This is a genomic window from Microbulbifer agarilyticus (assembly GCF_019800665.1).
In the GTDB taxonomy this organism is placed as follows: Bacteria; Pseudomonadota; Gammaproteobacteria; order Pseudomonadales; family Cellvibrionaceae; genus Microbulbifer; species Microbulbifer agarilyticus_C.
Map to the genome: position 1 here is coordinate 403,700 of NZ_JAHVKO010000003.1, position 57,671 is coordinate 461,370.

At 57.0% G+C, this 57,671-nt stretch carries 52 protein-coding genes (2 of these 52 running past the window's edge); 30 read left to right on the forward strand and 22 right to left on the reverse strand.

Going from position 1 to position 57,671, the window contains the following annotated elements:
• On the reverse strand, positions 1-160 hold the 5' end (the start) of the coding sequence (locus KUV22_RS17330; protein ID WP_315857525.1) for an autotransporter family protein. Its footprint begins 2,018 nt before the window's first position; only the first 160 of its 2,178 coding nucleotides appear in the window; its start codon is at positions 158-160; the stop codon falls past the left edge of the window.
• 168 nt (positions 161-328) lie between these two features.
• Between KUV22_RS17330 and KUV22_RS17335 the strand changes: the two genes are divergently transcribed.
• Positions 329-799: a hypothetical protein gene (locus KUV22_RS17335; RefSeq protein ID WP_261319361.1), complete on the forward strand. Its 471-nt coding sequence runs from the start codon at positions 329-331 to the stop codon at positions 797-799.
• 325 nt (positions 800-1,124) lie between these two features.
• Positions 1,125-2,780, forward strand: coding sequence for a diguanylate cyclase (locus KUV22_RS07425; protein ID WP_224917528.1), 1,656 nt, complete (start codon positions 1,125-1,127; stop codon positions 2,778-2,780).
• A 26-nt stretch (positions 2,781-2,806) separates the two neighbouring features.
• Here KUV22_RS07425 and KUV22_RS07430 read toward each other — a convergent pair whose 3' ends face one another.
• Positions 2,807-4,639 (reverse strand): ATP-binding protein, encoded by a 1,833-nt coding sequence (locus KUV22_RS07430; RefSeq protein WP_222229814.1) that lies wholly within the window; start codon positions 4,637-4,639, stop codon positions 2,807-2,809.
• 369 nt (positions 4,640-5,008) lie between these two features.
• Here KUV22_RS07430 and KUV22_RS07435 point away from each other — a divergent pair, with 369 nt between their 5' ends.
• Entirely contained in the window at positions 5,009-7,012 is a 2,004-nt protein-coding gene (locus tag KUV22_RS07435) for an acyltransferase family protein (protein ID WP_222229817.1), read from the forward strand.
• A gap of 125 nt (positions 7,013-7,137) precedes the next feature.
• On the opposite strand, the gene ettA is transcribed toward KUV22_RS07435, so the two are convergent.
• On the reverse strand, positions 7,138-8,802 hold the full coding sequence (ettA, locus tag KUV22_RS07440) for an energy-dependent translational throttle protein EttA (protein ID WP_222229819.1): 1,665 nt from the start codon (positions 8,800-8,802) through the stop codon (positions 7,138-7,140).
• A 316-nt stretch (positions 8,803-9,118) separates the two neighbouring features.
• Here ettA and KUV22_RS07445 point away from each other — a divergent pair, with 316 nt between their 5' ends.
• Positions 9,119-10,222 (forward strand): enoyl-CoA hydratase/isomerase family protein, encoded by a 1,104-nt coding sequence (locus KUV22_RS07445; RefSeq protein WP_222229821.1) that lies wholly within the window; start codon positions 9,119-9,121, stop codon positions 10,220-10,222.
• 38 nt (positions 10,223-10,260) lie between these two features.
• Here KUV22_RS07445 and pulA read toward each other — a convergent pair whose 3' ends face one another.
• Entirely contained in the window at positions 10,261-12,798 is a 2,538-nt protein-coding gene (pulA, locus tag KUV22_RS07450) for a type I pullulanase (protein WP_222229823.1), read from the reverse strand.
• Between the two features lie 359 nt (positions 12,799-13,157).
• On the opposite strand from pulA, the gene mmsB reads away from it, so the two are divergent.
• The 3 genes from mmsB to fnr all read left to right on the forward strand — a co-directional run bounded on the left by mmsB (position 13,158) and on the right by fnr (position 16,402).
• Positions 13,158-14,057 (forward strand): 3-hydroxyisobutyrate dehydrogenase, encoded by a 900-nt coding sequence (gene mmsB / locus KUV22_RS07455; RefSeq protein ID WP_222229825.1) that lies wholly within the window; start codon positions 13,158-13,160, stop codon positions 14,055-14,057.
• A gap of 105 nt (positions 14,058-14,162) precedes the next feature.
• A complete protein-coding gene (gene hemN / locus KUV22_RS07460; protein ID WP_222229827.1) occupies positions 14,163-15,608 on the forward strand; it encodes an oxygen-independent coproporphyrinogen III oxidase in 1,446 nt (481 codons plus the stop codon).
• A 68-nt stretch (positions 15,609-15,676) separates the two neighbouring features.
• Positions 15,677-16,402 (forward strand): fumarate/nitrate reduction transcriptional regulator Fnr, encoded by a 726-nt coding sequence (gene fnr / locus KUV22_RS07465; RefSeq protein ID WP_222229829.1) that lies wholly within the window; start codon positions 15,677-15,679, stop codon positions 16,400-16,402.
• 16 nt (positions 16,403-16,418) lie between these two features.
• On the opposite strand, the gene KUV22_RS07470 is transcribed toward fnr, so the two are convergent.
• The 4 genes from KUV22_RS07470 to KUV22_RS07485 all read right to left on the reverse strand — a co-directional run bounded on the left by KUV22_RS07470 (position 16,419) and on the right by KUV22_RS07485 (position 20,598).
• Positions 16,419-16,988 carry a hemerythrin domain-containing protein gene (locus tag KUV22_RS07470; RefSeq protein ID WP_222229831.1) on the reverse strand — a complete coding sequence of 190 codons (570 nt, stop codon included), beginning with the start codon at positions 16,986-16,988 and terminating at the stop codon, positions 16,419-16,421.
• Between the two features lie 227 nt (positions 16,989-17,215).
• A complete protein-coding gene (locus KUV22_RS07475) occupies positions 17,216-17,761 on the reverse strand; it encodes a HugZ family pyridoxamine 5'-phosphate oxidase (RefSeq protein WP_222229833.1) in 546 nt (181 codons plus the stop codon).
• Between the two features lie 22 nt (positions 17,762-17,783).
• Entirely contained in the window at positions 17,784-18,284 is a 501-nt protein-coding gene (hutX, locus tag KUV22_RS07480; protein WP_224917548.1) for a heme utilization cystosolic carrier protein HutX, read from the reverse strand.
• Between the two features lie 256 nt (positions 18,285-18,540).
• Positions 18,541-20,598 carry a TonB-dependent hemoglobin/transferrin/lactoferrin family receptor gene (locus KUV22_RS07485; RefSeq protein ID WP_222229837.1) on the reverse strand — a complete coding sequence of 686 codons (2,058 nt, stop codon included), beginning with the start codon at positions 20,596-20,598 and terminating at the stop codon, positions 18,541-18,543.
• 211 nt (positions 20,599-20,809) lie between these two features.
• On the opposite strand from KUV22_RS07485, the gene KUV22_RS07490 reads away from it, so the two are divergent.
• The 20 genes from KUV22_RS07490 (at position 20,810) to rsgA (ending at position 38,457) form a co-directional block, all read left to right on the forward strand.
• A complete protein-coding gene (locus KUV22_RS07490) occupies positions 20,810-21,508 on the forward strand; it encodes an energy transducer TonB (protein ID WP_222229839.1) in 699 nt (232 codons plus the stop codon).
• An 89-nt stretch (positions 21,509-21,597) separates the two neighbouring features.
• On the forward strand, positions 21,598-22,287 hold the full coding sequence (locus KUV22_RS07495) for a MotA/TolQ/ExbB proton channel family protein (protein WP_222229841.1): 690 nt from the start codon (positions 21,598-21,600) through the stop codon (positions 22,285-22,287).
• On the forward strand, positions 22,284-22,724 hold the full coding sequence (locus KUV22_RS07500) for an ExbD/TolR family protein (protein WP_222229843.1): 441 nt from the start codon (positions 22,284-22,286) through the stop codon (positions 22,722-22,724). Before KUV22_RS07495 ends, KUV22_RS07500 begins: the two co-directional genes overlap by 4 nt.
• Positions 22,725-22,853: 129 nt before the next feature.
• Complete coding sequence (locus KUV22_RS07505) at positions 22,854-23,657, forward strand: heme/hemin ABC transporter substrate-binding protein (RefSeq protein ID WP_222229845.1); 804 nt, start codon at positions 22,854-22,856, stop codon at positions 23,655-23,657.
• A 148-nt stretch (positions 23,658-23,805) separates the two neighbouring features.
• On the forward strand, positions 23,806-24,873 hold the full coding sequence (locus KUV22_RS07510; protein WP_222229847.1) for a FecCD family ABC transporter permease: 1,068 nt from the start codon (positions 23,806-23,808) through the stop codon (positions 24,871-24,873).
• A 15-nt stretch (positions 24,874-24,888) separates the two neighbouring features.
• Positions 24,889-25,671 carry a heme ABC transporter ATP-binding protein gene (locus tag KUV22_RS07515; RefSeq protein ID WP_222229849.1) on the forward strand — a complete coding sequence of 261 codons (783 nt, stop codon included), beginning with the start codon at positions 24,889-24,891 and terminating at the stop codon, positions 25,669-25,671.
• Between the two features lie 233 nt (positions 25,672-25,904).
• Positions 25,905-27,170 (forward strand): serine hydroxymethyltransferase, encoded by a 1,266-nt coding sequence (gene glyA, locus KUV22_RS07520; protein WP_222229851.1) that lies wholly within the window; start codon positions 25,905-25,907, stop codon positions 27,168-27,170.
• Positions 27,171-27,524: 354 nt separating this feature from the next.
• A complete protein-coding gene (locus KUV22_RS07525) occupies positions 27,525-28,622 on the forward strand; it encodes an extracellular solute-binding protein (protein ID WP_222229853.1) in 1,098 nt (365 codons plus the stop codon).
• A gap of 111 nt (positions 28,623-28,733) precedes the next feature.
• Positions 28,734-29,192, forward strand: a complete 459-nt coding sequence (locus KUV22_RS07530; RefSeq protein ID WP_222229854.1) for a Fur family transcriptional regulator — start codon at positions 28,734-28,736, stop codon at positions 29,190-29,192.
• Positions 29,193-29,327: 135 nt separating this feature from the next.
• Positions 29,328-29,807: a transcriptional regulator NrdR gene (gene nrdR, locus KUV22_RS07535; RefSeq protein WP_010131713.1), complete on the forward strand. Its 480-nt coding sequence runs from the start codon at positions 29,328-29,330 to the stop codon at positions 29,805-29,807.
• Positions 29,807-30,940, forward strand: coding sequence for a bifunctional diaminohydroxyphosphoribosylaminopyrimidine deaminase/5-amino-6-(5-phosphoribosylamino)uracil reductase RibD (gene ribD / locus KUV22_RS07540; RefSeq protein ID WP_222229855.1), 1,134 nt, complete (start codon positions 29,807-29,809; stop codon positions 30,938-30,940). The genes nrdR and ribD overlap by 1 nt, the downstream gene beginning before the upstream one ends.
• A gap of 43 nt (positions 30,941-30,983) precedes the next feature.
• The gene (locus tag KUV22_RS07545) at positions 30,984-31,646 is read left to right on the forward strand and encodes a riboflavin synthase (protein ID WP_222229856.1); all 663 of its coding nucleotides are present in this window, start codon (positions 30,984-30,986) and stop codon (positions 31,644-31,646) included.
• A gap of 58 nt (positions 31,647-31,704) precedes the next feature.
• A complete protein-coding gene (ribBA, locus tag KUV22_RS07550) occupies positions 31,705-32,820 on the forward strand; it encodes a bifunctional 3,4-dihydroxy-2-butanone-4-phosphate synthase/GTP cyclohydrolase II (RefSeq protein WP_077400609.1) in 1,116 nt (371 codons plus the stop codon).
• Between the two features lie 114 nt (positions 32,821-32,934).
• The gene (gene ribH, locus KUV22_RS07555; protein ID WP_010131707.1) at positions 32,935-33,405 is read left to right on the forward strand and encodes a 6,7-dimethyl-8-ribityllumazine synthase; all 471 of its coding nucleotides are present in this window, start codon (positions 32,935-32,937) and stop codon (positions 33,403-33,405) included.
• A gap of 16 nt (positions 33,406-33,421) precedes the next feature.
• Positions 33,422-33,862, forward strand: coding sequence for a transcription antitermination factor NusB (gene nusB / locus KUV22_RS07560; RefSeq protein ID WP_222229857.1), 441 nt, complete (start codon positions 33,422-33,424; stop codon positions 33,860-33,862).
• Between the two features lie 7 nt (positions 33,863-33,869).
• Positions 33,870-34,850: a thiamine-phosphate kinase gene (gene thiL, locus KUV22_RS07565; protein WP_222229858.1), complete on the forward strand. Its 981-nt coding sequence runs from the start codon at positions 33,870-33,872 to the stop codon at positions 34,848-34,850.
• A gap of 21 nt (positions 34,851-34,871) precedes the next feature.
• Entirely contained in the window at positions 34,872-35,396 is a 525-nt protein-coding gene (locus KUV22_RS07570) for a phosphatidylglycerophosphatase A family protein (protein ID WP_222229859.1), read from the forward strand.
• A gap of 12 nt (positions 35,397-35,408) precedes the next feature.
• Complete coding sequence (locus tag KUV22_RS07575) at positions 35,409-36,050, forward strand: retropepsin-like aspartic protease family protein (RefSeq protein ID WP_222229860.1); 642 nt, start codon at positions 35,409-35,411, stop codon at positions 36,048-36,050.
• A gap of 31 nt (positions 36,051-36,081) precedes the next feature.
• Positions 36,082-36,690 carry a GTP cyclohydrolase II gene (gene ribA, locus KUV22_RS07580; RefSeq protein WP_222229862.1) on the forward strand — a complete coding sequence of 203 codons (609 nt, stop codon included), beginning with the start codon at positions 36,082-36,084 and terminating at the stop codon, positions 36,688-36,690.
• A gap of 639 nt (positions 36,691-37,329) precedes the next feature.
• Complete coding sequence (rsgA, locus tag KUV22_RS07585; RefSeq protein ID WP_222229864.1) at positions 37,330-38,457, forward strand: ribosome small subunit-dependent GTPase A; 1,128 nt, start codon at positions 37,330-37,332, stop codon at positions 38,455-38,457.
• Between the two features lie 66 nt (positions 38,458-38,523).
• Here rsgA and KUV22_RS07590 read toward each other — a convergent pair whose 3' ends face one another.
• The 14 genes from KUV22_RS07590 to xseB all read right to left on the reverse strand — a co-directional run bounded on the left by KUV22_RS07590 (position 38,524) and on the right by xseB (position 52,927).
• Positions 38,524-40,314: a DUF885 domain-containing protein gene (locus tag KUV22_RS07590; protein WP_222229866.1), complete on the reverse strand. Its 1,791-nt coding sequence runs from the start codon at positions 40,312-40,314 to the stop codon at positions 38,524-38,526.
• A 506-nt stretch (positions 40,315-40,820) separates the two neighbouring features.
• Entirely contained in the window at positions 40,821-42,752 is a 1,932-nt protein-coding gene (gene dxs, locus KUV22_RS07595) for a 1-deoxy-D-xylulose-5-phosphate synthase (protein ID WP_222229868.1), read from the reverse strand.
• 198 nt (positions 42,753-42,950) lie between these two features.
• Entirely contained in the window at positions 42,951-44,666 is a 1,716-nt protein-coding gene (locus KUV22_RS07600) for a Na(+)/H(+) antiporter subunit D (protein ID WP_222229870.1), read from the reverse strand.
• Positions 44,659-45,006 carry a hypothetical protein gene (locus KUV22_RS07605; RefSeq protein ID WP_222229872.1) on the reverse strand — a complete coding sequence of 116 codons (348 nt, stop codon included), beginning with the start codon at positions 45,004-45,006 and terminating at the stop codon, positions 44,659-44,661. The genes KUV22_RS07600 and KUV22_RS07605 overlap by 8 nt, the downstream gene beginning before the upstream one ends.
• A 1-nt stretch (position 45,007) precedes the next feature.
• The gene (locus tag KUV22_RS07610; RefSeq protein ID WP_222229874.1) at positions 45,008-46,486 is read right to left on the reverse strand and encodes a proton-conducting transporter transmembrane domain-containing protein; all 1,479 of its coding nucleotides are present in this window, start codon (positions 46,484-46,486) and stop codon (positions 45,008-45,010) included.
• Positions 46,483-47,970 (reverse strand): monovalent cation/H+ antiporter subunit D family protein, encoded by a 1,488-nt coding sequence (locus KUV22_RS07615; RefSeq protein WP_222229876.1) that lies wholly within the window; start codon positions 47,968-47,970, stop codon positions 46,483-46,485. The genes KUV22_RS07610 and KUV22_RS07615 overlap by 4 nt, the downstream gene beginning before the upstream one ends.
• Positions 47,971-47,973: 3 nt before the next feature.
• The gene (locus KUV22_RS07620) at positions 47,974-48,378 is read right to left on the reverse strand and encodes a cation:proton antiporter subunit C (RefSeq protein ID WP_222229877.1); all 405 of its coding nucleotides are present in this window, start codon (positions 48,376-48,378) and stop codon (positions 47,974-47,976) included.
• Between the two features lies 1 nt (position 48,379).
• Complete coding sequence (locus KUV22_RS07625; protein ID WP_222229879.1) at positions 48,380-49,471, reverse strand: DUF4040 domain-containing protein; 1,092 nt, start codon at positions 49,469-49,471, stop codon at positions 48,380-48,382.
• Between the two features lie 43 nt (positions 49,472-49,514).
• The gene (gene mnhG / locus KUV22_RS07630; RefSeq protein WP_315857515.1) at positions 49,515-49,907 is read right to left on the reverse strand and encodes a monovalent cation/H(+) antiporter subunit G; all 393 of its coding nucleotides are present in this window, start codon (positions 49,905-49,907) and stop codon (positions 49,515-49,517) included.
• Positions 49,900-50,196: a monovalent cation/H+ antiporter complex subunit F gene (locus KUV22_RS07635; RefSeq protein ID WP_222229881.1), complete on the reverse strand. Its 297-nt coding sequence runs from the start codon at positions 50,194-50,196 to the stop codon at positions 49,900-49,902. Before KUV22_RS07635 ends, mnhG begins: the two co-directional genes overlap by 8 nt.
• Positions 50,190-50,717: a Na+/H+ antiporter subunit E gene (locus KUV22_RS07640; RefSeq protein ID WP_222229883.1), complete on the reverse strand. Its 528-nt coding sequence runs from the start codon at positions 50,715-50,717 to the stop codon at positions 50,190-50,192. The genes KUV22_RS07635 and KUV22_RS07640 overlap by 7 nt, the downstream gene beginning before the upstream one ends.
• Before the next feature lie 75 nt (positions 50,718-50,792).
• Positions 50,793-51,245, reverse strand: coding sequence for a Rap1a/Tai family immunity protein (locus KUV22_RS07645; RefSeq protein ID WP_222229885.1), 453 nt, complete (start codon positions 51,243-51,245; stop codon positions 50,793-50,795).
• 473 nt (positions 51,246-51,718) lie between these two features.
• Complete coding sequence (locus tag KUV22_RS07650) at positions 51,719-52,621, reverse strand: polyprenyl synthetase family protein (protein ID WP_222230431.1); 903 nt, start codon at positions 52,619-52,621, stop codon at positions 51,719-51,721.
• Between the two features lie 48 nt (positions 52,622-52,669).
• Entirely contained in the window at positions 52,670-52,927 is a 258-nt protein-coding gene (gene xseB / locus KUV22_RS07655; RefSeq protein WP_222229887.1) for an exodeoxyribonuclease VII small subunit, read from the reverse strand.
• Positions 52,928-53,173: 246 nt separating this feature from the next.
• Between xseB and KUV22_RS07660 the strand changes: the two genes are divergently transcribed.
• The 3 genes from KUV22_RS07660 to KUV22_RS17485 all read left to right on the forward strand — a co-directional run.
• The gene (locus KUV22_RS07660; protein ID WP_261319261.1) at positions 53,174-55,216 is read left to right on the forward strand and encodes a TonB-dependent receptor; all 2,043 of its coding nucleotides are present in this window, start codon (positions 53,174-53,176) and stop codon (positions 55,214-55,216) included.
• Positions 55,217-55,323: 107 nt separating this feature from the next.
• Positions 55,324-56,862: a PepSY-associated TM helix domain-containing protein gene (locus KUV22_RS07665; protein ID WP_222229891.1), complete on the forward strand. Its 1,539-nt coding sequence runs from the start codon at positions 55,324-55,326 to the stop codon at positions 56,860-56,862.
• Between the two features lie 29 nt (positions 56,863-56,891).
• Positions 56,892-57,671, forward strand: the 5' portion of a protein-coding gene (locus tag KUV22_RS17485) for a sensor histidine kinase (protein WP_222229892.1). 558 nt of this gene lie beyond the right edge of the window; only the first 780 of its 1,338 coding nucleotides appear in the window; the start codon lies at positions 56,892-56,894; its stop codon lies off the right edge, out of view.

Sequence of the window (57,671 nt, forward strand, 5' to 3'; positions counted from 1 at the left end):
GCAGACGGATTTCCTCCCAGTTGATCAGACGGTCGGGGCGGTCACCGATGGTGCCCTGCCAGCTCAGGCGGTCGAAACCAAACCCGCCACTAAACTGATTGGAAAGCAAGTTGCTGTTGCTCAGTCCGATAAAGCGCGCGACGTCATCACCATCCTGCATATCCAGTGCGCGGACTATTCCACCGCTCCAGGTCAGCGTGTCATTGCCGCTGCCGGCCAGGAAATTGGATAGCTCGCCGTCGAGTATTGTCGCCTGATCGCGCCCACTTTCCTGATCGACGGCGTCGGTAAAACCACCTTCCAGCAAAAATGTGTCGGCACCAGAGCCTTGTTCCACCAAAGTATTGATACGCGCGCCGTCGCGGTTGATAACGGTGTCGTCCGCGCTACCCAGAGACACCGCCTGCCCCTGAATAATGCCGCTATTGTCGACCACGGTTTCCACATTGCCGTTGATGCCAATGCCGCCATTGATGGTACCGTTCGGATCGTTGAGGATGTTCAGATTGCCGGTGCCGCTGGCCTCAATACCCTGATTTACGGTTGCGCGGTTAGTAAAATCCACCAGTCCATTGCTGATGAACTCCACGCTGCTGAGAATCCCCTCGTTATCGATGATCAGGTTGTCAATTTGGCGGGCTTCAAGTGGGCCATTGAAGGTGGCATCGGAGAGAATGTTGATCGTGAGATCATCAAGTTGCCTAACGGAGAAATCACTGGTCGCGCCGCTGCATGTGACGATATCACCGGAGCTTGGAGGGTCCGGTTGGCAGTCCGCATATCCGTGGAATGGGAATAGCGAGGCGAGGAATGTCACCGCAAGCGCTGCAAGGTGCCAGCCACAACGCGGAGTGGTATGACGACTGTCTACAAAATCCATTTTCTACAGGGCGTCCAGGGTACTTATTTTCCTGCTGGCCGGCTGGGAATTTTGTGCTCAGCAGAGCCGACCAATGCATTTTTTGAATAGGGGGTGAGGGCTATCGCAGTTTAGTCGAGGGGGCGTAGATGGCCATTACAGCGGAAGAGCTGTGGTAACATCCTGCGTCATAAATAGCGAGAAAAATTGGGGGCGCGGCGCGATGGGTATCGCACGGTGGATTTGCATTTTGGTGCTGCTTTGCGTGTCGCACGGGGCATACGCAACCACGCTAGTGGTGGCGGAAGAGCTGTCTTCACAAAGCCTTAACCCTCACCTTCGCCTGCTGGAAGACGAAACCGGCGACCTGGTGATGGATGATATTCTTGCGTCCGATATCCACTCCTGGTCTGTGCTCCCCGAGGGCGAGCAGGCTAATTTCGGTTTTAGTCCCGCAGCCTACTGGGTGACGGTGACCTTGAGTAATCCATCCGCCCAGCCCGTGGAGCTGGTGATACGGCAGGATTACCCCCTTATCGATCAGCTGGATTTCTGGCACGCAAATTCGGAAGGTGCCTGGCAGCAGGTCGCGACGGGCGATCTCCGGCCTTTCCATACGCGCCCTCTGAATCTGCGGGACTTTGTTTTCCCGGTTACCCTGGCTGCCCACGCCACGCAAACCTATTACCTTCGATATCAGACTGCCGGGTCGGTTAATATCGGTCTTAGCGTGAGTAGTAAAACAGCATTCCTTCCGCAGCTGGCAAAAGAGCAAATTTTACTGGGGGTCTATTACGGCGGATTCCTGGTGCTGGTGATTTATAACCTGTTCCTGTTTTTAGCGGTGCGGGATAGGGCCTATGCCTACTACATGGGGTATGCGGTTTGCTATGGGCTTTATTTCGGAGTGCACAATGGGGTTTCGTTCCAGTACTTGTGGCCCGGGAACCCGTGGCTCGCAAATCAGAGCCTGGTGTTTTTGCTTGGTCTTACCCTGATCTTCGGTACTCAATTTGTCCGCACGATTTGCTCCGGCGCGCAGCTGGCTCCACGTACCGATCGCGTTGCCCGCTGGCTGATGTTTTTCCTGGTGCCGCTGACCGCGATTTCCCCGTTTGTCAGCTACGGTCCAATGGTGTTGAGCCTGGCGATCCTGACGTTGGTGCTGACGCTGTTGTTCATGGTGATGGGCATTATCAGTGTCCTGCGAGGCTCGATTCCGGCCCGCTATTTTCTGGTGGGGTGGTCAGCACTACTGGTGTGTGTGGTTATCTATATGCTTAAGACCTTTGGGCTGGTGCCGCACAATGGCTTTACGCATAACGCATTCCAGGTCGGCGCATTGATCGAAATGGTCTTGCTGTCGCTTGCGCTCGGCGCACGGGTAGGTGAGATACAACGGCACGGCTACGTGGACCAGTTGACCGGTTTGCACAACCGTCGCTATTTCGATGAGCAGCTACCGCGGGAGTTCTCGTTCGCGCAGCGCAGCGGGACTCCCCTGGCACTGATGATCCTGGATCTCGATCACTTTAAAGGCATCAACGATCGGCTCGGACATGCGCGCGGTGACGAGGCGTTGCGTGCTGTGGGGCAACTGCTCAAAAAGCAGGTGCGTAAACCGGTAATCGCGTGTCGCTATGGTGGCGAGGAGTTTGCAGTACTTCTACCTCGGACAGACTTAAACGCCGCCCGAAAGGTTGCCAATCGCTTACTCAAGGGCGTAGCCGCGATGGATTTCGAGGGCGCGAAGCTCAGTGTCAGTATCGGCGTATCGGGCTTTGAACAAAATTGTTTTGATACGGCGATTGAGCTCTTCGAGACCGCGGACAAGTCGCTGTATCAGGCAAAAGCACAAGGCCGCAATCGGGTGGTTTTCGAATCTTCTGGTGAAGAAACTTTTTTGCCCAAAGGTTTGTAGCTTATCGTAATGTGCTACTGCATTTTCTATTGCAAGCTCTTGCGGATTGCTTCTGTGAGTTCGGGAAACGCTATCGGTTTTGATAGATAGTCGTTCATGCCGGCATCGCGGGCCGTATTTTGCTGGTCGCTGAATGCGGCCGCCGACAATCCAATAACCGGAGTGTCGCGAAGCACGGGATCATTTCGGATTTGTTTGGTCGCCTCAATGCCGCTGAGTCCCGGCAGCTGCACATCCATAAAGATCAAATCTGGGCGTATTGCCTGCGCTTTCTCAAGGCCGTCATACGCATCGTCGGCAAAGGTGGCCGTGATATTCAGGTCGTCGCAGAACGCCTGCATCAGTGCCTGATTGAGCATGTTATCCTCAAAGATAAGAACCTGAACGCCCTCGAATGAGTGTTCTGGAGCCGCGGTTTCTTCCCCTGTTGCCTGTACGGGCTGTCCTTCGCAGAGTGGCAGTACTACTTTGAAGCATGTCCCTGTATTTTTCGCGCTATTCAGCTCGATCTCGCCCCCAAGCAGTTCGACCAGTCTACGGGCAATCGGCAACCCGAGTCCGGTGCCCCTGGCTTGTCCGTCCAGAGTCTTGTCGACCTGCTCAAACGGTTCAAAAATGATGGCTTGTTGCTCCGGCGGTATACCGATGCCCTGGTCGCTTACCTCTATAACGATGTGTGTATTTGTGCGATTGAACAACTCGATCTTGACTTCACTGCGTTCCGGGGAAAACTTGATCGCGTTTGCGGTGAGGTTAATCAGTACCTGAGAAACCTTTCCGCGATCCATGAGAATATATTTTGGTAGTGTCGAATCGATATGCGAAGAAATCTTAAGACCTTTGCTGTATGCCTGAGGTTCACAGGAAGCCAAAATACAGTTAATGAGGTTTTGCAAGGCGAAGTCTTCTTCGACTACTTCAGTTTTGCCCGCCTCAATCCGCGAGATATCCAGCACATCGTTGACCAGGTCCGCCAGTCGCTGTCCGCTAATCGAGATTTTTTGCAGGAAGTCGTGAAAATCTTGGGTCGGAGAAAGGTGTGCTGTGCGGTTCTGAAGAATTTGACTGAAGCCGACTATCGCATTGAGTGGTGTGCGAATTTCATGGCTCATGTTGGTAAGGAATTGGGTTTTCGAGCGGCTGTAAAATTCGGCAGTCTCCTTCGCCTGTAGCAAGTCTCGCTCTAGCGCTTTGCGTTCGGAGATGTCGAGAATGACACCAATTAGCCCACCGAGGCGACCGTCTTCCAATTCATAGGCGGCCTTATTGAAGATCACATCATGCAGGGTGCCATCTGCATAGACCACCTGCGATTCGTAGGTCTGGTGCCCGCGTTGTCGCATTAACTCCAGATCTTTTTCGTGATACACCCTGGCCTGTGGGCCCGGCGAAACACCATATACCGAATGTCCGACAATTTGATCGCGCGGCTTTCCAAGAAAAGCCTCAAAGGCACGGTTGCAACCGCTGTATATACCTTCGCTGTCCTTGTAAAAGATGGGGGCGGGGATTGCGTCGATAAGGATCTGGAGAAATTCGAGCTGGTCAGAAAGTTTGTGTTGCGCAACTTCGCGCTCGCGCAGTTCCTGCTGGTTAAGCTTGTTCAGATTTTCCTGCTTCGCCAGTAGTCTAGCCAGTCGTCCATTCAGTTTTTTTTGGCGGCGAAAGTTGATGTGCCAGGCGAGTGCAACCAGCGCGGATGCTAAAAGTACGCGTCCTATGTGCACTACAGGTGGCGACCCCTGAGGAAACCAGCCAATGATGACCCACTCGCAAGTACCAAGACATACCATGGCCAAAAGTAAAATAGGCAGCGCTGGCAGTGCCGAGAGTGATTTGACGCCTGTATTATTTTCCATGGCGATTGGCTTTGTTGTTATGTTTGAGTGATCAAGATACTGAATTGTGTAGATGGCGACAATACATCAACCGATTGCGGCTAATTTTTCGCACAAGATTGGTGCTCCTGGACTATTTTTGTTGCTAATAGTGGGATTTTGTTTCATTGGCTGTGCCTAGATTCGCAAGTCTGTTTAGTCATCTTTCTACTGAGCGCGCTAGCTTAACGTTAGCCAATTCATGTTTTGTTAACTTGCTCAGCGCGGATTGATAAAAGTGCTATTTATCTGAGGGTAAAACCCAGGTAAGTGTGTTAAATATGCGCCCATTCAAAAGGCCCCTGCCGTGAGCGTTGGGTCATAAACTATTGAGTTGGATGGGGGCTGTAAGTGCAGTTGAAGTACAGGGCAGATATCGATGGTTTGAGAACCATCGCAGTGTTATCTGTCATTATTTATCATGCCGAGATCGTACTGTTTGGCGGAAAGCTGTTGCCCGGTGGCTATCTGGGAGTTGATATATTTTTTGTTATTTCCGGCTATTTGATCACGTCTTTAATGATCAAAGAGCTGAGGAATACAGACACTATCTCAATTTCTGATTTTTATGCGCGTAGAGCGAGAAGATTGTTGCCCGCATTATTTGCGGTGCTGACTTTCTGTTTGCCGATGGCCTGGTACTTACTGCTCTCCGACAGTTTGGTCGATTTCGTAAACTCTCTTGTTGCTTCCTTGCTTTTTGGTTCGAATATTTATTGGAACTACAGCTTGCAGGCTTATGGCGCGGAGTCGGCGTTACTGAAGCCGTTGATGCATACTTGGTCTCTGGCGGTTGAAGAACAGTACTACCTTATTTTTCCAATGCTGATGATATTAATGTATCGGTATTGTAAAGGTTGGATTCTGCATTTCTTCGTCGTTTCGATCGTTGCGAGCCTCTGTTTTGCCGAGTGGATGAGTGCGCGTGATTCATCATTTTCTTTTTATATGCTACCGAGCCGAATTTGGGAGTTGTTTGCCGGTGCGCTCGTTGCTTATTTGATTTCGAATAACTGGATCAACAAGGAGAAGACACCGTTTTACAAGGCATTTCCCTATATTGGTATCTTGCTGATTGCTTATTCTCTTGTGTATATCAGCTTTTCTTCGGCACATCCGGGGTTTATCACAATAATTCCCGTGCTTGGTGCGGTGATGGTGATTGCCTGTCCCGATAGCAGCAACCTTGTGACTCGGCTGTTATCGACCAGAGGTTTTGTTGGTGTTGGGCTAATTTCATATTCTCTGTATCTCTGGCACTATCCGTTATTCGCCTTTTTGCGCATATCCAATAGCTTCGAAACCCTAGCAATTAAGCTGTTGTCGATTGGTGCCGTATTTATACTCGCCTATGTGTCTTATCGCTGGATAGAAAAGCCCTTTCGCAAGCCCGGGCAGATACCCCTACGTAAAACCAATATGTTGGCATCATCGTTCGTTGCTGTATTCCTGGGTTTCTCCTTGGTGGTGATAAAGCATGATGGGTTTGACACGCGCTTGCCTACCATTGTGAAAGAGGCGCAAGTCGAAGTGAATCTGTGTGAGGATAATCTCCACTGCACATTTAATGAGGGTGGGGATAGGGCTCTCTACCTGTTGGGGGATTCACACATGATGACCCTGGAAAGCAGTTTGCTGGAGTATTCAAGTAATAATAATGTGAGCTTCCACGTATTGACCCAATCTGGCTGCATGTATGTGCCGAATATGGATAGGGTGCGCAAGGAAAACGGCAAGGCTACGCGTTGTACCTCGGCAGTTCAGGAACGCAGGAGGGAGATCTTGTTGTCCGGCGAGCCCGGTGTTGTGGTGGTTGGGGGAAGGTTGCCTTTGATCCTTTCCGAGGATCGTTTCGACAATCAAGAGGGTAAGTACGAGGGGGAAATGGAATATAGAATGCAGTATCCCTCTGAGCCTCTTGGATCGCGTGAACAACGCGCTGCGGCGATTAGCAGAGAATACGCCGCGGCCCTGCTCGAACTCGCTAAATTCGGCCACCAGGTCGTCCTCTTGTACCCAGTTCCAGAGGTGGGTTGGCATGTAGCAAAACAGCTAAAGAGCAAACTGTCTGGGAAAAGCGAAAACGAGATGAGGGCTGAGCTGGACAAGAACCCGATCTCTACCAGCTACGCTGTATTTCAGGAGCGAGTGCAAGCAAGCGCGCGTTTATTGGATAGCGTTCAGCACGAAAATATCGTGCGGGTTTATCCCCATAAGCTGTTTTGCAATACGAAGATTTCCGGCAGGTGTATCACGCATGATCTCGAGCAGTCCTTCTACCGGGACGATGACCATTTGAGTTTGATCGGCGCGGCCATGTTGCAGGCCGAAATTTTGCAGGCGGCAAATATCTAACCTTTTCCCCTCAGCACCGTTCAGGTTTTGACAGTTTGTGAAGTACAAAAAAGCCAGCCCAAATAGGGCTGGCTTTTTTGTGGCAGACTTTGCCGATATACGCCAGTGTCTGTCTGGTGGAAGGGTCAGGTCTTCAGCTTCTTGTACTGCATCCGGTGCGGCGTAGCGTTTTCACCGTTGCGCGCCACAAAGTCCTCGTGGTACTCGGTGTAGTTACCCTCGAAGAACACCACGTTGCTGTCGCCTTCGTAGGCCAGGATGTGGGTTGCCACACGGTCGAGGAACCAGCGATCGTGCGAGATCACCATGGCGCAGCCCGGGAAGCTCAACAGGGCTTCTTCCAGTGCACGCAGGGTTTCGATGTCGAGGTCATTGGACGGTTCGTCCAGCAGTAGCACGTTGGCGCCCTGCTTCAGGGTGTAGGCCAGGTGCAGACGGCCGCGCTCACCACCGGAGAGTTCACCGACACGTTTCTGCTGGTCACTGCCCTTGAAGTTGAAACGGCCAATGTAATTGCGCGAGCCGACTTCGTAGTTGTTGATCTTCAGCATGTCATGCCCGTCGGACACGGCCTCCCATACGGTCTTGCTGTCGTCGAGGCTCTCACGGCTCTGATCCACACTGGCAATCTGTACGGTTTCGCCGATATTGATTTCACCGGAGTCCGGTTGTTCGGTGCCGTTGATCATGCGGAACAGGGTGGACTTACCGGCGCCGTTACCGCCCACGATACCCACGATGGCACCTTTGGGTACACGGAACGACAGGTTGTCGATCAGCGCGCGATCACCAAAACCTTTGTTTACGTTTTTCAGCTCAATCACATTGTCACCGAGACGCTCACCCGGTGGAATGTAGATCTCGTTGGTTTCGTTACGGGACTGGAATTCCTGTGACTGCATTTCTTCCAGGCGGGACAGGCGGGCCTTGTTCTTGGACTGGCGGCCTTTGGGGTTCTGGCGGGCCCATTCCAGTTCTTTCTGCATGGCCTTGGCGCGGGCCTGCTCACCTTTCTGCTCCTGCTCCAGGCGCTTCTCTTTCTGTTCCAGCCAGGTGGTGTAGTTACCTTCCCAGGGAATACCGTGGCCGCGGTCCAGTTCCAGAATCCAGCCGGCTACGTTGTCGAGGAAGTAGCGGTCGTGGGTAATGGCTACCACGGTGCCTTCGAAGTCGTGCAGGAAGCGCTCCAGCCAAAATACGGATTCCGCATCCAGGTGGTTGGTGGGTTCGTCCAGCAGCAGCATGTCCGGGCGGGACAGCAGCAGGCGGCACAGGGCTACACGGCGCTTCTCACCGCCGGACAGCTTGGTGACGTCCGCATCCCACGGCGGCAGGCGCAGGGCGTCGGCGGCTACTTCCAGGCGATGCTCCAGGTTATGGGCATCCCAGGCCTGGATTACGTCTTCAAACTGCTGTTGCTTCTTGGCCAGGGCATCGAAGTCGGCATCCGGCTCGGCGTAGTCGGCGTAGACCTGCTCGAGGCCGGCGAGAGCGTCGATGGCTTCACGCACGCCGTCTTCGACGTTGCCGCGCACGTCTTTCTCTGGGTCCAGCTGAGGCTCCTGCGGCAGGTAGCCCACTTTGATGCCGGGCATGGCGCGGGCTTCACCGTTAAAGTCCTGATCGACACCCGCCATGATGCGCAGCAGGGTGGACTTACCGGCACCGTTCAAGCCCAGTACGCCGATTTTGGCGCCGGGGAAGAAGGACAGGGAAATATCTTTCAGAATCTCGCGCTTGGGCGGAACAACCTTGCCCACGCGGTTCATTGTGTATACGTATTCAGCCATTAGAGCTCTAATCCAGTCGGTCAGAATTTGCGCGCAAGTTATCAGGTTGGTGGGAAAGTTCAACCTGTGGCTTGGGGATAGTCGCGTGGTGGTTTGATCTAGTTCTGTGGCGGCACTGCTATCAGGAAACCCTATACGAGACACACCGTAAACCCATCCATGGGGGCTCCTCTAAAACATCCCTGTTTTAGAGGGGCTCGCATAGGGTTTCCTGATAGCAGCGCCTTCGCATTAGACATTTTGGCGGGCACAAGTAATGCCTCTCAACCACCATCTATGGTTAACTTTGCCACAAATAACACAACCGGGAACCAGTATGACCCAGGAACACCCCGTTATCGTTGAGCGCCAGGGTGCGCTCGGCAAATTGACGCTGAATCTTCCCAAGGCGCTCAACGCCCTTAACCTTGAGATGATCGACCTGATCGCCGACCAACTGGACGCATGGGAGCAGGACGACACCCTGGCCTGTATCTGGATCGAGGGGGCAGGGGAAAAGGCGCTGTGTGCCGGTGGTGATGTGGTGGCACTGCACCGGGAGTCGGGCAGTTATGGTGAGCAGGGTGCGGGCCAGTTTGTGCAGGACTTCTTCACCCGCGAATACCGTTTGGACTACCGCATTCACACGTATCCCAAACCTATTGTCGTGTGGGGCAGTGGCGTTGTCATGGGTGGTGGTATCGGCATTATGAGTGGCGCCAGCCATCGTATCGTTACAGAAACCACGCGCATGGCGATGCCGGAAATCACCATTGGTTTGTTCCCGGACGTGGGTGGCAGCTGGTTCCTCAATCGTATGCCGGGGCGCACGGGCCTGTTCCTCGGCCTCACCGGGGCCCAGTTCAACGGCACTGATGCGATCTACTGCGGCATGGCGGATCGCCTGTTGCCCTGCGAAAGTAAAGACGCATTGCTGAATGGCCTGGCGGCACTGGAGTTTTCTGGGGATATCGACCAGAACCATGTGCTGGTGAGCAAGCAGGTGCAGTCGCTGGAAATGGCGAGTGCCGAGCAGCCGGATTCCAACCTGCGGACCCACTACGATGCGATTCAGGAGCTGACCGACGGCGCGACCTTACCGGAAGTTTACGCGGACATTGCCGCCTACAGCGGTGATGACAAATGGCTGCAGCGTGCCTCGGCGACCATGCAGGCAGGTTGCCCGCTTACGGCTTGGATTGTGTGGGAGCAGCTGCGTCGCGGCCGCCATATGTCGCTGGCGGAGGTGCTGCGCATGGAGCTGGCTCTGGCCGTGAATATGTGTCGTTCCGGCCAGGTGAAGGAAGGGGTGCGGGCACTGCTGATCGACAAGGATCGCCAGCCACAATGGCAGCCGGCGACACTGGCAGAGGTTACCCGCGAAGATATCGAGCGCTGCTTTGCAGCGCCCTGGGAACAGAGCCCGCTGGCAGATCTGTAGCGGGCCTGTATTGTGGGGCTTGTATTACGGGCTATGGTTTAGTCGCGGTAGAGCACCGTCACGGCGGTGCCTTCCGCCACTACCGAACCGGAGACCACGCGCCCGTTGCCGGCAGCGGGGTCCGACTTCTCCATTGCCACCTTCCACTCGCCAGCCGGCAGGCTGTGGGTGTAATTATCGGCGCTGTTATAGATCACGAGTATTTCACTCCAGCTATCGCCCACTGCAGCACCGTTAATGTGATTGACCATTACTCCATAACGCGGACGGTTACTGGTCACGTGCTGGTTAACCGCATCCCAAGTGGTCAGGCGGAACGCGGGGTGCGCGCGGCGCAGCGCGATCACATCGCGGTAGTAGTCGTACACATCGGCGTTGTCGATTTTCCAGTTCCAGTAATACTGGTTGATGGCATCCGGTGATTTGTAGCTGTTGTGGTCTTCCTGTTTGTCGCGCATCAGTTCCACACCGCCGTGCAGGAATGGAATGCCCTGGCTGGTGAGTACGATGCCGTTAGCAAACATCTGGATACGTCGCAGGTAGCCGCTATCGCGACTGACGCCGTTCAGATCGGCCCACTGTAGGATTTTGTCGCGCAGGCTCAGGTTATCGTGGGCGGATACATAGTTGATGCTCTGCTCCGGGTCCATGGCGAACATCGGGTCCCACAAATCGATGTTGGTGTTGGCGTTATTGCTGTAGCGCAACGCGCCGCGGCTTCCGACTTCAATGCGCCAAGTGTCCGGATTGTTGTTAAACGCATAGCAGTCCCCGGGGTTACAGCCACCGTTATCGTTCTGGCCCTTGATTGCCTCGCGGAACTTGGGGTTGAACACGCCTACGCGCGCTTCATGAATACGGCCGATGGTACCTAGGCGTACCCGCTCCAGCTCGCGCGGATCGGAAGCGTAACCGTTCCAGGGTTCGCCGTAGATCAGCAGGTTTCTGTCGGGGAAGGTGGCGTTCAGGTGCGTGCCCCATTCTTCCACTTCGTCGTAATCGAAAATCCCGATCAGGTCGAAGCGGAATCCGTCGATGTTGTACTCCTCCACCCAGTACTCGAGCGAGTCGCGAATCATGCGGCTCACCATCGGCACATTGGCATCGATACTGTTGCCGGTACCGGACAGGTCTGTTGGGGTGTAGTAGCTGGTAGAAATGGGTTCGAACATTTCCTTGGCGTAGGTGTGGTTGTACACCACATCCATAATCACGCGGATGCCGGCCTTGTGGAATTCATCCACCATCTGCTTGAACTCGCGCACGCGGTTCTCGTAGTCGAACGGCGTCAGCGAATAGCGTTCTTCCGGGATGCTGTAGTTGCGCGGATCGTAGCCCCAGTTGTAGCAGCTGTTGTCCGTCACATCCGGGCAGGAACCGAAATCATAGGAAGGCAACAACTGCACGTGGGTTACGCCCAGTTCCTTCAAGTGATCGATACCGGTGGAGACGCCGTTGTAGGTGGTACCACTTTCCACCATGCCGAGGAACTTGCCGCGTTTGTTACTGCTTACCCCGGACTCCGGCGCGATGGTGAAATCGCGTACGTGCACCTCGTAAATAATTGCATCTTCACGCTCGCTCATGACCGGGCGTGCAGACCAGCCGCCGGGCAGGTCGGTACTGTCCAGATCTATCACGATGTTGTTATTGGTATTGGGTTCCACCATGCGGCCGTATGGGTCGCGCACTGAATTGCCGTTCACCACAAAGTAATAGGGCTTGAGCTTCCAGTCGCCGCTGACGGCAACCGAATATACGTCGGTCAGGCCGTTACTGTCGGGGACTTTATTCATCGGGTAACTCTGGCCATCGAGTACCAGCTGTACATCACTGTGGTCCGGGGACCAGAGCGAGAAGCGCGTTTCGGTTGCGCTGTAGACTGCGCCGAGGGCCTGTACTTCTCCGCCACAATTGCTGCTGCACGCGACGCTTTCCAGGGTGTAAGTCAGGTTTGCGTCGTTGACCGTAAGTAGGTAATCACCGGTGACCCCGGTAAAGATATCTGCACCGGTCCGCTCGAGGGTGCCGTCTGCACCGTTGTCACCATAGTTCCAGCTCCAGTCGCCGTTAACGTCGAGCTTGAAGCGCTGGTTTGCCTGGCCATCGAAATTGACCTGCACCTGCCAGGTGTTGTCGTCGACCAGCGTCAGCTCAGAGGTGCCCCAGCCATTGGGGGTGCCGCGGAAAAACAGGCTGGGCAGGTTGCTCTGGAAACCACCGGGGGTGTCATCGCAACTGGCAACTTCCGCAACCTGGATTGATTTGCTGTCGCTATAGAAGGTGATTGCATAGCTCTTACCTGCCGCCACACTGTAATCGGATGTCGGGTAGTTTTCCTGCCAGTTGCCGTAGCGATCAATTTTGAAACGCGGGCCGCCATTGGCATCCCCGGTAGCGAAACTCTGGCAGCTCTCGAACTCGGTGCTGCTGACGGCGGTCATGGCATCGGCTGACCAGCCGTTGGGGGTGCCGCGAAAATACCATTCTGCGGAAGCTTGCGCGGAGAAGAGGGTGATAAACAGACAGGAGAGTGCCGGCAGTCGGGTTCGACCACCACAAATGGGTTTGATCATCGCTGTGTACCGTTATTATTTTGTTGGAATTATTCGTCGAATTTCGTGACACATATATATGACGCATATATGACACAGCAGGGGCTTCGATCGGCCTTTACCGCAGCGTCCAGATTAGTTCTGGGGCGGAACAGGGCACATCCCCCTACGCAGGGGCGTAGCGCTGAAGGCCAATGGCCACGTGGCGTCACTTGGTTTTCCGTGTAGAGAAGGTGAATTTGCTGGCGACCCCGCGTATCTTTGCAAGTAATTAACCTGTCTTTTCCGTGCGAAGGTCACGCTTTCGCCTGGCGAAAGAGCAGCGATGGATAAAGCAAAAATAATGAAAAAGGATGTATGCGGATGAAGGATGTATGCGAATGAAAAAAGTAGCGTTTATTGGTCTCGGCAATATGGGTGGCCCCATGGCGGCGAACCTGGTCAAAGCGGGTTTTAGCGTAACCGCCTTTGACCTGTCCGAAACGATGTTGGAAAGCGCCGTCGCCAATGGCTGCGCCAAAGCCGATAGCGCGCTGGCGGCAATTGAAAATACCGATGTCGTGGTATCCATGCTGCCCAGTGGCGAAGCGGTGCGGGCGTTGTATCTCGGTGTGCATGGCCTGATCCAGGCCATGCGTCCGGAAGTACTGCTTATCGATTGCTCCACCATTGCCGCCAACGACGCGCGTCAGGTTATTGCCGCTGCAGGTGAACGGGGAATTGCTGCGGTGGACGCGCCGGTCTCTGGCGGTACTGCTGCAGCCGCCGCCGGCACTCTGTCGTTTATGTGTGGTGGGAAAGACGGCGCAGTTGCGTCTGCTCGCCCGGTGCTCGAAGCCATGGGGGCGAATATTTTTCACGCCGGCCCTGCCGGCAGCGGGCAGGTGGCAAAAATCTGCAATAACATGCTGCTGGCAATCCACATGATTGGTACCGCCGAAGCACTACAACTGGGGGTGGACAACGGGCTCGATCCCGCGGTGCTTTCCGAGATCATGTGCGCGAGCTCCGGCGGCAACTGGTCTCTGGAAAAGTACAATCCCTACCCCGGCGTGATGGAGGGCGTGCCGGCGAGCCGTGATTACACCGGCGGCTTTTCGGTGGCGCTGATGTTGAAGGATCTGGGGCTCGCCATGGATACCGCGGCGGGGAGTGCCTCATCGACCCCGCTTGGCGCGCTGGCAAAAAATCTTTATCAGCTGCATGGCGGCGATGCGGTCAACAGCGCGCTGGACTTCTCTTCTATTCAAAATCTGTTCCGGCGCCCGGTAGGTGACTGAGAGTAAAGCCCCCGGCGCTTGATCTAGGTCAATTGTTGGGGGCAGACCGGCGGGTACGCTGCCTGACTTTCCACCGCGTAAGTCAGGATCAGAGGTGCCCCTCAGATGGTCAACCACGTCGATGCCGCTGTTAGCGAAGGCCGTATTCCCCACGCCTGTGACCAACTCCTGTCGGCGGAGTTGCTGTCACGATACGCGGGCCCCTGTCCTCGCTATACCTCCTACCCCACCGCCGACCGCTTTGTTGCCCTGGAGGGAGGTGAGCGAGGAGGCGGACGAGATGGTGGCGAGATACAGCCGTGGCAAGCGTTGAAAGATGTAGAAACGTTGTCGCTTTACGTACACATCCCGTTTTGTCGCTCTCTCTGTTACTTCTGCGCCTGCAACAAGGTAATTACCCAGCAATATGGGCTGGCCTCGCATTACCTGGAGAATGTCTTGAAGGAGGCACAGTGGTACCGCGATCGGGTAGCGCGCGCGCCGGTGGTACAGCTGCATCTGGGCGGGGGCACGCCCACTTTCCTTAATGATGGCGATCTGCGCCGGTTAATGGAGGGGCTCGGAGAGATCTTCGACCTGCGTACTGATGACGATGTGGAATACAGCATCGAGGCGGACCCGCGTACGCTGGAAATTGAAACGCTGGATACCTTGCGCGAACTCGGGTTTAACCGCCTGAGCCTCGGGATTCAGGACTTTAACCCGGATGTGCAGCGCGCAATTAACCGGGTATGCAGTGTGGAGCAGGTCCGCGAGCTGACCGAGGGTGCGCGCGCTAAGGGTTTTGGGTCCATCTCCTATGACCTCATTTACGGCCTGCCCGGCCAGGATGTAGCGAGTCTGGAGAAGACCGTGGATGCGGTGCTCGACCTGGCGCCCGACCGCATTGCGCTATACCACTACGCGCACCTGCCAGAGCGCTTCAAGTCCCAGCGCCTGATCGATTCCGACCTGATGCCTGCGCCCTCCGAAAAAATTGCCATGCAGCTGGCGGCCACGCGCCGGCTGACAGACGCCGGCTACGTATTTCTCGGCATGGACCATTTTGCGCGTCCGCAGGATGCACTCTCGCAGGCCGCGGCAGAGGGCCGCCTCGCACGCAATTTCCAGGGCTATACACTGATGCCTGCGGATGCGCTGGTGGGGCTCGGAGCCTCCGCGATCAGCTACAGCAAGGATGGCTACTGGCAGAACCAGCACAGCCTAAAACAGTATGCGGCGGCTATCAGTGAACGCGGCGAGGCGATCTCGCGCGGCTGGCAGCTCTCCGAGGACGACCGTCTGCGCCAGTGGCTGATCATGGAATTGATGTGCCACCTGAGTATCGACAAGCGCGAGATTGAGCGGCGTACCGGGCTGCCGTTCGCAGCCGGTTTTGGTGCAGAGCTCACCCGCCTGCAACCGATGTTTGATGACGGTTTGTTGGGGCAAACGAAGGGTGACCTTTTCGTCACCGAGCGTGGGCGCTGGTTCCTGCGCAATGCGGCTGCCGCGTTTGATTCCTATCTGCATGGTGCCGAGACGGCTGCGCGCTATTCGCGGGTGCTTTAGGGGCGGTGAATGGATACAATTCAAACAATGACATGGATCAAACACGCGTTTGGTGAACCGGTAGTCCGATGAAAAAAACTTCCCCTGCTGTCAGCTGTAGCAATTGTTCCGTACGCCGGTTGTGCCTGCCGGTGGGCTTGAGCGATGGCGATATAGAGCGCCTGGAACAGGTCACCCGCAAGAAGAAAGTCGTGCGCGCTGGAGAAACCCTGTTCCGTGCCGGCGACCCCTTCGACAGCCTGTATGCGATCCGCTCCGGCAGCTTCAAGTCGGCGGTGATTGGTGCCGATGGCGATACCCAGGTCACGCACTTTGCCCTGCCCGGTGAGCTGCTCGGTTTGGATGCCTACAGTGGTGGCATGCACCCGGGGTATGCTGAGGCGCTTGAGGAAAGCAGCGTGTGCGTACTGCCGTTTACGCAACTGGAAGGGCTCGCCCAGCAAGTGCCGGCTTTGCAGAAGCAGATCTACAGTATTTTTTCTGAAGAACTAAAACAGGAAAATGAAGCGCTGTTGTTACTGGGTAAACGCTCGGCGGACAGTCGCCTGGCAGCATTGCTGGTGAATATCTCCAGTCGTTATTCACGACGCGGTTACTCCGCCAGTGACTTTGTGCTTTCCATGCAGCGGATTGATATCGCAAATTATCTTGGTCTTACCGCCGAGACGGTAAGCCGCCTGCTTTCCCGCTTCCAAAAGCAGGAATTGATTCGTGTGCAAGGGCGCTCCGTCACCATCTTGGATCCGATTGCCCTAAGTGAATTAGCGGGCACCCATTGCAGTTACGAAAGTTGATTGTTCGCGGCCGCTTTTATGCGGTTGTCTCCAATGGCACGGAGTTGGCTACATCCTTGTAAACTGCCTGGTAGAGTCGCTTTACTCCAGCGTTAAAGTGCGCACTCTGGCGCTGGTGGATCTTGTCCTGAATACAATCCCAGTCTTCCTGCGTCAGCAGGTCAGCCACCAGCGGCAGCAAGATTTCGTTTTCCCGCTGCATATGTTTTCGTTGCAGCACAATATATTCCTGCGCCGAATTGAATAGCTGCTCCCTTTCTACCGCCGCGTCATTTGCTACCGCATAAAATAGCTGTCCCATTTTGCGGGTCGCATCGGCGATCTGATTATGCTCACGCAGGGTTTTGTTGATCACGTCGCGCACATCCACGGATTTACCCAGCAGTTGCTCAAACACCAGGTCTTCGATTGGGTGATGCCACTGGTCGGGGTAGACAGAAAAGTAGTCCAGTGCCTCCAGAATAAGTGGCAGGGTGGCGGGGTCTCTATCCTGCTTGCCCAATTGCTCCAGTAAGCCCTCAAATGCATCGAGTAATTGCTGCATTTGTTTGTGATCGCAGCAGAGCTGCTGGTAGATCTTGTGCATCATGCATCTCCATAGCGCATGCCTTGGTTCTAATGGAAAGTTCCAATAGGACTATTGTTGCTCGCTACAGAAAATAGGATTTGATGTGGATCAAGTCGGTGCGTGGTGATGGAGGGATTTGCAGGGGGGGGGTGGAGGGAGTTTGGAGAGAGTATGGAGAAGGTCGGGTAGAGTAGTGCGCCCCGGAAAGCCCGAAGCGCGCCGCTTTGTGTGTTTTTTCGCCAGCCTCAGGCTGCGTCGCTTTTCTTCTCTTTGTGACCATCCTTCAGATGCAGGGCAACCTGCTTTTCCAGGCCTTCCAGAGCGTAGGCACGGCCAAAACCTTTTACGTAACGGCCGGCACTGGGCTTCAACTCGAACAGGTTGAAGTCTTCCAAGTCTTTCAGGTGATCCATTACCGGACCGAATTTTTCGCGCAGCTGCTCGATGCGGTTCTGGAAAGCTTCGCCGCCGCGCTCAATCATGCTCGCAGCTACGTTGAAGGTGACACGCAAGCGGGCGAAGGCCTGTTTGGTGTCGGCTTCATCCGCATTAAAAATGACGGATGCGTTGCTGTTAGCTTTCAGGTTTGCGGCATGCTCGGACAGGTCGGACACGTACAGGTAGAAGTTGCCATCGGCGGCGAGGAAAGGAGCGGTGCTCGCGTGCGGTTGGCCATCGTCTGCCAGGCTCGCGAGATTCAGCAGTTTGCGGGTGGCGATAAAGTCGCGTACTTCGGCTACCAGATCCGCGCCTTCGTCGGTTTTGGGTGCTTGGTTATTTTGTTCGGTCATATCCGTATCTCCCCTGAGAAAGTTAAGCGCTGACGCTGGCCAGCTGCTTCAATTGTTTGAATCGTTCCACTTGTTCCGGGATCAGCTTGCGCTCCGCGTCGCGGCCCAGAAACACTTTAAATACGCAGTTGCCGCTGGGTGCCAAAAACACCATGGAGTGGCTTTCGGCCCCGCGATGCGGTTTGCTGACAAACGCAATTTCTACAATGCCGTCTACCAACAAGTGGCCATGGAAGGGATTCTTGTGGTGCATAAAGTTGTAGTAGCCATGGGCAACACTGCCCTTGGGAAACTCACCCTTGAACTCGAACACCGATCCTTCGTTTTGCACAATCGCGGTCACCTTGCCCCAACTGGGCAATTCCTCGATCAGGCTCCACACATCTTCTCTGCCAGCCAGCGAAGCCATTTCCTGAGGAAGGTTGGCAATGACTTCCCGTACACTGGTTTCGAGTTTCTTCGCCATTTGCTCCAAAGTGAATCCAGCTTCACTAGCGAGCAGTTCTTGTACCTTTTCCTGCATAAATAACACCAAAAGTATCTCGTAATTACTGAACTAGCCGAAGCTGGGGTGGCCATTGCGCAAACGATTGCCGACAGGTTGTTTGCGCGGTGGCCACCGCAGATTCGGCGGGCCGCGAAGTCCCGGGCCAACGAGCTTCGTGAGTCGCGACCTCCACGGGTAATAACTTGTCAAACAACCTGTCGGCAATCGTTTGCCAAGTAATTACCCGCCGAGGTCGCTTGTTCGTGTTGGCCCTTGGCTTATTAGCCTTGCATTAGAAGCGGTAGCTTGCAGATAGCTTAATGTTGCGGCCCGGCATATACAGTTCCTGGAAGGCTACCCGGTATTCTTCGTCAGTCAGGTTATCCACAGCGAGGCCTAGCTTGAGGCCATTCAGGCTTCCGGTGGCTGGCTCCCAAGTGACGTAGGCGTCGGTCAGGTTGTACTTGCCAAACTCGCGAGTCTCTTCCTCTGGCAATTGCTCCTGCGCAGAAATGAACGCAGTACGGAAGCCCGCCTTCAGGTCGCGTTGCAGGAAGTAGTGGCCTACATCCAATACCACTTTATCTGCCGGGATGTTGCTCAAGTAGCTATCGTCAGACAGGTCCTTACCTTCGGTTTGACCATAGTTCATACCCAACTCAAGATCGCTCACCAGATAGTTCACACCCAGTTCGAAACCTTTCAGTTCGGCCTTATCCACATTCAGATAAGTCGTGTTCATGGGGAAGCCCAGCATGAAGTGCGGGTTGATCACTACCTGCTCGATAAAGTTATCTACCTTGTTGCGGAAAACAGCAGTGCTCACCGTCAGCTGGTCTTCGCTGGTGGCAAGGCCGCTGAACGCCATATCCGCACGCAATTCGACGTTCTTGGCTTCTTCCGCTTCCAGGTCCGGGTTGGGGATAAAAGTGTTGGCGAGGAAGCCCAGGCCCATAAAGCTGAAGTCGCCGTAGGCGAAGTGGGTGCCTTGGGTGTACATCTCTTCGACGCCAGGCGCGCGGAAGGCGGTTGCGTAGCTGGCGCTCAGGGACAACCATTCAGTTGCCTTGATTTCTGCAGCCAGCGACGGGGAGACCGCACTGTCGTCGCGAGCGGAGTCTTCCAGTTGTTGGCTCTTTGCTTCAAAACGGTCGTAACGAACACCCGGGGTCAGTGTGAAAATTTCGCCAAAGGTGAAGGCGGCCTGGGCATAAACACCCATTACGTCGGTGTCCGCATTCATGTTTTCCGGGCGGTTGTCACCGTCACGTACGGTAGTCACGTCGTCCTGATACCAGTCCAAGCCGTATACCCATTGCGCACCGAAACCTTCGGTAGCATTGTTGATGGCGATACCGGTTGTGGTGACTTCAGTATTGTCGTTTTGACCGTCCTCTCCCTGGGTCGGGCGGAACTCTTCAAATTGGGTGTCATTGCGGTAAACCGTGAATCTGGAGGTGTGCTTGCCTTCCAGTGCCTGTACCCAGTAGTTAGCGGTCACGTTCTGGTCGGTGATGTCGCGCTCAACCAGCGGGGAGCTAGTGCCGACATTTGCGTTCGGGTTGGATGGCACTGCTTCATCACGGTTGTTGTAACGGAACGAGATGTCGAGGCGCTGGTTGTCGCTGATTTTGAGGCCACCTCGGGCCAGCAGCGCGGTGTTCTCGCCGGCACTGTCTGTCAGCTCTTCACCGCCACCGATCTCCACATTGTCGTTTTCGGATACGGAAGCATTTACTAGATAGTCAAAGTCACCGGACAGGCCATAGGCGGCAACCGTGGTTTCGTTAGAGTTGCCGTTGGTGCCAAGCTCTTCTTTCACATAGCCACCGAAGGTGTCGTCACCGCTTAGCAGGTCGGACGCGCTCTTGGTGGACATCGCGACAACGCCGCCGATCGCGCCGGAGCCCCACAGGCTGGAAGCCGGGCCCTTCTTCACTTCTACCTGCTTCAACAGTTCCGGGTCCAGCTGGTAAGTGCCACGGTGGCCCGAGTTAAAGTTCTGGCGTGCGCCGTCAATGGTCTGCAGGACACGGGTTTCAGACAGGCCTCGAATATTGGGCGATTGGTTGGAATAGCGCGGGCCACCGACCACTTCGATATTGGGCTCGTACTTGAGTGCTTGGGCAATGGACTCGGGCTGCTGCTCTTCCAGCTGGGTGCGCTCAACCACAACGATGCTCTCGTCTTTTTCCTTGGCTGCCGGGTTGCGATCAGCAGCAACCAGCACTTCACCAAACTGGATTACCGGCTGACCTGAAGTGTCTTCCTGCGCCACCGCGGTACTTGCGCTCAAGGCCAGGACGGCCGCGGTGAGAGGGTGGATGCGAAGTGATTTGATGTGACCCATGAACATGCCCCTTGTATTTGACGTTCCCTGATAACTGCTACCGAGTGCCACACCGTAGGCGCTGTCCCCAAAATTCATTGGCTCGGTAAATGCGATTGCCGCGCATGGTAGTTGATGAAAGTGTGATTGTAAATGCGAACGATTTACATTTGATTAAACAGTCCCAAGTTGCTAACCTGCGCTGCAGTTACTGAGAGGGCGGAGATAAAAAGTGAAACAGCGCCTGCTGGTTATGGTGTCCTGCTCGTTTGCCCTGCATGCGTGGCTGCTGTGGGCTGCGCCCGCCGTTGATGTGGATCAGGCACCCTCAGGTACCACGGCGCTGAAGCTTGGCCAGCTCAAGCTCGCTGCTGCCCCGGCAGCACAGCAAGCGGTGGAGGCGCCAGTACCGGTAAAGCCCGAGCCGGCAAAACCGATGGCGGCTAAACCAGAACCTAAGCCAAAGCCTGTAAAACCTGAGCCGGTTGCCAAGCCCAAGCCAGTGAAAAAGCTAGCGCCGCAAAAGCCCACTACCAAACCGGTGCCGAAAAAGGCCGAGCCGATAGTTGCACAACCTCAGGCTGCAGCGGAAACGAAACCGCAGGATGAGGTGAGTGCCCCGAAAAGCACGCAACAGAGCGTGAGCGATGAGCCGGTATTGGTTGAGCGCCCGGCTTTCGCCAGCCCACCCGGTGCCCCGGTTTATCCAGAGCTGGCACGCAAGCGCCGACAACAGGGAACGGTGGTAGTGGAGGTGCAGCTGGATCAGGCTGGTGCCCAGGTGGTGCGTCGCTTACTGAAATCCTCCGGTGTGGACAGTCTGGACGAAGCGGCACTGAAAGCCGTTGCCGGATGGAATTTTCTTCCTTATCGGGAGGGCGGCCGCGCGCGTGTTTCCCGTGTTCAGCTGCCAATACGGTTTGCTCTCTAAATGCATGCCAGTTGTGAGAATTACTCTAGAAAGCACTTGTGAAAAAACACTGGTAAATAAACCGGTCCACGGAAATTTTTGAGATCGAAATGTTCGAGCACCTCTCCCTAGCGGATTTTTTTATTCAGCTCGGCCTTATGGGTTGGCCCTTGCTTGTGGTGTCTGCACTGGCTCTGGCGCTTCTTGGGGAGCGCCTGTGGTTTTTGCTGACAACTGGTCACCGAGGGATTAGTGGTTCTTTTAAACGTTTGCAGTGTTCCGATGAGAGTGGTCTCGACCGACTCGCGCTGGAATGTGAAACAGAACGGGCGCTGGCGAGCCAAGCAACCGCTCTGTTGTTACAGCATCGCAAGGTGGAAAAAAACCAGCGGGAAGAGATCGCCGCAGTCTGGCTGCAGGATCAACGTCGCCGCTTGCACAGCGGGCTTCGCCTGTTAATGGTGATCGGCATTATCAGTCCCCTGATGGGGCTGCTCGGTACCGTGCTCGGGCTGATCGGAATGTTTGCCGGCCTTTCCGGCAGCAGTGAACCTGTGACGCCAGCGCTACTGGCCGACGGTTTGGGTATGGCTCTCAGTACAACGGCCGCTGGCCTCATTGTCGCGCTGCCGGCGATTGCCGGCGCACACCTGCTGGCCATCTGGAGCGACCGGGTGGTGGCGGACCTCGAGCATTTGTTTAACCGCGGCAACCTGTGGCTAGAAGGGCTAGACCCGTGTTGCAAAACCCCGGAAGCCTGCGTGCGCGATGTGGTGAATATTGCGGAGCCGACCTCGTGATTCGTGTCAGCCCGGAAAATTCCCGGCAGTTTTCCATGGCCAATCTGGCACCTGACCTGACGCCGCTGCTGGATATTATTTTTATTGTTTTAGTGTTTTTACTGCTGACCGCAAATATGCGACTGGCATCGCTGCCAATGGATTTGCCGGCCAGCGAACACGCCGCTGCCGCCATGCCTGCACATCCGCTGACGATTTCCCTCTCCAATGATGGCCCCGAACTCTGGGGTATTGATGGCGAGGGTTTCCGCACACAAGCGGAATTCGAACGGTCGTTGATGACGTTGTTGGCTGCAGAGCCGGATCGGCCCGTTGCGCTGGCTTCGGACCGCAATGTTCCGGTGCAGCGGATGCTGGACCTGTTTGCGCTACTGCAGAAGCAGGGCGTGGAAGTGGCTGAGATTGCCTTGCAGCCACATACGGCGAACGCGCCGTAAATGCTCGCCTGGATACACGATTAATAAGATTTGTTCGACTGGATTTGCACTATGAATTTTCCGAAACCTTGTAATTGGAGATGGAAATGGAAGCGCTCACTCTCCCGTTTATTTGGGGCTTCCGCACTGATGCTCGTCAGCAGTGTTGCCCTGGCGGTGCCGGAGCGAGTGATCAGCGCGGGACACTCCATTACCGAACTGGTGCTTGCACTGGGTGGCGGTGACAGTCTCGTCGCAGTGGATTCCTCAACGCGTCTGCCCGCAGATTTTCGTGTGCTACCAGTCGTTGGTTATTACCGGCATCTACCGGCCGAGGGCTTGCTGGCACAGAACCCACAATTGCTGGTGGGGGGCAATCATATGGGGCCAGCAAATACGCTGACACTGCTGGAAAACTCCGGCGTGGGAATCGTGCAATTGCCCGAGGCGGAGAGTGGCGAACAACTGCTGGAAAATATTCAGCGACTGGGTGAGGTGCTGGGTAAGCCCGCGGAGGCGGTGAAGCAAAGTGTCGAGGAACAGTTGGCTTCTCTGGCACGTGCACGCGCGGCGCTGTCGCAACCACCACGCATCCTGTTTGTGCGCGCGCAAAGTGGCCGTGGCCTGAAGGCAGCTGGGGTTGGTACCAGTCCGGACAGTCTGATTCGGCTGGCCGGCGGTGTGAATGTGGTGACATTTGACGGTTACAAGCAGTTGTCCGATGAAGCTCTGGTCGAGCTGCGTCCGGACTGGATACTGTTTTCCGATGACCAGGCGGACCAGTTGCGCGATGGTGCTGAACTGCTGGTGTGGCAACCGCTGCTCAAGCTTACCCCGGCAGGAAAGCGAGCCGCATTTTTCGCGGTGGATGGCTATGCATTGCTGGGCGGTCTGGGGCTGGCTAGCCTGCGTGAGGCCAAAAAGCTGAACGATAAGATTGCTGTAGATCGGTAAGGTTGCTCCGGAGCGAGCGCAAGTCTGTTCTAAGGCCCGGGATAGGGTCCATGATAAGGCCTGATGGCAGGCTTGATAGAAGGTATAGTGGCGGTGCATCGGGCAGCGCCCGTGTGCGCGAAGATGATCGAATTGAGGTATCCGTCCTGTGGAGTTTCGCCTGAGTGATAAAAGCCTGCTGCCAGTGCTGATCGCACTGCTGTTGCTGGGGAGTGGCCTCTCTCTGGCGGTGGGTGCTATGCATATTACCTGGCAAGACGTGGTAGCAGGATTGCTGCACTGGAGCTGGCCGGGTGCTCTGGAACTGGATGTGCCGGATCAGTACGCCCTGGTACTCGGTGAAATCCGTCTGCCGAGATTGCTGCTGGGTCTGATCGTGGGCGGCACTCTGGGCATGTGTGGTGCGGTGTTGCAGGGCATGTTCCGCAACCCGCTGGCGGAGCCCGGCATTATCGGAGTTTCTTCTGGCGCCGCGGTGGGCGCGGGCACTGTGCTGGTATTTGGTAGTGTGCTCGCCGGTACTCTCGGTGCTTGGATGGGCACTTTGTTTGAGCAGGTGCAGTGGTTCCTGTTACCGGCTTTTGCCAGCGCGGGTGCGATCCTGGCTACTTGGCTGGTGTATGTCCTGGGTGACCGCGGGCGCTCGGTGGTAATGATGCTGCTCGCCGGTATTGCGGTTTCTGCCCTGGCTGGGGCTGTGCTTGGTATGTTCGCCTACGTGGCGACCGATACTGCGCTGCGAGACATGACCATGTGGCAGCTGGGCTCACTGGCGGGGGCCACCTGGACCTCGGTGCTGGTTACCGGATGTATCTTTATCGCCAGTAGCGCCCTGCTTTGGCTTCGAGCTGGCGACCTCAACGCCCTGTTGCTGGGGGAGTCTGAAGCCCGCCACCTGGGGGTGGATGTGCTCGGCCTGAAGCGCCAGATCATTGTGCTAAATGGCATCGCCGTGGGCGCCGTGGTCTCGGTATCCGGGATTATCGGGTTTGTCGGCTTAGTAGTTCCGCATATCGTGCGCCTGCTGCGTGGGCCGGACCACCGCTTTCTGATTCCCTACAGCGCACTGCTCGGCGGCTTGTTGCTGACTGTGGCAGATACCATTGCACGCAGTGTGTTTGCGCCGGCTGAATTACCGGTGGGAATCCTCACCGCCATTATCGGTGCGCCTTTCTTCCTGTTCCTGCTGTGGCAGCAGCGTCGCCAGATCTTTTAAGGGGGAGGAATCACCGTGTTATTAGAAATCTCTGATCTTTCGATTCGTTACCCGCGCGCGGAATCGCCGCTGCTGGAACATATCTCCCTGAGCTTTCAGTGCGGCGAAGTGACCGCGCTGCTTGGCCCCAATGGCTGTGGCAAGACGTCACTGTTACGCGCAATCAGCGGGGAACTGGATTACGCCGGGCACATTCAGCTGCTCGGCCGTCCTCAGACGGACTGGTACCGCTCGCAAAAGGCGCGCCGTGCCTTGGCTCGCCGCTACGGTTTGCTGGCGCAGCACTCCAATCTGAATTTTGCGTTTACCTGTCGCGAAGTCGTGCAGCTTGGCTTGGGGCCTGGCAGCCTGTCGCGGGCCGAGCAGGAAACCCGCATCCAGCACTATATGCAGTGCGCCGACGTGTGGCATCTGCGCGACCGCCTGTTTCCCAGTCTGTCTGGCGGCGAGAAGCAGCGGGTGCAGCTGGCCCGCGTGCTGTCGCAGCTCAGCCTCGCCGACCCCAACGATGAAAAGATCCTGCTGCTGGATGAACCCACCTCCGCCCTCGATCTCAAGCACCAGCACGAAGTGCTGACGCTGGCCCGGGAAGTGGCCGACGAGAAGACCGCGGTGATCGCAGTACTCCACGACCTCAACCTCGCCGCCCGCTACGCCGATCGCATGGTGATGCTGGCGCGCGGCCGTATCCAGGCCGATGGCACTCCCGCTAACCTACTGCAACCGGCACTGATCGAGCAGGTATACGGCTACCGTGGCCAGCTGGTGGATGTGGCCGGGTACAGCGCGCTGCTATAGCGCCAAAAGCACAGTCTGGGCTTTAGAGGATGCTGCATTAGCCCTCTTTATGGCTGCTTGAGCAAAACTGTGCCCTGAATTGAAATTGTTTCATGTGCACCCTTTGCGCCGCAGTGCCTCCCTTGGTGTACAATGCGCCGCTTTCTGGGGGCGGGCCGGTCAAAACGGGTCGGTATTTGCCCTTGTCGAGATTATGCTTGCGCGATTCGCGCCTTATCATCCGAGGGAATACCATGTTTGATAAATCAGTCACCCTTTCTTCATACGACCCGGATGTGTGGTCTGCCATCCAGGACGAAGACCGCCGCCAGGAAGAGCACATCGAGCTGATCGCCTCGGAGAACTACACCAGCCCGCAGGTGATGGAAGCTCAGGGTACCAAGTTGACCAACAAGTACGCCGAAGGTTATCCGGGCAAGCGCTACTACGGTGGCTGTGAGTACGTCGACAAGGTAGAAGCCCTGGCTATTGAGCGCGCTAAAGAGTTGTTCGGTGCCGACTACGCCAACGTGCAGCCGCACTCTGGCTCCCAGGCGAACGCCGCGGTATACCAGGCACTGTGTGCCCCGGGTGACACCGTACTGGGTATGAGCCTGGCCCACGGTGGCCACCTGACCCACGGCGCCAAAGTTAACTTCTCCGGCAAGATCTACAACGCGGTGCAGTACGGCCTGAACGCCGAAACCGGTGAAGTGGACTACGACGAAGTTGAGCGCCTGGCGCTCGAGCACAAGCCGAAGATGATCGTTGCCGGCTTCTCCGCCTACAGCCGTATCATGGACTGGGCACGTTTCCGCGAAATCGCCGACAAGGTAGGCGCCTACCTGATGGTCGACATGGCGCACGTAGCCGGTCTGGTTGCCGCGGGCGTGTACCCGTCTCCGGTTCCTCACGCAGACGTGGTGACCTCCACCACCCACAAAACCCTGCGCGGTCCGCGTGGCGGCATCATCATTGCCAAGGCCAATGAAGAGATCGAGAAGAAGCTGAACAGCGCGGTATTCCCGGGCGGCCAGGGTGGCCCTCTGATGCACGTGATCGCGGCCAAAGCGGTTTCCTTCAAGGAAGCCATGAGCCCCGAGTACAAGGACTACCAGCAGAAGGTTGTTGAAAACGCGCGCGCGATGGCAGAGACCTTCCTCGATCGCGGTATCAACATCGTTTCCGGCGGTACCGACGACCACCTGATGCTGGTGGACCTGATCGGCAAGGAGTACACCGGTAAGGATGCGGACGAAGCCTTGGGCAACGCCAACATTACTGTAAACAAGAACGCGGTACCGAACGACCCGCGCTCCCCGTTCATCACCAGTGGTCTGCGTGTCGGCACCCCGGCCATCACCACGCGCGGTTTCGGTGTGGAAGAGACCAAGCAGCTCACCAACTGGATCTGTGATGTGCTGGACGCGCTGGAGAAGGGCGATGCGGATGCAACCATTGCCGATGTGAAGGCGAAGGTGCTCAATATTTGCGCGAAGTTCCCAGTTTACAAAGGCTGATATCCAGCAGTTTCGTATCAAAAAGGCTCCTTTTAAGGGGCCTTTTTTCTTTGTATCGCAATCAGATTAAAAAATTGTCTCCTTGGGCTATAAAACAGACTACTGATTCTGTTTTAATACGCGCCCTCTAAAGCCGAAGTGAACTTCGGGTCTGTATTTTGGCGCCCTTCGGCGCAGTATTTGCTTAGTGTTTTGGCGGCATCAGGGAAGTGTTGCTGATTAACGGTCTGCGCAAGCGGCCGCTACTTTCGGGTCCGAGCGGTTTCAGGATTCGAGGCTTTGCACGTGTGGCGGGAGTGCCGCGGCAAAGCGCTGAAGCCACCGCGCAGCACGGCTGCGGAGCGAGAGTAAAGCATGCGTCCAGTATCCAATTTGTTGGTCACCCTGACCGCCGTTTTTGCCTTCAGCCTGGCTGCCCAGGCGCGCGAGTTGCACTTTGCCAACTGGTCGGAATCGATCGCCGAAGACACTATTGCCGATTTTGAGGCGGCTACCGGCATCAAGGTGCATTATTTTGAATTCGACGATATCGAAGAGCTCGAAGAGGTTTGGTTAAACCAAGGCCGCCGCTTTGATGTGATCGTTCCGGGTTCGGATAACCTTCCCAAATATATTGCCTCCGGCCAGCTGCAGAAATTAGACCGCGATCGTATCGACAATTGGTCGCAAAACGACCCCAAATTTATGCAGCGCCTGTCCCTGTTTGACCCGAGCAATGAATACGCGATGCCTTACCTGTGGGGCACCGTGGGTATCGGCTATAACGTGCAGGCAGTAGAGAAGGCTTTCGGTGGCACCCTGCCGGAAGATAGCTGGGACCTGCTGTTTGACCCGGAAAATCTCAGTAAGCTCGACCACTGTAATGCAACCCTGATGCGCTCACCGGAAGAGATCTTCGATGTTGCGCTCAAGTACCTGGAGAAAGACCCCAACTCCATGAGCATTGCCCACCAGTACATGGTGGCCAACCTGCTGTCCAAGGTGCGTTTGCACATCACCGATTTCGATTCCGGCGAATATGTGGAAGATCTGGCCAGTGGTGAGCGCTGCATTGCCCACGCTTGGAGTGGTGATGTTCTTGTGGCCCAGCAGATGGCGGAAGAAGCGGGTAAGGACTTTGATATTCGCTATGTGATGCCGAAAGAGGGCTTCCCGCTGTGGATCGATGTAGTTGCCATGCCGTCGGATGCGGCCAATGTTGACGCTGCTTACCAGCTTCTCAATTACCTGATGCAGCCCAGTGTCATCGCCAATATCAGTAACGAAACCCAGTATGCCAATGCGAACTTGGCTGCTCAGGATCTGGTAGACCCGGCATTGCTGAGCAATCCGGCAGTGTACCCACGCCCGCAGGAGTTGGAGCGTACCTGGATTCCGGCGGCTACTAAGTCCCGCGTGCTTACTCTGCGCCACAAGCTTTGGCAGCGTATTATCGAGCGCGAAAACCTCTAATTGAGGGCCACAGGCTCGATGGGCAGTTTTGCGTGGCTATGAGCGAGGAGGCGATTTTAGACCGAATGTCAGAGGTGCTAGAATCGTCTGCCTTGCAGAATGGAGCCTCGAATGAAGCTGACTCAGGTTAATAAGGTCATGCAGCGTGCCAGCGAGCGCTGCAGTGAAAATGGCGTGCGTTTTACCGAAAAGCGCCAGAGTATCCTGAGGTTGCTGCTGAAGTCGCCCGCTCCGCTTTCCGCCTACGAAATCGTCGACCTCTACCGGGAAGAAACCGGCGAGACCATCCAGGGAATGTCCGTCTACCGGATGCTGGATTTTCTGGTAGAGAATGCCCTGGCGCACAAGCTAGTTTCCGCCAACAAATTTGTCGCCTGCTCACATATCGCCTGCCACCATGAGCACGAGACTCCGCAGTTTTTGATTTGTGAAGGCTGTGGTGCGGTGAAAGAAATTGCGGTTAAAGGCGAGGTGGTAAAGACCCTGCGCAAGGGCGCCGCTGACGCGGGGTGGCAATTGTTGAGCCCGGCGCTGGAGCTGCCCTGTCTCTGCGATCGGTGCGCCGCCTAGCCGAACCTATCTCTGCCCCCGTAGATTTCTTTACCCAGAATTCGGCCCTGCACATGCCCCTCGTTGGGCCCGAATAGCGGGGAAATAGCACTTATGTGTTAAACTGCGGCCCACTTTTTCGAGGGCCCTCTCCCCATGCACTGTCCCTTCTGCAGCGCAGATGAAACCAAAGTCGTAGATTCCCGCCTGGTTGCCGATGGCGACCAGGTACGCCGCCGTCGTGAGTGCCTGCAGTGCCACGAGCGCTTCACCACCTTTGAGACTGCCGAACTGCTTCTGCCTCGGGTAGTGAAGCAAAACGGCCATCGCGAGCCCTTCAATGAAGACAAGTTGCGTGCCGGTATCCAGCGCGCGGTAGAAAAGCGCCCGGTAAGCACCGAGCGAGTGGAAGCTGCGGTCGCCCAGATCAAGCACTCCCTGCAGGCCACCGGCGAGCGCGAGCTGCCCGCGCGGCATATCGGCGAGCTGGTGATGGAGCAGCTGCGTGAGTTGGATCAGGTGGCTTTCGTACGGTTTGCCTCGGTATACCGCCGTTTCGAGGATGTCAGCGATTTCAGTGATGAGATTGAACGCCTGAACACGCCCCACGAGAAATCACCAGGGGAGGTCAAGTAATGGCCTTTAGCCCCAGAGAGTTGATGGCCCGCGCGGTTCAATTGGCGGAGCGCGGCCTCTACACCACCATGCCCAACCCCCGTGTGGGCTGTGTCATCGCGGATGCAGACGGCAATATTGTCGGTGAGGGCTGGCACAAGCGGGCCGGTGAGCCCCATGCGGAAATCGAAGCCCTGCGGGATGCCGGAGAGCGGGCGCGCGGCAAAATCGCCTACGTCACCCTGGAACCCTGCAGTCATACCGGTAAAACCGGCCCCTGCGCCGATGCCCTGATCGCCGCTGGCGTGGCCAAGGTGGTGTTCGGTATGGAAGACCCCAACCCCAGTGTCAGTGGCAACGGGTTACAAAAACTGCGCGATGCGGGCATTGAAGTGGAAGGCCCATTGCTGGAAGAATCCTGCCGGGCACTGAACCCCGGGTTCATCAAGCGCATGACCCTCGGATTGCCGCTGGTGCGCAGCAAATCTGCCATGAGCATCGACGGCCGCACCGCCATGGCCAGTGGCGAGTCCAAATGGGTCACCGGACCGGCGGCGCGAGCGGATGTGCAGGCGCTGCGTGCGCGCAGCTGTGCGGTGGTCACCGGCGTGGATACGGTGCGTTACGACAACCCGAATATGAATGTGCGCCCGGAAGAGATGGCGCTGCCGGCGGAGCTGGCCGCAGCTTCCGCAGAGAAGCAGCCGTTGCGGGTCATCGTCGATAGCCAGCTGCGTACCCCCGCCAAGGCCTTTATTTTGCAGGGGGATGCCCCCACATTGGTGGTCACAACCGATGCTGCGGACCCCGAGCGCCGCGCGCGCCTGGAGAAGGCCGGTGCCGAGGTACTGGTGCTGCCTGCCGATAAGGAAGGCCGTGTGCATCTGGGTGAATTGTTGCAAGAGCTCGCCCGACGCGAGTGCAATGAGGTGCTGGTCGAGAGTGGCGCGACCCTCTCTGGCGCCTTTATGTACCAGGGCCATGTGGACGAGATCATCGTCTACATGGCGCCCAAGATACTTGGCTCCAGCGCCCGGCCGCTGTTTGAGCTGCCAATCGAGCGTATGGGCTCCATGCTGCCCATCACCATTACCGATATGCGGGCGGTTGGCCACGACTGGCGGATTACCGCGACCACCGATATCGAGCGCTAACCGCCGGTTTGGGTTAGCAACAGGTAGTTAAAAGGTAACTGAATTGTTTACTGGAATCGTTGAAGCCGTAGGTGAGATCGTTGCCCTTCAGCCGAAGGACGGGGACCTGCGCCTGCGCGTAAAGACCGGCAAGCTTGACCTGTCTGACGTCAAACTGGGCGACAGTATCGCCACCAATGGTGTTTGCCTGACCGTGGTCGACCTGCCTGGCGATGGCTACTGGGCCGATGTGTCCGCAGAAACCCTCGCCGTCGCCACCCTGCAGGACTGGACGCTCGGTGACAAAGTGAACCTGGAAAAGGCGCTCACGCCACAGACCCGCCTCGGTGGGCATATGGTGAGCGGCCACGTTGACGGTATTGGTGAAGTAGTCTGGCGCAAGCCCGCTGCCCGCGCCGAGCAGTTCCGCCTGCGCGCACCGGCAGAGCTGGCCAAATACATTGCTCACAAGGGCTCAATCACCATCGATGGCACTAGCCTCACCGTAAACGCGGTGGATGGCGCGGAATTCGAACTCACCATCGTGCCACACACCATCGCGGAAACGGTGATTGGCGGTTATCAGGCGGGTACCAAGGTGAACCTGGAGGTCGACCTGATTGCGCGCTACCTGGAACGGCTACTCTTGGGGGATGCCGCGGCCGAGCCGAAGAGCGACGGTCTGACCATGGAATTCCTTGCCCAGCACGGTTTTTACAAGGCCTGAAGCGAAAAGACATAAACGTACGGGTCCCAAAGGCACCGACGACAATATTGAGAGAGTTATGGAACTGAATAGCGTTGAAGAACTGATCGACGATATCCGTCAGGGCAAAATGGTTATCCTGATGGACGACGAAGATCGCGAGAACGAGGGTGACCTCGTCATCGCCGCCGAACAGGTGCGCCCGGAAGACGTCAACTTTATGGCCACCCACGCCCGCGGCCTGATCTGCCTGACCTTGACCGGCGACCGTTGTGAGCAGCTCGACCTGCCGCTGATGTCCCGCGACAATGGCGCTCAGTTCAGCACCAACTTCACCGTCTCTATCGAAGCTGCCGAAGGCGTTACCACCGGTATCTCCGCCGCCGACCGCGCGCGCACTATTCGCGCGGCCGTTGCCCGCAACGCCAAGCCGTCCGATATCGTGCAGCCTGGCCACATCTTCCCGATCAAGGCCCAGCCCGGCGGCGTACTGAGCCGCGCCGGCCACACCGAAGCCGGCTGTGACCTGGCTCGCCTGGCCGGCTTCGAGCCCGCCGCCGCCATCGTCGAGATCATGAACGAAGACGGCACCATGGCCCGTCGCCCGGACCTGGAAAAGTTCGCCAAGCAGCACAACCTCAAGATCGGCACTATCGCCGACCTGATTAACTACCGCGCCCTCAATGAAAAAACCGTTGAGTGCGTGAACGAGCGTCGTGTACACACCGAGTTCGGTGAATTCAAACTGCGCACCTATCTCGACAAAGCGCGCCGCGAACGCCACTTCGCTTTCAGCCTCGGTGACTTCAATCCGGAAGAACCGACCCTGGTGCGGGTACACGTCGCCAGCACTCTGCGCGACGTATTCAGCCTGCGCCGCGGCGACGAAAAGTACGAACCGTGGACTTTCCGCAGTGCGCTGAAAAAGGTCAAGGAAGAGGGCAAGGGTGTCGTGGTGGTGATTTGCCACAACGAAACCACCGATGAAATTGAAGAGAGCATCGACTGGCTGATCAGCGGCAAGCAACAGCGCCCGAGTCAGGATCTGGTGTACAAGCAGGTAGGTACCGGCTCGCAAATTCTGCGCGATCTGAAAGTGCGCAAAATGCGTTTGATGAGTGCGCCGTTCAAGTTCAGCGCAATTTCCGGTTTCGATCTGGAAGTTGAAGAATATCTGAACGCGGAAGAAATTTAACGCTTCGCAAAGCAAACGAAGTAGAAATCGAAGGCGTGGTGCCACGCCGCCACTGCGATAGACCCTAAGTGCTAACAGGGCATGCAGTGAACTAGCAAAAAATGGAAAGAGACCATGAGCAAGATCAAAGTTATTGAAGGGGATTTCGTAGGTAGCACCGGAAAGTATGCGCTGCTGGTGAGCCGCTGGAACAGCTTCGTTGTAGAGAGCCTGAAAGACGGCGCGCTGGACACCCTGCGTCGCAAAGGCATTAAAGAAGAAGATATCACCATTTACTACGCCCCAGGTGCTTTCGAATTCCCGCTGGCCGCGCAAAAAATTGCCCAGAGCAAAAAGTTTGACGCCGTCATTGCACTGGGTGCAGTGATCCGCGGCGGTACCCCGCACTTCGAATACGTAGCTGGCGAATGTACCAAAGGCCTTGCCCAGGTATCCATGGACACCGGCATTCCTGTGACCTTCGGTGTCCTCACCGTAGACTCCATCGAGCAGGCCATCGAACGCTCCGGCACCAAAGCCGGCAACAAAGGCTGTGAAGCCGCGGAAACCGCCCTCGAAATGGTTTCCCTGCTGGGCAAAATCTAAACCGGACTGAATTGAAATGACCGTAACCGCATCTGCCCGCCGCAAGGCTCGCCATTACGCCATGCAGGCCCTGTATCAGTGGCAAATGGCTGGCTCCAATTTGAATGCTATCGAAGCCGAGTTTCGTACCGACAACGATATGAGCAAAACCGACGTGCCGTACTTTCACGAGTTGCTGCACGGCGTAGCGAAGAATCTCGACGAGGTTGAAGGTATCTATACCGAATACCTGGACCGAGACGTGGAAGAGCTCGACCCGGTGTCGCGCGCGCTGCTGCGCATGTCCACCTTCGAGCTGAAAAACCGTATCGACGTTCCCTACAAGGTCGTGATCAACGAAGCCGTTGCCCTGGCGAAAAAGTTCGGCCCTACCGATGCGTTCAAGTTTATTAACGGCATTCTCGACAAGGTTGCAGCGAAAGAGCGCAGTGTCGAAGTAAAGGCCGATAAGGGCTAAATTGCGCATGCCCGGCCCCGGTGAATTTGAACTGATTCGGGAGTACTTTTCCTCCCGCTTTCAAACCGAGGGCCAGCCCAATTCTGGCGCTCAGGGTTATGCAAACCAGAGTGTGGTGTTGGGTATTGGCGACGACTGCGCGCTGCTGAATCCCCCCACCGGTAAAATTCTCGCCACCAGTGTGGATACCCTGGTGGCGGATGTGCACTTTCCTGCAAGCGCCGATCCCTTCCGTATCGCCAGCCGCGCGCTGCGCGTCAATCTTTCGGATCTCGCTGGGATGAACGCGGAACCCCTGTGGTTTACGCTTGCGCTGACGTTACCCGAGAGTAACCCGGATTGGTTAGAGCCGTTCGCACGCGGACTTGCGGAGACGGCACACGCGTATGGAATAACGCTGATTGGTGGCGACACAACCAAGGGGCCGCTGTCGATCACCATTCAGGTCACCGGTGCCTGTGACGTGCCACTGCGGCGCGATGGCGCGAGTGCTGGCGATCACATTTTTGTTTCCAACACGCTGGGTGCCGGCGCCGCCGCATTGCCCATTGTGCTGGGTGATATCGAAGGCAGTCCCGAACAGCAACAGCAAACCGAGGCGGCCTATTATTTCCCGGAGCCGCAATTCGCGGTGGCCCGAGCCATTGGCAAATACGCCAGTGCCGCACTGGATATTTCAGACGGCTTGCTCGGGGATCTCGGGCATATCTGTGAGGCCAGTGGTCTCGGCGCCGAGCTGGATCTGGAGCGTTTGCCGATAGCGCCATTGGCGCAGAGTGTAAAAGGCGAGCGCGCCCTGCAAACCGCGCTTACCGGCGGAGATGACTACCAGCTCTGCTTTACTGTTCCCGAGCAGCATTTGCGTGCACTGGGTGCACTGCAGCTGCCGATTACTGCCATCGGCCGTATGAATACGGAAAGCGGCGTGCGTTGTCGATTGCATGGCGTGGACTGGCAGCCCAGCGGCACCAGTTTCCAACACTTTTAAGCGGTGGAGAATAACAAAAGTATGAGCACCAATTCGACGACAACACCGCCCCCTACACCGAAGCCCACGCCCACCATGGCTGAGCTCCTGCGCAGCCCGGTGCTGTTTCTCGCGTTTGGGTTTGGTTCCGGCCTCGCCAAAAAGGCGCCCGGGACTTTCGGGACCCTTGCCGCGGTTCCCCTCTGGTACGGCCTGCAGTTTCTATCGCCGCTGGCCTATCTGGCGGTGCTTGTTATCACCTTTGTCGTAGGTTGCTACCTGTGTGGCGCCGCGTCCAAGAAGCTCGGCGTGCACGACCACGGCGGTATCGTGTGGGACGAATTTGTCGGCTACTGGCTCACCATGTTCATGGCCCCGGCGGGCTGGCTGTGGGCCCTGTACGGATTTGTGCTGTTTAGAATTTTCGATATCGCCAAGCCGCCACCCATCGGCTGGGCCGACCGCCGTGTGCACGGTGGCTTGGGGATCATGCTGGACGATATACTGGCAGGAATTTACGCCGCGCTGGTGTTGCAGGGCACGGCTTATTTGATTCACACACTCTGAGGCGGGATGCCCATGAAGCTGCGCGGTTTATTCATACTCGCTGTCACGCTGTTAGTGCCAGCCATTGCCGGCGCACAGGATGTGCGTTTGCAGGCGATTTTCGGCACCAGCGCCATGTTTGAGGTGAACGGCAAACAGCGCCTGCTGAAATCCGGTAAAACCTCACCAGAGGGGGTGACACTGGTGTCGGTAACCAGTGAGTACGCGCTGGTGCGTATTGATGGGCGGGAGCAGAAGCTGACTCTGGCAGCGCCGGTAGCGGCAAACTATGCCGAGGCCCAGCGGGCCGAAGTGCGCCTTAATCCGGACAGCCGCGGTCATTACAGCACCACGGCATGGATTAATGGGCGTCGTGTGAATGTGATGGTGGATACCGGTGCCACAAGCATTGCGTTTAATTACCCCACGGCAAAAAGCCTGGGGCTGGACCTGTCGCGGGCAAAGCCCATGACGGTTTCTACCGCCAGCGGCGTGGAAAAAGCATACAGGCTGCAACTGGCGAGCGTCACCATTGGTGGCATCACTGTACACAACGTGGACGCTACCGTACTGGGTAGCGATTTTCCCAGCGTGACACTGCTGGGCAACAGTTTTTTGAGTCGCGTGGATATACAGCAGCAGGGTGGACTGTTACTGCTGCGCGCGCGCAATTGATGACGATTTTGATGGATCGCGAGGTATCAGCTTGACCATTCGCTATGTGGAGTCTTCCAAACTGCCAACGTCTTGGGGCATGTTTGAGATGCACGGTTTCGAGGAAGTGGAGAACGGCAAGGAACACGTTGTTCTGAGCATGGGAGATCTCGACACAGATGCACCGGTGCTGGCTCGTATCCACTCCGAGTGCCTGACCGGTGATGCGCTTTTCTCGCTGCGCTGCGACTGCGGTGCGCAGTTGCAGTATGCATTGCATCGCATTGCCACCGAGGGGCGGGGTGCGGTGTTTTACCTGCGTCAGGAAGGTCGCGGCATTGGTTTGTTGAATAAGATTCGTGCCTACCATCTGCAGGATGCGGGCGCCGACACCGTTGAAGCGAATGAGCAGCTCGGCTTCGGTGCGGATATGCGGGATTACTCGATCCTGAAGCCGATGATTGATCACCTGGGCATCAAGTCGATACGCCTGATGACAAACAACCCGCGCAAAGTAAAAGCGCTGCAGGATCTCGGCGTAGATGTGGCCGAGCGGCTTCCCCACCAGTCCGGGCGTAACCCGCACAACGTCAATTACCTCTCCACTAAGAAGGGCAAATTGGGGCACCTGTTTGACGGCGATGAAAACCCTGACAAGTGATCGCTCGCGCGGACTTTGCCAGATGGAAGCAGGTGACTGCGAGCGGTTTTCGTTGTCACAAACCTTTCATAAAAACGTCATGTTAAGGAAACGGGAAAACGCCAATCTATAGGCGAGCAAGATACTGATCCCGCGCAAAGCTCAGGAAGAGCAAGCGAAGCACCTAAGGACTGCGGGATCACCAAAGGTGTCTATACTCGTAGTTATCTGATCGCTGAAGGTCGAGAAAGGTGATGTACCGTCAGCGCTACGATATAGAAAGCCGGCTTTTGCCGGCTTTCGTTCGTTCTGTGGCTAGGAAAATATTTCTGGCGCCGGCATTACGTTTTTGGCGGGTAAACAAGGCTCACTTGTCCGCGGCTGTTGCAGTTACTTCCAAGGCCTGTTAGGTTGTACGAAATTTCACCAGTGGAGAATGGTTCATGAGTGTATCCAATTTCCGCCGGACCAGCTGCGACTGATATTTCCGTTTCCAGTCCTTCTGCCCGGCAAGTTCCTATTGTCGGGTTTCGTTTATTCCATCGAAACCCCAACTGATCGTGCCCAGACATTGTGTTCTGCGGCCAAATCATACGTGCCCGCAGCCTTTCTCAGAGTGAGGAAGGGTGATGTGACGGGCACCACTGAGGGTTTAGGACATTGAGTAAATCCCTGATTTCACGTCGCCCAACATTTCGGCGTGGCGCCTCTGCAGCTGGCGCAACAACACCTGCAATTAGCGTATCCCCACTCCAGCAGCTGGGTTGGAAGCCCTTTTTTCAGCAGCAGCTGAGTCTCGACGAGCTAAACGACTGCCAGCCGGTGAAGGTGATGGCGGTACATCGCAGCCAGATCGAAGTATCCGGCGAGTCGGGAGAGGAGACCGTATTGGTCAGTGGCGCACTGTTTGAAGATGCGGCAGAGCGTCCCACGGTTGGCGACTGGCTGCTGCTGGCACGCGACAGCCGCAAGCCTGTACGCCGGCTGGAGCGCAGTAGTCTGTTCAAGCGCATGGCACCGGGTGCCAAGCAGGTTCAGCTGATTGCGGCCAATGTGGATAACGTACTGATCGTTTCCTCCTGTAACCAGGACTTTAACCTTTCGCGGGTAGAGCGCTATCTGGCACTAGTGAAGGAAGCGGGTTGTCGCGCCTGTCTGGTGCTGACCAAGGCGGATCTGGATGAGAACCATGATCGGTTCCACGATGCGCTCAAGGGGCATGGCGACCTGCCTGTGGAGTTGATAAATGCTTTGGATAGCGCAAGTGTTGCGCCGCTGCGGGAGTATTGTCGGAGTGGCGAGACTCTGGCTTTGCTCGGTTCCTCCGGGGTGGGCAAGTCCACTCTGCTGAACAGCCTTGCGGGAACCGAATTGGCGGTAACTGCCGGCATTCGTGAAGACGACAGCAAGGGGCGCCATACCACTCGTCATCGTGCGCTTTACCCGATTGTGGATGGCGGTCTGATTCTGGACAGCCCGGGTATGCGCGAGCTGGCGCTCGCGGATATCCGTGAGGGGCTGGAGGAAACCTTTGCGGACATCACTGCGCTGTCGGATATGTGTCGTTTCGCGGACTGCGCTCACGAATCTGAGCCGGGCTGTGCGGTGCAGCGAGCGATCGAGGCCGGTGAACTGGATGCGCGCCGCCTGCACAACTGGCGCAAGCTGGAAAGGGAAGTGGCGCGCAATAGCAAAACGCTGGCGGAGTCGAGGGCGGCTGACCGCTCGTTGAGTCAGCTGTATCGCTCGGTGCAGAACCATGCGCGTGCGAATAAAAACCGCACATGAGGTTGCAACCGAATTCAGCCACACAAAAAAAGGGCCGCGTTTGTGGCCCTTTTTTTGTCTGAGAAATTAGTTGAGTGCTGCCTGCCCCGCCGAATCATCCGCAGGCGCGGCCTGACTCAGGCTGCCCCCCTGAGATTCGATCCAGCGATTCATACGCGCCTCAAGTAAATTGAGCGGCAGTGCACCGGCGCCCAACAGCGCGTCGTGGAACTGGCGAATATCAAAGTTGTTGCCGAGGGCTTCTTCCGAGCGTGCGCGGATTTCCAGAATCTTCAGCTGTCCCACCTTGTAGGCAAGCGCCTGTCCCGGCCATACAAGGTAGCGATCGATTTCCACCACCACATCATGCTCGGGCTTGGCACTGTTATCCATGAAGTAGCGAATGGCTTCGTCGCGGCTCCAACCCAGCTGATGCATACCGGTATCGACTACCAGGCGCACTGCGCGCCACATATCGTAGGTCAGCGCACCGAACTCACTGTAAGGGTCTTGATACAGGCCCAGGTCATAGCCGAGACTTTCGGAGTAGAGTCCCCAGCCTTCCACATAACCGGTGTACATCTTGGTGCGACGCAGCGGGTGAATATCCTGCTGTTCCTGCGCCAGTGCAATTTGCAGGTGGTGCCCGGGGACGGCCTCGTGCACGGTCAGCGCTTCCATTTCCCAGATGGGACGGCTTTTCAGGTTGTAGGTATTGGCGAAGAATACCCCGGCGCGCCCGGTTTCCATCGAGCCCGGCTGGTAATAGGCGGTGGTCTGGGATTTCTCCGAGTACTCCGGAATCCGTTTAATACCGTAGGGCAATCTTGGCAGCGTGCGGAACAGCACGGGGATTTCACCATCAATGCGCTTGGCGATATCCCGATATTGCTTCAGCAGATCTTCACGGGTTGCGTGATAGAACTGCGGGTCGTTGCGCAGGAAATCGGTGAACGCCTTGAAGTCACCGTCAAAGCCGGTCTTTTCAATAATCGCATCCATCTGTGCGCGAATGCGGCGCACCTCGTTGAGACCGATCTGGTGGATCTCTTCCGGGCTCAGGTCCGTGGTGGTCTGCTTACGCACCTTGTGCGCGTACCAGCGGATACCGTCGGCGTTTTTGGTGAAGGCCGTTTCGGTGCTCGCCTGCGGGATGTATTCCCGTTCCATAAATTCGGCGAGTCGCTGCCAGTTTGGCACCAGTGACTTGCGGTAAATATTATGTGCCCGTGCACGCAGTCTATTCTTGCGCGCCTCGGCAATGCTCGCAGGCATGTTATTAAATGCCTTGAGCAGTGGGCTCCGTGCCGGATCTTGCGGAATCAGTGCGCGAATCTGGCCGGGTAGATCACGCAGGGTGATTTGCGGTGGCGTGAGCTTCTGCTTCAGGCCAAGCTCCATCAAGATCTTGGTCTGTTCGATCAAGCCCGGCAGTTTGTCGAGTCGTGCGAGAATATTTTCATAGTCCGCAGCGGTGCGCTTGGGCATTGCATTCAAGACTGCTGGCACACTGCGCTGGATGCCACTCATATGATTGATCGGCAGCAGATGCTCGGGGAACTGGTAGCCGCGCACCTCTAACAACAGGTCTTGGTACAGCAGCTGATAGTCGAGCTTTTCGCTATCGCTGAGCTTGTCTTCGTTTAGCTGGCGACTGGTAGCCAACAGCTTGCGCGTCTGGCCCTTGCGGCGCTCAATACTCTTGAGGGATTGATCGGTCCAGTCGCGCTCCACGCCGGGGTAGCCCTGGTAGGTCGCATTCTCTGGATAGCTTTCCATGATCCAGCGGTACCGCAGGTCCTGCAGCGCGCTCAGCTTTTCGCTGGCGCCAGTTTTCGGCAGCGCCTTCATGGCTTTGTCGAAGTCGCGCTTCTCCATTGCTTGCGAGTTTGTGCTGGCAAGTATGATGGCAGCGGATAGTGCGACGAACTTAGGCTTTAAGATATTTTTGACTGCTTGGCTTAAGGACATTGTACTGCCTGTCTCTTATTGTCTTTGACGTGTTCCACGCGGTAGCTACAGCGCGAAAATATAAGAAGTTAAGACGGGATGCAGGGCAACTCTTTTCGGAAGCGTCGGCGACAGGGACGTCGCCGACGCAGCTTACAGGGATGTATGTACAGCGGTTCCGAAAAGAGTTGCCCTGTGGCCCGGTGCCACTGCGGTCGTGTCCGAAGCTCTTCATGGGAGCTTTGCTCGACATGCAGTGGCGGCCGAGTATCAGGTACGGATTTTCAGGACCGGGCTAGGCGCCCCCCTTAAACCCATCCGTGGGCGCTTCGGCGCAAACATCCTGTTTGCGACGATCCTGAAAATCCGTACCCGACCCTCGGCCTTCGTTTTGAAGTTCTTTGCTTCGTTAGCGATTAATGTTGTTGTAACTTTTAAATCGCAGCAGCTTGTCCGTTGGACTGCGCCCGATGCATTTGGCTCTGGCGTTCGCGAATTTGTTCTTCGATGCCTTTGGCGTCGAGACCAATTTCTTTGAGCAGTTTCGGGTGCTTACCGTGCTCAATAATTTTATCGGGCAAGCCCAGTTGCAGAAGCGGTACCGGGATGATGCGCTGATTCAGGTACTCCGATACCGCACTGCCGGCACCACCAGCGATGGTGTTTTCTTCCAGCGTGACCAGCAAATCGTGGCTGTCCGCCAGTCGGTCGATCAACTCCTCGTCCAGCGGTTTCACCCAGCGCATATCTACCAGGGTCGCGCCGAGTTTTTCTGCCGCTTCACGGGCCGGCGCCAACAATGTACCGAAACTCAGGATGGCCACATTGCTGCCTTCCTGAACAACGCGCCCTTTGCCAACAGGCAGAGCGGTCATGTCTTTTTCAATCTCGATGCCGGGGCCAGTACCGCGCGGGTAGCGCACGGCGGATGGGCCATTGTGCAGATAAGCGGTGTAGAGCAGCTGGCGGCACTCGTTCTCGTCGGACGGCGCTGCAATGACCAGGTTCGGCAGGCAGCGCATAAACGTCAGGTCGAAGCTGCCAGCGTGGGTCGGGCCGTCCTCACCGACGAGGCCGGCGCGATCGATGGCAAAGGTCACGTCCAGATCCTGGATCGCCACGTCGTGCACCATCTGGTCGTAACCGCGCTGCAGGAAGGTCGAGTAGATCGCCACCACCGGCTTCTGCTCTTCACAGGCGAGACCGGCGGCCAGGGTCACGGCATGTTGCTCGGCGATGGCCACATCGTGGTAGCGCTCCGGGAAGCGCTCGGCAAATTCCACCATGCCGGAGCCTTCACACATAGCCGGGGTGATAGCCACCAGCTTGTCGTCCTGCTCGGCCATATCACACAGCCACTGACCGAAGATGTCCTGGTACTTGGGTCCTTTCTTCTTCGCGGTTGCCGCCGCTTCGGGCGATACCGCGACCTGCACCTTGGGCTCCGGTTCCAGCTTGTTCAGCGCGTGGTAACCCACCGGGTCTTCTTCCGCGGGGCCAAAGCCCTTGCCCTTGGTGGTGACTACGTGCAGCAGTTGCGGCCCTGGTTGATTGCGCAGGTTACGCAGGGTGTGCACCAGGTCCTGCATATTGTGGCCGTCCAGCGGGCCCACATAGTTAAAGCCCAGCTCTTCAAACAGCGTGCCGGGCGTAATCATGCCTTTTACGTGCTCTTCGGTACGGCGTGCCAGCTGCCATGCCTTGGGGATAGCCGACAGGATCTTGCGGCTTCCCTCGCGCATGTTCAGGTACGTCTTACTGGCGAGAATACGCGCGAAGTAGGTGGCGAGGCCGCCCACGTTCTTGGAGATCGACATGCGGTTGTCATTCAGCACCACAAGCATGTCTTTGCCGGTGTGTGCGGCGTGGTTCAGCGCTTCAAATGCCATACCCGCGGTCATGGCGCCATCGCCAATCACGGCGACAACCTTGCGCTCATCCGGGGAGCCCAGCGCCATACCCAGTGCGGCACTGATGGAGGTGCTGGAGTGGCCGACGCCGAAGGTGTCGTAAGGGCTTTCGCTGCGCTTGGGGAAGCCGGACAGGCCGCCCTGCTGGCGCATGCTCAGCATCTGCTCGCGGCGGCCGGTAAGAATCTTGTGTGGATAAGTCTGATGGCCCACATCCCACACCACACGGTCTTCCGGGGTGTTGTAGATGTAGTGCAGGGCGACGGTGAGCTCGACCACGCCCAGACCTGCGCCAAAGTGGCCGCCAGTCTGGCCTACGCAGTAGAGCAGGTATTCACGTAATTCGGTTGCCAATTCTGGCAGTTGTTTTTCCGACAGGGCGCGCAACTGGGCTGGCTCGTCAATCTGGTCGAGCAGCGGAGTCTGCGGGCGCTGGCGGGGGATCTCGTCGAACATCAAGGGTCCTGAATCGGGCAGCCCCAGGCGCCGTACGCTTACGCGAAGTCGAATCGGCGGCCTAAGGTATCAATTGCAACTGATATAAGAAGGGAATTGTATGCCCCTCGCGGGGAGATTGCATCCTGCGCGGCGCACGGCTCCCCGGTCAATGCTCAACCCGTTGTCCCGCAGCGCCCGATAGCCCCTTCCATCTCGTTAAAGCCACCCCAGTATCAGGTAGATGCCCAGTAACAGCACCACACCGGCCACCATGCTACCGGTGAGCCAGTTGCGGGCCATGATGCCGTCGGCGCGGTGGTGGCTGGCAACGCCTTCCACCAGGCGCGCTACGCCGCCAACCGCGGCGCTGCGCAGGCGGTTGTCCAGCGCAAACAGACGGTTGAACAAACCGCGCAGGGCGTCCGGTACCAGCCGGCGGTAAATCCACTCCACGTCCAGGTTCACCGAGGGCAGCTCCGGTGGGTAAAGGTGGCGCAGGTTCAGCCACACGAATGCGAGTGCGGAGAAGAACAGCAGCTGTAGCTGGGTCAGTACATGGGTGACGTCGTAGGGGGTATACGAAATCTCGTAAGGCAGCAGGCTATACAGCGCCTGTGGGTAAATACCGATGACCAGGCACAGCGCCGCCGCAATGCTCATGGCAATCAACATGTTCACCGGCGGTTCGCGTGCCGGCAGCTTGGCGTCGTGAGCGAAGAAGGCGAAGTAGGGGATCTTGATACCCGCGTGGTGGAACACGCCCGCAGAGGCGAACAGCAGGATCAGCCAAACCCAGTCGTAGCCGTTCTTGATCGCCGCACTCATCACCATGGACTTGCTGACGAAACCGCTGAACAGAGGGAAGGCCGAGATGGAGGCAGCACCGATGATGCACAGCACCGTGGTTTTGGGCATCTTCTTGTAGAGGCCGCCCAGTTCCGAGCCGTTGATCTTGCCGGTGACATGCAGCACCGCACCCATGGACATAAACAACAGGCCCTTGAAGATCACATCGTTAAACGCGTGGGCCACGGCGCCATTGATCGCGAGCGAGGTGCCGATACCAATGCCCACCACCATAAAGCCCAGCTGGTTGATCAGGCTGTAGGCCAGTACCCGGCGCAGGTCGTTTTCGATCACCGCATAGAAAATCGGGAAGCAGGCCATGGTGGCGCCGATGTACACCAGCAGCTCGGTGCCAGGATAGGCGCGGGCCAGTGCATACACCGCCACCTTGGTGGTGAACGCGCTCAGGAATACGGTGCCGGTGGGGGTGGATTCGGGGTAGGCGTCGGTAAGCCAGTTGTGGAAAAACGGGAAGGCGCACTTGATGCCGAACGCGAGGAAGATCATCCAGCTCGCCGGGTTGTCGAGGACGTTGCCATCGAGCCCGATCTGACCGAACTCTAGGGTGCCATGAGTCTGGCCGTAAAAGATGATTCCGCCGAGTAGCAGCAACCCGGAGAGGATGTGCAGGGTGAAGTAGCGCAGCCCCGCTACATAGGCGCGGCCGCTGCGGCGCGCCCACACCAGGAATACCGAGGTCAGCGCCAGCAGTTCCCAGAAAATAAACAGGGTCAGCAGGTCGCCGGCAAACACGGCTCCGAGGGCACTGCCGGCATAAAGCATGCTGGCCACCTGTTGCAGGGTGTCGCGCACATGCAGGGCATAGATTACCGAGATAAGTGCGGCAATATGGAAGAGGTAACCAAATAGCAGGCTCAGCTTATCGGCTTTGAACAGCAGTAAATTGAAATCGAGAATGGCGTAGTGCCCAAACTCAATAGCTGCACCGCCGGCGCCCAGCAGCCACAAATTGGCGAGGCCAACTACAGGTACCGCGATAAACAGCACCGCGCGCATCCAGCCGCGCAGAAACAGCCCGAGCGCAGCAGCGATAAAGAACGGAATAAACGGGGCAACTTCAAACACGCTGATGCCCTCCGCTCACAGAGGTGTTGGTGTCTTCATGCGATAACGCATCAATGCCATCACTGTCATCGTTGTTGAGGTCGGTCAGTTCCCGCTTGTCGTAATAGTCTTCCGGGCGCATCAGGAAGGTACGCATCCATTTCGCTGCAAATACCAGAATCACACAGCCGACAAAGCCGTAGATGGGATAGAAGCCGGGCAGGCCCTCAAAGCGGAACTCTGTGTGGCGATGCACGACAAAATCCGCCGCAAACAGCAGGGCACAGATAACGTAGAACACCCGCAACATATTGTGGATGTTGTTTGGATTGTCGAAGAAATCCTGTTTTTCACCACTCATATCAGATTCCGGCTTTGATTAGCTGATAGAACGCATCGGGGAACAGCAGCAAGTAAATACAGCCCGCCGCAGTGATACCAAGGGCGATCAGGGAGGGCAGCGGAGCCTCCTTGATGGCGCTGGTTGCGGCTGCATCAGGGTCGCCAGTTACTTCCTGGTCACCACGGGAGAAAAATGCACGCAGCGGGATTGGCAACAAATAAGCGATACTGAGCAGCGAGCTGATCATCAGTAGCCCCATCAGAATCCATTGCTGCGCTTCAAAAGTCCCCAGCATCAGATACCACTTGCTCCAGGTACCGCCGGTGGGCGGAATGCCGATAATGCACAGGCTGGCTACCAAGAACGCGGTCATGGTTACCGGCATTTGCCGACCCAGTCCGCGCAGCTGGTGCACTTCGGTTTTGTGTGCCGCCACCAGAATCGCGCCCGCGCAGAAGAACAGAGTGATCTTGCCGAAGGCGTGCATCACGATATGCAGCGCACTGCCGGTCATCCCCGCACTGGTAGCGAGCAGAGCGCCCAGGGTGATGTAACCCAGCTGGCTCACGGTGGAATAGGCCAGGCGCTTTTTCAGGTTCTGCTGGCGCAGGGCAATGATCGACGCGAGCAGGATGGAAACGCCAGCCAGATACAGCAACCATTCGGTAGCGGGGATCGTCTTGAGCGTGTCAATCCCAAAAATCAGCAGGCAGATTTTAAGCAGTACAAACACACCGGCTTTTACCACGGCCACTGCGTGCAGCAGCGCACTTACCGGGGTCGGCGCCACCATGGCCGCGGGCAGCCAGCGATGGAACGGCATGATGGCCGCCTTGCCGACACCGAACACAAACAGCACTAGCAGTACGGATAGCAGCGTAAGCGAGGTGCCGGGTGAGAAAACACCACCCTCGGTGAACGAAAGGGTACCGGCCAGCAACCAGGTGGCGATGATCGCCAGCAGGAAAAAGCCCACCGAGGTGCCCAGCAAGATACCCAGGTAAACACGCCCCCCGGCACGAGCCTTGTCGGTGCCCGCATGGGTGACCAGCGGATAGGTGCACAGGGTCAGTACTTCATAAAAAATAAACAGGGTGAACAGGTTTTCCGCGAAGGCGATACCCATCACCGCGCCGATGGAAACCGCAAATAGGCTGAAAAAACGTGCCTGATTTTTTTCACCGTGCCCACGCATATAACCAATGGCATAGAGGGTGGTGATGATCCACAGGAAACTCGCCACCAACGCGAACATCAGGCCGAGTGGCTCCACCCGGAATGACAGCGCCAGCCCCGGCAGAACATCCAGCCAGTAGGCGGCAATTACCTGGCCGTCCAGCATGGGCTGATACAACTGGGTAACGGTGAAAAACAGGGTGCTTGCGGCAATTAATGAAATCGCTTCACGCACATTTTCCCAGCGGGCGGTGAGTTGAATGCCCACCAGTGCCAGTACCGGAATAAGCAGGGTCAGTTGCAGCAGGTTGGATGTATTCATTGCGCGCCACCTCCCAGCAGGAATTGTGAGGCTGCCGCACTCACTTCAACCGGCAGGCGGGTGTCGATGCCGAAATAGATATTTGCCGCGATCAATAGCCAGGCAGGGAGCAGAATGCCCAGGGGCGCTTCCCGTTTCGCCGTCGCACCGTCATTAATTTCGGGAGCCTGAAAATAGGCCGCTTCCACCAGTTTCCAGATATAGGCCACCGCCAGGAGCGAGCCGAGTATCACCAGTACCGCCACTCCCCAGAACTGCTGTTCGATGGCTGCGGCAATCAGGTACCACTTGCTGACAAAACCTACGGTTAATGGCATGCCGATCAGGCTGATACCACCGACCACGATGGCGGCCATAGTCCAGGGCATGGTGCGGCCAAGGCCGCGGAAGTGTTCAATGCGACAGCCGCCCAGTTGATAGACCAGCCCCGCCAGTGCCAAAAACAGTCCACCTTTCATCAATGCATGATTGAACAGGTGTAACAGTGTGGCCTGCAGCGCGGTGGCGGTACCGATGCCGATACCCACAACCATGTAGCCGATCTGGGCCACGCTGGAGAACGCCAGCATGCGTTTGATGTTGGCCTGATAGATGGCAACGATCGACGCGGCAAACACGCCCACCAGGCCGAGCCCAATCAGCAGGGTATCCAGCGGCAGGTGCGACAGTGAAAAGTCCACCCCGAACACGGTAAAGGTAAAGCGCAGTAACAGGTAAAGCGCGACCTTGGTGGCGGTTGCGGCGAGAAACGCGGTAACAATGGATGGTGCACAGCTGTAGGCGTTCGGCAGCCACAGGTGCAGCGGGAACAGCGCCAGCTTCAGGCAGATACCTACAAAAATAAATGCAAAGGCGGCGAGCACCGTGGTGGACTCACTGAGTGGCGGAATACGTGCAGCCAGATCCGCCATATTCAGGGTGCCGGTCATCATGTACAGGAAGCCGATACCGATCAGGATAAAGGTGGCCCCGATGGTACCCATGATCAGATACTGGAATGCCGCCCACAATGCGCGCCGGTCTTTGCCCAGCGCGATTAGCGCGTAGGTAGACAGGGAAGAAATTTCCAGGAAAACGAATACGTTAAATGCATCGCCGGTAGCCACAATGCCGAGCAGGCCGGCAAAACATAGCAGGTACAGTGCGTAAAAGACGGTCTGCTTGGTGGGCTCGAGTTCCTTTTGCACACTGGTGTGGGCTGCACTCAACACCACACTGCTGAGCGCGGTGACAATAAACAACACCCAGGCATTCAACAGGTCAATGCGGTATTCGATTCCCCAGGGGGCTTTCCAGCCGCCCAGCTCATAGGTGATCGGGCCAGTGGCATACACCTGTTGCAGCAGCAACACGCTTACCACCAGCGCCGCAACACTGACGGCCAGGGTAAACAGCCACACCAGTGTGGCCTTGCGAATCAGCAGGCAAGACGGTGCCGCCATTAGCGGCAGGATTACCTGCAAAATAGGAAGATGTGCCAGCATGGTTTACTTCTCCTTACCGGCTGGAGCTTGAGACGTGACTTCGGCCGAGGCCGGTTCCTGCAGTGCTTCCGCGGCCTGGATATCCCGTTCCTCGATGGAGCCATAGGCGCGCTTGATGCGAATGGTGAGCGCCAGCGCCAATGCCGTGGTAGCAATCCCCACCACAATGGCGGTGAGAATTAATACGTGGGGAAGCGGGTTAGAGTAGAGGGTTTCGCCCTCACTCAGAATCGGCGCGCCGCCGCCATCCACCTTGCCCACACTGATGTAAAAAATAAAAACCGAGGTCTGAAAAATATTCAGGCCAATGATCTTTTTCACCAGGTTGCCTTGGGCGATGACCATATACAGGCCGATCATCATCAATGCGATAACGATCCAGTAGTTGTAGTGCGATGCCAGTAACACCTTATCCGGCCCCCTGTTCCTGAGTTTGCAAAGAGGACAGCGCAACGCTGGCTTGCCCTTTTGGCGTGTTGCCTGTTGTTGGCTGGGTACCCTTTGCGGAAAGTTCTGTTTCCCGGTCGCGCAGCTGTGCGGTAAACAGATAGGAAATCATGATCATTACCGCGGCCACGGTAATGCCCACGCCCAGTTCGATCGCGATGATGCCGATGTGTTGTCCGGTCACCGCATCGCCTGCCAGTGCGCTGTAATCCAGAAAATTCTTGCCGTTGGCCAGGCTCAGCAAGCCGGTGCAGCCGAACACCAGAACGCCCACTGCCGACAGAAGTTGTACCAGTCCGTGGCTTGCGACCTTGCGCACCGCATCCAGGCCAAACACCAGGCCGTAGAGAATAAATCCGACGGCGAAGATCACTCCGGCCTGGAAACCTCCCCCGGGGCCATATTCACCATGAAATTGCACGTAGAGCGCGTACAGCATAATCGGAGCGATCAGTACCTTGGCCACCACGCGCAGTACGATATCCCGCGACTGCTGTTCCACCAGGGACTGGCCGGGAGCTTGCTGCGGCGCGGGCGCACTGCCCATTAGCAGTGACAGCACTCCGAGTCCTGCGGTAAAGATCACCACGACCTCACCAAACGTATCGAAGCCGCGGTAGCTGGCAAGCACCGAGGTGACGATGTTGGGGATACCGATTTCTTCCTGAGAATCTTCGATGTAGTGCGGGGCCACGTGCGCCTGTGCCGGCGCATTCGCGTCGCCGAATGAGGGCATGTCGACGGTGGCGGTGATTAGCAGTGCGCCCACAGTGACGACCAGCGCGACGGCCAGGCGTGCGCGGTCGCGGTCGGCGCGCTGGTAGCGTCCGCACAGCGCCAGGGTCAGCAGAATCAGTAGCGGTGATATGCCCGCACCCACCGCGGCCTCGGTAAAGGCGACGTCCACCGCGCCCATGGTCATGAAGAAGCCCGCAGACAGCAGACCGTAAATACCCGCGAGCATCGCCGCAGCAAACAGGTCCTTGATCCAGGCAATAGAAACGGCGGTAACCAGTAGCAGCGCCAATAATGCGATATCCAGCAACAGGTCCATCAAAATTTCCCCCTGACTGCTTTATGTATTTTTTTCATTGATGTTAAGTGCCCTCAGCGGCTTCCATCTTGGAAACCGGTGCGCTTGTCTCTGCCACCGGACGGGGGGCGTCTGCGGGGCCTTTCTCCACTGGTGTTTGCGTCAGGCGCAAAGCGCAGAGCTGAGCGGAACGCGCCAATGCATGACTGGCGGTGGGGCTGGTAAAGAAAATAAACAGCACGATCAGTGCCAGCTTGAACAGTGCCAGGCTCCAGCCGGCAATGAGCATCAGGCCCGCGATGATCAGAATGGTTGCGAGGGTGTCGGTAACGCCCGCCGCGTGCATGCGCGAGTAAAAATCGGGAAAACGCAGCAGGCCGATAGCGCCAGTCAGCATAAAAAAGCAGCCGAGAAAAAGCAGCAGGCCACTGGCATAGCTCAGCAACAAATCAATCACTTGCTAACTCCTCTGAAGAATTCTGGGTGCCGTTCTGGTTTCGGTTACGAAACTCGAAATAACGCAGCACCCCGATCACGCTAACAAAGTTGATCAGTGCATAAACCAGCGCAATATCCAGAAACTCCGGCTTGCCGAAGGTAAAGCAGATAACGGCGATCAGCAGTACGGTTTTTGTTCCAAACATATTCACCGCGAGAATGCGGTCGTGAATAGACGGGCCCTTGATTGCGCGCACCAATGCCAGAGACATCACCACGAGCAGGGCAATCAGAGTTGCATTCAACATTCGTTCTTCTGCCCCGTGGTAGTGCTTGAATCTGAATTTTTTTCTGTCAGTGCGAGGATCTGTTTTTCCATCTCTCCCTGCTTGAGTTCATCTAGTCCACTGCGGGTCAGTGCGTGGACCAGCACCGAATCATCATCCACATCGATGGCCACGGTACCGGGAGTCAGGGTGATGGAGTTGGCATAGAGGACCTTGCCAAGATCTGTATTTAGTTTGGTTGGAATACGTTCGCTGCAGGGTGAAATTGTTTCGTTGCGTGAAAACAAGCCACCCCATACACAAGCCGCGACTTCCAGGTTGCTGGCAACGATTTTTCGCCACAGCCACAGGTAATAGCCCGGTAAGGTCGCCCACAGCTCAAGCGGCAGTGATTCCCCATCCACAACTTTCATGCGCCTGGCTATCAGGATGACGAAAACAACGGAAATGAGTCCGAAGGAGAGCAGTAGAGGCGTGTACAGGCCGGAGTTGGTAAGCCAGATAAACGCGAGAACGGCAAAAAGACAAATGGTGTAACGCATGAATGATTTACGACAAAATCTTTATAAATACCTTCGCGGACGCTGCCGTCTAATGGGTGTGGCAGCGAAACCGGTTCAGGGGTTGAGTACATCTTTGCAGCGATAGTGATTTTCCAACACCGTCAGCATCGCGGATTCTGCCGTTGCATCCTTTGCAAACGGCTGCGGAATTTCTGCCACCTTGGCAATCAGGGTATCGAGGGTCGCGCTGGGCGGCAGACAGTAACGGCTGCTGAGGCGTTGTTCCGCTTCATCGGAAAGTCGACTGGCACGGGTTTTAATGGCCCGGGCCACAAATTCTGAGGGGCGCTCTTCTGCGGCGACTATATCTTTGCTCGCAGACAGATAGCCATGGATAAATGCGCGGCAGCTGGTCGCGGGCGCGCTTTCCTGATCGGCCTTGTAGGCCTTACAAGCTTCTATCAGCTTCGTTGCCGTTAGAGGTTCAGCAAGTACATCGGTTGTCAGGCCAATTGTCAATGCGACAACGGCCATCGGGACAATTACTGTGCGCTGTTTACGCTCCATACTCGTCACCTTTTATTCTTATCTATATGCGCAGGTCTGTATTGGCGAGGGCTCCGGTCCTTCTGATTGTTTCATCTACTCAATAAGGAGCGCTCTAATTCACCTGCGGCGGCTACTAAATCTTGCAGAGTTTTTGACTCTCGTCAAATGTGCACAAGTGTCAAAAGTATTGATGTTTCTGGCTGCTAATTCTGATTTATAAGGCTTTAGGCTAATTTTTTTGCTTGAGAGAGCCCTGGAGTGCAATGTTTCACAAGTTTTAAGTGAAAATCATCTACGTGTATTACCGGCAGCAGGAGGTATTCAGCCGGGGGCGGGTGGTGAAAAGTGATGCTGTATGAGGGGTGTGGGCCGCGAACCGGCAGGGGGTTCCGGTCACGGCGCGACGCGCGGCTAGTGGCGTCTCTAGCATCTTCTGGTCAGGCCGGTCGCCGACCGGTTCACCGAGTCGATTACCGGCGGCGACTGAAGGATTAATAGTCTCGATTGACGATGTAATCGGCCAGCTGCTGAAGGACACTGAAGTTGCGGTTGTCAGCCTGTGGGGAGACTTCCTGCAAGGCCTGGTGGGCTTCCCGATGCAATTCTTTCGCCTTGGCCTTGGCGCCCTCTAGTCCGAGCAGCGATACATAGGTGGGTTTGTTGCGGGCCGCATCGGCACCCTGAGTTTTCCCCAGCGTCTCGGTGTTCGCGGTCACATCCAAAATGTCATCCTGCACCTGGAACGCTAGGCCAATGGCTTCGGCATAGCGGGTGATTGCGGCCAGCTGCGCCTCGTCGGCACCGCCGATCAAGGCACCGATGCGCGCACTGGCGGTGATCAGGGCACCGGTTTTCAGGCGGTGCATATGCTTGAGCTGCTCCAGGGTCAGCGACTGGTCCACCGCGGCGAGGTCGATGGCCTGACCGGCCACCATGCCGCGGGCACCGGAGGCCTGGGCCAGCTCGGCAATCAGTTGTACTTTCAGCTCCGCCGCCAGCGGCGCTGCGGCGAGCAATTCGAACGCCTGGCACTGCAGGGCATCACCGGCGAGGATCGCGGTAGCCTCGTCAAACTGGATATGGCAGGTCGGGCGGCCGCGACGCAAAGCGTCGTCGTCCATCGCCGGCAAATCGTCGTGGACCAGGGAGTAAGCGTGTATGCATTCCAGTGCTGCCGCGGCCGCATGGCAGTTAGCTGCACAGGCCTCACCGCCGAGGGCGAGTGCCGAGGCGTAAACCAGCGCGGGGCGCAGGCGCTTACCGGGGCCGAGGGCCGCGTATTGCATGGCGGCGAACAGGGCTTCGGCTCGGCTCTCATCGGCCAGAGCCGTCTTCAGGGTCTGTTCGACCTGGAGGCTTGAGGTCTGCAGAAAGGCTTTCAGTTTGGCGGGCATGGGCGCCGGAGTGGGAACGGGGGCAGGGCTACTCACTTACTTGCTCACTTATTCCGGTTCTCCGGGGCGCTGGTCAGGGGCGTCAAACGGCAGCTCTTGTACCTGGCCGTTTTCTTCCATCAGTATTTTGACCTTCTGTTCGGCGCTGGCCAGCTTTTGCTGGCACTCGCGGGTGAGCTTCACACCGCGCTCAAAGTCCGCCAGGGCCTCGTCCAGTGGCAAATCGCCGCTTTCCAGGCGTTCCACCAGCTGTTCCAGTTCTTCCAATGCACTCTCGAAAGTAGCGGCTTTCTTTTTTGCGGCCATGGCGAATTCTCTGATAGGACTTGCAGGTGCGGGCAACCTTAGCGGCTCGTGATAACGCGGTCAACGCCACACCCCCTGCGACAATATGGCGCAGTTGCGCGCAGGGTATTTCCGATAGCATTCCCTTATTCATATATACCGCTACACAAGGAAATACCCGTGCGCGCCCCTGCTGCTTTTTTAGCCTGCCCTCTCGCCCTGGCCGTAAACTTCTCACCATGGTTGACCCCATCTGCTCAGGCGGAAATGGGCACTCTGTCAGACAGTGCCCTGGAACAGGTGGTTGTCACTGCGACGCGGGAAGCCAAGGCGCGCTCGGAGCTGGCGGAGTCTGTGGGTGTGGTGACCGAGGAGCAGCTGGCGCACATCGCACCCGCGCATCCCGCCGATGCCCTGAATCGGGTGGCCGGGGTGCATGTGAATAACCTGGGCGGGGAGGGGCACATGACCTCTATTCGCCAGCCTATCTCTACCGCCGGGGTCTACCTGTTTCTCGAAGATGGTATTCCCACCCGTCCTACCGGCTTCTTTAACCACAACGGACTCTACGAGATCAATGTGCCGCAAAGTGCGCAGCTGGAAGTCACCAAGGGGCCGGCTTCGGCGCTGTATGGCAGTGATGCCATCGGTGGGGTAATCAATGCGCTTACCAAGGCCGCGCCCGAAGAAGCCGAGATTTCCCTCAATGGCGAGCTGGGTGCGGACGGTTGGCAGCGGGCATTGATTTCCGGCGGCAATAAAGTTGGTGAAAGCAGCGCGTTTCACCTGGATTTGAACAGCACCGCCAGCGATGGCTTCCGCGAGGAAGCGGACTACACCCGCACTTCCATGAGTGGCCGGTTCGACAGTAAATTCGCCGAGGGCTGGGATAGCAAGACGGTGCTGTCCTATTCCACCATCGACCAGAGCGGTGTTTCGGGGCTAGAAGAGGCCGATTACCGCAACCATCTAGAGAAGAACCGCTACCACGGTGATATCGGTTACCGCGAGGTGGAGGCCCTGCGCCTGTCTTCCGAGCTGGCATACACCCCGGATGAATACAGCCTGTTGACGGTAACTCCCTTCTATCGTCACAACAGCACAGTAATGATGCCCAGCTGGATGGTGACCTACGATCCGAACATACGCGACACTGAGTTCAGCTCCTACGGCCTGCTGCTCAAGTACCGCCGCGATTTTGATCGCGGTGAGCTTATTGTGGGGGTGGATGCGGATTACACGCCGTCTGAATACCGCGAAGAGCGCATCACGGTAACCCGTGAGGGCGATATCTATAGCGACTATGCGCGCACCGGCGAGTTCACCTACAACTTTGATGCAGAGCAGACTTCCGTTTCTCCCTATGTGCACGCGGAGTATGCGCCCACTGCGCAATTGCGCTTGTCGGCGGGACTGCGCTACGACGTATTTGACGTGGATTATGCGGACCGGCTGGATACGCCCAACGAGGATCCATCGCACTTTCGCCCGGCATCGCAGGGTCGCGACTACGACAACCTGAGTCCGAAACTGGGGGCCGTATACAAGCTGAACGACGATCATCAGCTGTACGCCAGTTATCGCCATGCCTTCCGCGCTCCCACCGTGGGTACCCTGTTCCGCCCGGGCTCCTCTACCGGCACCACCGAGCTTGAGCCGGTGACCAGTGTCAGCCAGGAAGTCGGGTTGCGCGGTGTTGTTGCCGAGGCCGTGAACTATGAGCTGGCGGTTTACGACATGACCACCGAAAACGATATTGTCAGTTATATCGAGGGTGACATGCGCAAGACCACCAACGCGGGGGAAACCAGCCACAAGGGTGTGGAGCTGAGTGTGCAGGCACCCCTTGGCGAGGAGTGGCAGCTGGCGCTGTCTTACGCCGCGATGCAGCAGGAATACAAGGATTACTCCTACGTATTCAGCCAGTTCAGTTTCGCCTGCTTCTGCATGGTCAGTGAAAACCTGAACTTTGCCGGCAACGATATCGGCAAGGCGCCGCGTACCCTGGGCAACCTTGCGCTGGCCTATACCCCGGCGTGGCTGAGCGGCCTGCGGGTGGAGCTGGAGTGGTCCCACACCGGTGGCTATTACACCGATGAAACCAACACGCAGGAATATGCCGGTCACGACCTGCTGAACCTCCGCGCCACCCACGATTTCAGCAATGATCTCTCTGTGTACACGCGCCTGTCCAATGTCACCGATGAACGCTACTCCACCTACACGGCCAACCAGGTAGGCGATCCGGACCTGAGCTATCGCCCGGGCCTGCCGCGCTCCATGTTTGCCGGTGTGCGTTATCGCTTCTGACTTTCGCCGGAATAAGTGGAAAAAACAAAAGCGTAATTAACAGAAGTGCAATTAACAGAAGCTGTTCAGAAAAATTGATTTAAAAGAACCGACATAAAAGAACTGTTATGAATCTGAAAAAGCAGTGGCTCGCCTGGCACAACAAACTTGGTTGGTACGCGCTCGCCGGTATTCTGGTGTGGGCACTCTCGGGTATTAGCCATCCGATGATGGCCTGGTTTGGTCCCAAGGCCGTCAAATTTTTCCCGCCGTCGGTGAGCCTGCAGGCGGAAGACCTGGGCAACTTGCCACAATTGCTTGCCGATGAATCCCGGGTGCAGGGCGCGAGGGTGGTGAAGGTGGTGCCCTCTCAGAATGGGCCGCTGCTGCAGGTTACCGAGAGCGAGACGGCACCGCGCAACTACTATGCCCTGAATGACGGTCGCGAGATTGTGAATGGTGACCTAGCGCAGGCCCGCTGGCTCGCCGGTTACTACAGTGGCCGCAGCGACGAGCAGATCGCCGACGTGCAGCTACAGACCGAGTTCGACAACGCCTACCCCTCGGTAAACCGTCTGCTGCCGGTGTACCGGATTGAATACGCCGGCGACGATGGCCTGACCCTGTTTGTTCACACCGAAACCGCAGTGCTCGCCTCGCTCACCAATAACAGCAAATCGTTTATGCAGGGCATTTTTCGCCAGCTGCATACTTTTGCGTGGTTGGATGGACTGGAGTACGGGCGACTGATCCTGATCGGCTTGCTGATGCTGACCCTGTTTGCGTTCGCGGCCACCGGCATTGCCCTGGTATTCGCGTTGCGTCCGTCCAAGGGTAAGTCCCGCAAGATCAAAGATGGCAAGCGTCGCTACCATCGCTGGCTGGGTTATGCCCTCTGGCTGCCGCTATTGGGCTGGTCTGCCAGTGGCTTCTACCACCTGTTACAGCAGTCCCTGGTGGAGCAAGTGCAGGGACTGCGTCTTGGCGAAGTGGGGGAGTTTCGCAACCTGAATGCAGACTTCAGCTGGGCCAGTCAGCTGGATGGCCGTGCCATCAACAGCCTGTCGCTGATCAGTGGCGCCGGTGACGCACCGCTGTATCGCGTTGGCTTTGCCCCGCAGAAATCGTCCGCCCCCGGTAGTCGCAACCAGCGTTTTGACGGTCGACCTAGCGAGGCGGGCGCGCTGTTTGTGAATGCGCGCACCGGCGAGCCGCTGCAAACCTTTGCCGACCGTGAGCAGGCGCAACTACTGGCCGGGCGCATTGGCAATATTGAGCCACAGGACATCGCCGACATGCAGCTGGTGACCCGCTATGGCCCCGGTTACGACTTCCGCAACAAACGCCTGCCGGTGTGGCAGGTCACGGTAGCAGATGCAGACAAAACCACGCTGTTTGTGGACCCGGCCACCGGCGTGCTGGTGGACCAGTCCCGCGGTATTGACCGCGCAGAGCGCCTGTCATTTTCGCTGTTGCATAAATGGAGCCACCTGACCCCGCTCACCGGGCGTCAGGGTCGCGATCTGCTGATTGTATTTACCTTGCTGCTATTGCTGGTGAGCAGCGCCATCGGCGGGGTGATGCTGGTAAAACGCAAAAAGCGCGGGGCAAAAGCGCAGCCGCAGCCGGCTGCCGCTGGCTCTATCGGCGCGGTGGCGACACAATAGGCATGTATGCCTAACCGAGCCTGTTGACCGTGTCATCTGTCGCACCTGTAGCATCCGTAGTACCTCAGCCTCTGGGCGGGGATAAAACCATCATCGTCAACCTGCGGCGCCTGACAGCGCTGCGGGCCATCGCCCTGAGCGCCTACATCGGCGTCAGCCTGTGGTTAGCGGATGCCCTGAGTGCCGGTGCGCTGGTGTTTGTCCTGCTGGGGGTGGTGACTACCCTGATCAGCGGTTGGCGCGCCCGCGGCAGCGTTGCGGTAGGGCGCCTGGAGTTCTTCGGTCATTTGCTGATGGACTGGCTGTGGCTGCCACCCCTGCTCGCCCTGAGCGGCGGGGCCTCCAATCCGTTCGTGATTTATCTGCTGGTTCCCCTCACCATCGCCGCGGCAACCCAACCGCGGTTTTTCGCCTGGCTAATGGCGGCGATCAGCATTGCCACCTATACCGCGCTGATGGCGTTCTTCCCCGGTGTTGACGGTGGCCACAGTGCGCATATGGGGCACGGTGCAGGGCATGGTGTGGGACACGACATGGCCGCAAGCCAGAGTGGGGACTTTTATCGCCACCTTATCGGTATGTGGGCCACCTTTACCTTTTCTGCGGTGCTGATTGCCGGCTTTGTTAACAGCATGGCGGAAGGGCTGCGCAGTCGCGACCGCCACCTGCACCGGCTGCGGCAGGAGCAGGCGCGGCGGGACCAGGTACTGTCTCTCGGCACTTTGGCTGCCGGTACCGCCCACGAGCTTGCCTCACCGCTACAGACCATTGGTTTGCTGGTAGAAGAGTTGCAGGCACAGCAGGACCTG

Coding starts and splice junctions, on each gene's coding strand:
- KUV22_RS07430 (WP_222229814.1), bottom strand. CDS start 4,639: ATGGAAAATAATACAGGCGTCAAATCACTCTCGGCACTGCCAGCGCTG.
- ettA (WP_222229819.1), bottom strand. CDS start 8,802: ATGGCTGAATACGTATACACAATGAACCGCGTGGGCAAGGTTGTTCCG.
- KUV22_RS07445 (WP_222229821.1), top strand. CDS start 9,119: ATGACCCAGGAACACCCCGTTATCGTTGAGCGCCAGGGTGCGCTCGGC.
- pulA (WP_222229823.1), bottom strand. CDS start 12,798: ATGATCAAACCCATTTGTGGTGGTCGAACCCGACTGCCGGCACTCTCC.
- mmsB (WP_222229825.1), top strand. CDS start 13,158: ATGAAAAAAGTAGCGTTTATTGGTCTCGGCAATATGGGTGGCCCCATG.
- hemN (WP_222229827.1), top strand. CDS start 14,163: ATGGTCAACCACGTCGATGCCGCTGTTAGCGAAGGCCGTATTCCCCAC.
- fnr (WP_222229829.1), top strand. CDS start 15,677: ATGAAAAAAACTTCCCCTGCTGTCAGCTGTAGCAATTGTTCCGTACGC.
- KUV22_RS07470 (WP_222229831.1), bottom strand. CDS start 16,988: ATGCACAAGATCTACCAGCAGCTCTGCTGCGATCACAAACAAATGCAG.
- KUV22_RS07475 (WP_222229833.1), bottom strand. CDS start 17,761: ATGACCGAACAAAATAACCAAGCACCCAAAACCGACGAAGGCGCGGAT.
- hutX (WP_224917548.1), bottom strand. CDS start 18,284: ATGCAGGAAAAGGTACAAGAACTGCTCGCTAGTGAAGCTGGATTCACT.
- KUV22_RS07485 (WP_222229837.1), bottom strand. CDS start 20,598: ATGGGTCACATCAAATCACTTCGCATCCACCCTCTCACCGCGGCCGTC.
- KUV22_RS07495 (WP_222229841.1), top strand. CDS start 21,598: ATGTTCGAGCACCTCTCCCTAGCGGATTTTTTTATTCAGCTCGGCCTT.
- KUV22_RS07505 (WP_222229845.1), top strand. CDS start 22,854: ATGCTCGTCAGCAGTGTTGCCCTGGCGGTGCCGGAGCGAGTGATCAGC.
- glyA (WP_222229851.1), top strand. CDS start 25,905: ATGTTTGATAAATCAGTCACCCTTTCTTCATACGACCCGGATGTGTGG.
- KUV22_RS07525 (WP_222229853.1), top strand. CDS start 27,525: ATGCGTCCAGTATCCAATTTGTTGGTCACCCTGACCGCCGTTTTTGCC.
- KUV22_RS07530 (WP_222229854.1), top strand. CDS start 28,734: ATGAAGCTGACTCAGGTTAATAAGGTCATGCAGCGTGCCAGCGAGCGC.
- nrdR (WP_010131713.1), top strand. CDS start 29,328: ATGCACTGTCCCTTCTGCAGCGCAGATGAAACCAAAGTCGTAGATTCC.
- ribD (WP_222229855.1), top strand. CDS start 29,807: ATGGCCTTTAGCCCCAGAGAGTTGATGGCCCGCGCGGTTCAATTGGCG.
- ribBA (WP_077400609.1), top strand. CDS start 31,705: ATGGAACTGAATAGCGTTGAAGAACTGATCGACGATATCCGTCAGGGC.
- ribH (WP_010131707.1), top strand. CDS start 32,935: ATGAGCAAGATCAAAGTTATTGAAGGGGATTTCGTAGGTAGCACCGGA.
- nusB (WP_222229857.1), top strand. CDS start 33,422: ATGACCGTAACCGCATCTGCCCGCCGCAAGGCTCGCCATTACGCCATG.
- thiL (WP_222229858.1), top strand. CDS start 33,870: ATGCCCGGCCCCGGTGAATTTGAACTGATTCGGGAGTACTTTTCCTCC.
- KUV22_RS07570 (WP_222229859.1), top strand. CDS start 34,872: ATGAGCACCAATTCGACGACAACACCGCCCCCTACACCGAAGCCCACG.
- KUV22_RS07575 (WP_222229860.1), top strand. CDS start 35,409: ATGAAGCTGCGCGGTTTATTCATACTCGCTGTCACGCTGTTAGTGCCA.
- KUV22_RS07590 (WP_222229866.1), bottom strand. CDS start 40,314: ATGGAGAAGCGCGACTTCGACAAAGCCATGAAGGCGCTGCCGAAAACT.
- dxs (WP_222229868.1), bottom strand. CDS start 42,752: ATGTTCGACGAGATCCCCCGCCAGCGCCCGCAGACTCCGCTGCTCGAC.
- KUV22_RS07605 (WP_222229872.1), bottom strand. CDS start 45,006: ATGAGTGGTGAAAAACAGGATTTCTTCGACAATCCAAACAACATCCAC.
- KUV22_RS07610 (WP_222229874.1), bottom strand. CDS start 46,486: ATGAATACATCCAACCTGCTGCAACTGACCCTGCTTATTCCGGTACTG.
- KUV22_RS07615 (WP_222229876.1), bottom strand. CDS start 47,970: ATGCTGGCACATCTTCCTATTTTGCAGGTAATCCTGCCGCTAATGGCG.
- KUV22_RS07625 (WP_222229879.1), bottom strand. CDS start 49,471: ATGGACCTGTTGCTGGATATCGCATTATTGGCGCTGCTACTGGTTACC.
- KUV22_RS07635 (WP_222229881.1), bottom strand. CDS start 50,196: ATGTTGAATGCAACTCTGATTGCCCTGCTCGTGGTGATGTCTCTGGCA.
- KUV22_RS07640 (WP_222229883.1), bottom strand. CDS start 50,717: ATGCGTTACACCATTTGTCTTTTTGCCGTTCTCGCGTTTATCTGGCTT.
- KUV22_RS07645 (WP_222229885.1), bottom strand. CDS start 51,245: ATGGAGCGTAAACAGCGCACAGTAATTGTCCCGATGGCCGTTGTCGCA.
- KUV22_RS07650 (WP_222230431.1), bottom strand. CDS start 52,621: ATGCCCGCCAAACTGAAAGCCTTTCTGCAGACCTCAAGCCTCCAGGTC.
- xseB (WP_222229887.1), bottom strand. CDS start 52,927: ATGGCCGCAAAAAAGAAAGCCGCTACTTTCGAGAGTGCATTGGAAGAA.
- KUV22_RS07660 (WP_261319261.1), top strand. CDS start 53,174: ATGGGCACTCTGTCAGACAGTGCCCTGGAACAGGTGGTTGTCACTGCG.
- KUV22_RS07665 (WP_222229891.1), top strand. CDS start 55,324: ATGAATCTGAAAAAGCAGTGGCTCGCCTGGCACAACAAACTTGGTTGG.